Source organism: Campylobacter sp. IFREMER_LSEM_CL1846, from assembly GCF_025772105.1.
In the GTDB taxonomy this organism is placed as follows: domain Bacteria; phylum Campylobacterota; class Campylobacteria; order Campylobacterales; family Campylobacteraceae; genus Campylobacter_D; species Campylobacter_D lari_D.
Genome location: NZ_JAKMRM010000008.1, coordinates 1 through 57,671 on the forward strand (window position 1 = coordinate 1; position 57,671 = coordinate 57,671).

A 57,671-nucleotide genomic window follows, 5' to 3' on the forward strand; every position below is an offset into this window, starting at 1 on the left:
TTTGATGTTTCATATTTTGCTCTTAAAAGTTTCAAATTTTCTTCATTATGTATGATTTTTATCCTATCATCTTTACTAGCATATTCTTTAGCTATATCTATACTTTTATCATTACCACAATCATCTACTACAATGATTTCTATATCTTTAAAAGTTTGGTTTATACAACTTTCTAATGCTCTAGCTATATATTTTTCTACATTATAAGTTGGTAGTATGATGGAAATTTGACTCATGTTCTATCCTGAAAAATTTTTTTAGGATGACGAATAATCATTTTGAATTTCAGGTATTTTTTATAAATTTCAATATTTTTTTTAAAAAAAATAATTTCTTTTTTGATTTTTAGAGGATCTTTAGCTATTTGCATATTAAAATAATACATACAATAATCTTTGATGCCTTTTTTTAAAAAATCATTTTTAATATCAATATTAAAAATATATAATTGTTTCGCTATTTTAACAAGGCAATAAATTCTAAAATATTCTCTAAGCTCTTTATAATCGCTAAAATGCTCTTTTAGCGGCTCTAGATATTTAGGTAATTTTTGCGGTATTAAAGTATTTTGGATATTTGTTATGGAGCCTTTTCTAATTCTATATATCATTAAGGTTGTATTGATATAAAAAACTTTTTTCGCCAAGCAAAACAATATAGTTCCAAAATCATGATCTTCATGATAAATTCCATGTGTGAAACGAAGATTATATTGATTTAAAATTTTAGCTTTAAAAGTTCCTTGCCAAGTAAAATAAAACTGAAAAAAGTTATTTTCTTGCAATAGTTCTATGCCGGTATTAAAAAATATTTTTTTACTTTTTTGCATTAGGTCTGTTGGTGGTTTTTTTAAAAAATAAGAATTTTCTTCATGATATTCTTCAAACCCATGTGTGTAAATATCCAAATTTTTTTCAATCATTTCTTTCACACAAAGTTCTATACAATCGTTTAAAAAATAATCATCAGAATCTAAAAAGTGAATTATAGAATTTGGTAGCTCTTGCACTAATAAATCATTTATATTTTCTATATTTGTTTTTATGTATCTTTTTTGAATTTGCATAAAATTTGATTTTACAGTTTCTTTGTTAATTATTTTTGTATTTTTGTCAAAGGTATGAGTTGAGGTAAAAGAAATTATATCTTGTTCTTTATTATCTTCAAAAAAGCTTCTAAGTTTAGTTCCTTTTATAAATTCTAATCCCATATTTCTTGCCGAACTCAATCCTCCATTTTCCTTAGAGATTAAAAATATTCTTTCATCTTTATTGAGATATTCTAAAGCTATATCTAAGCTTTCATCATCACTTCCATCATCTACTAAAACAATATCTAAATTTTTATAGCTTTGATTGACAACGCTATCTAAACATTCTCTTAAATAAGGTGCTATATTATATATTGGGATGATAATTGTAATTAAGGGATTATTCATATATACTTTCTTTTTATTTTATTATACATAAGGAAACATTAAAAAATATGAAATTTAGAAAAATATTTATAAATTTATTGCTTATATTTATACCAATAAAATCTATAAGAAAAAAGATAAGATATAATTTAAACAATAAAACCATATCTTTACAAAAAACTGATTTTAAGTTGCCCAAAAATATTTTAAACAAAATAAAAACATACAATAATAAGTATTTTTATAAAATTAATAAAACCATTAATGGGGGGGGGGCATAATGGTTGTTTTGACTTTGATCCAAACTCAAAAAGATACAAAATCTTCTTTAAATCCTTGGGCTTTTATAAGAGTCAAAAATGAAGCTATTACTTTAAGAGCTTCATTAGAAAGTATATTGCCTGCAATACAAAGAGGTGTTATAGGATATAATGATTGTACTGATGGAAGTGAAGAAATTATTTTGGAATTTTGTAAACAATACCCTTCTTTTATACCAGTAAAATACCCTTATGAAGTACAAATTGAAAATCCACAATCTGAAAAGAATAAGCTGTATAATTATTATAATTATATTGCTAGCTTTATACCGAAAAATGAATGGCTTATAAAAATAGATGTAGATCATATTTATGATGCTAAAAAATTATATAAAAGTTTTTATATACCACAAAAGGATAACGATATAGTCAGTATAGCTAGATTAAATATTGCTGTCGAAAATAATAAAGTATATATTGTCCCTCATTATTTTGTTGATGTTGCTGATCACTGGCTTATAAAAAATAATCAATTAAAATGGGAAGAAGTTTTGATTGTAGAAGATGGATTTGATTGGATAGAAATTTCTAAAGATAATTTATATCAATATGATAATTTTTCTTCATATGAAATATTATGTTAAAAGGAAGAAATATATATCATACAGAATTAACCAATTGGCATTTTCCATTTGTAAAGCAGCATAGGAAATTAAAAATTCGAAATGATTGGATATTGTTAAGTAATTTTAAAGATCAATTTTCTTACCTTATAAATTCAAGGATTGATGAGAAATTGTTAAATGAAGATAGAATTATAAATACATATAATAATTTTGCTTTAGAATGATTGTTTTTATTATTTGGTAGAAATCTAATAATTATCACTTGCAAGTTGCACATTTAAAAGTAAACAATTTTTTATTTATAAATAATTTTTAAAGTTGAAAAATAAAATCTTATAATTTCTCTTATAATTTTAGATGGTATGCTAAGTTTCTTTTTTCTTTGTGTTATGGTAGTTTCTACATGATTTAAGTTAAGCAAAAATGGTTTATATATAATGTTTTGTATTTTATTATAATAATACATATCCATATAATCATCTACAGGCTTAAACCAATATCTCGCTTTTTCAATAAAATTTTTTGCAGCATTTGGGTGTATAAAATATCCTTGTGTACCACCAGTATTCTCGTAACTTATATAAAAATTATTATTTAAATGGTGTATTTTTTTATCAAAAAGATAATAAAATCTTATGTATTCATAGTTACTATTTAGTAGTTTTTCAATGATGTTTGAGTTGTTTAAAAGCTCATCACTAAAGACAATATCATCTTCTAAAATGATGATAGGGCTATTAAGTTCTTGACATTTTTTCCATAAACTATAATGAGATGCAAAGCATGATTTTTCACTATCACTAAGTTCACGCCCAAGTACAAATTGACACCACCATGGGAAGTGGCTTTTAAACCGCAAATGCTCATTTTTAAAACCATCGATGGCTTTAAAAAATTCAAATTCTAGTTGATTTTTTAAATTTGGATTACACGCGAAGAGTTTTTGAATTTGTTCTTGCATAAAATTTTTTCTATCTTCTGAGCGTTCTAGATTGATGATAAAAACTTTTACTTTTTCCAAACTCTACTCTCTAACCCTAAAATTTCTTTCTCTAAGACTTCTAATATTTTTTCATTAAAATGTTTATGTGGAAAAATATTAGCTAATTTTTTAATGCATTTTAAACTTTGCTTTTTATGTTGGTAATTTTGCCATAAAATTTCTTTATTTTTGTTTTCATATCTACCATTTTCATTAAATTCATAGCGGTATATGCATTCTTGCGATACAAAAAAGCTCTCACTTGGCATAAAATTTATATAGTTAAAAAGCACATCTTCTCCATAACAAAGTTTTTCTTTAAAATCAACATGCTCAAAACTTTTTAAAATCAAATTTTTCTTATATACTTTTGCCCAAACACTCCAACAAAAATGCTTTTGTTTAAGTAAAAATTCCAAAAATTCATCTTTTTTAAAAAGTTCATCTTGTTTAAATCTATAAAATTTCTTAAATTTCACCCTATGTACATATGCATCAAACACTACCATATCTACATTTTTGATTTTTTCAAGTCCAACTTCACAAGCATTAAGCTCTAAATAATCATCAGGATCTAAAAACATTATATAGGGTGAGCTTGAATTTAATACACCTATATTTCTACTAGCAAAAGTTCCTAAATTCTCTTCATTATGTATGATTTTTATCCTATCATCTTTACTAGCATATTCTTTAGCTATATCTATACTTTTATCATTGCCAAGGTCGTTTACCACAATGATTTCTATATCTTTAAAAGTTTGGTTAATACAACTTTCTAATGCTCTAGCTATATATTTTTCTACATTATAAGTTGGTAGTATAATTGAAATTTGACCCATTTTAGCTCTTTAAATAAAGTGATGATATAATTATAGCTTTTATTTTTAAGGAAAATTATGAATATTTTTATCAACCTTCCTACTTGGCTTGGTGATGCGGTGATGGCTAGTGCGGCTATTTATGCTATAAAAGAAAAATACCCTCAAGCTAAATTTACTTTTTATGGTTCTTTTGTGAGCACAGAGCTTTTTAAACGCTTTGAAAATGCTCAAATTTTAGTAGAAAATAAAAAGCAAAGATATAAGCAAATTTTAAAAGCTAGAAAAAATCTTGGTAAATTTGATCTAGCTTTTTCATTTCGCTCGGCATTTTCAAGTAAGATCATTTTAAATCTAATTAAAGCAAAAAAAAGATTTTATTTTGATAAAAATATTCTAAAAGAAGAACACCAAGTCTTAAAATACTTAAATTTCATAGAAAAAGCCTTAAATTTTAAAGCCACTTCAAATGCTTTAAAACTCCCTATAAAAGCAAAATCAACTCAAAAAATCTTAGGTATAAACCCGGGTGCACATTTTGGAAGTGCGAAAAGATGGGAAGCGAGCTATTTTGCAAGGGTAGCAAAAGAATTTAGCTCAACTCATCAAATTTTAATCTTTGGAGTAGAAAGTGAGAGAGAAATTTGTGATGAAATTGAGTATTTTTTTCTAAAAGAAGGTATCAAATCAAAAAATCTTTGTGGCAAAACTAGTATTTATGCTTTATGTAAAAATATTTCTATGCTTGATTTGCTCATCACAAACGATAGTGGTCCTATGCATATAGGTGCAGTTTATGGGGTGAAAACGGTGGCTATTTTTGGCTCGACTAAATTTAGTCAAACCTCGCCTTGGCAAGAAAATGCTAAAATAGCACATTTAAATTTAGCTTGTATGCCTTGTATGCAAAAGATCTGCCCTTTAAAACACCATAAATGTATGAAAGATTTAAAGCCTGAAGTGGTAATAAATTTAGCAAAAACATTTTTTTAGCATATTTTTCTTTGTGATTTGGGTTTAAACCTCTTGCAAAAGCTTGATAAATGTGTTAAACTTAACAATCATTTTTAATCAAGGAGCTTTTTATGACTAAAGCAGATTTTATTTCTCAAGTTGCTCAAACTGCTGGGCTAACTAAAAAAGATGCAACTGCAGCTACTGATGCAGTAATCGCTACTATTACTGATGTATTAGCTAAAGGTGATAGCATTAGCTTTATTGGTTTTGGTACATTTTCTGTAGCTGAAAGAGCTGCTAGAGAAGCTAGAGTACCAAGCACTGGTGCTACTATCAAAGTACCTGCTACTAAAGTTGCTAAATTTAAAGTAGGTAAAAACCTTAAAGACGCAGTTGCTGCTGCTAAAACTGCTAAAAAAGCTAAAAAATAATTCTTTGCGCAAAAGTTTCTAACTTTTGCGTTTTTCTTCATAGTTAAGTATTAATTTTCTTTTGATATTGTTTTTAAAAAATTACAAGGAAAACAATGTCAGTTTATAATAATATCTTAGATTGTATAGGTAATACCCCGATTATTTCTTTAAAAGAATTTGCTCCAAATCTTTATGCTAAATGCGAGTATTTTAATCCAAGTCATTCTATAAAAGATAGAGCGGCTGTGGAGATGATAAAACAAGCTTTAAATGAAGGTAAAATCAATCAAGAAACAACCATTATAGAAGCTACAAGTGGAAATACCGGCATAGCTTTAGCAATGATTTGTGCAAGCTTAAAGCTTAAACTTATCATAGCTATGCCTGAGTCTATGAGTATTGAGCGTAGAAAAATGATGAGTTTTTTTGGTGCAAAGCTAGAGCTTACTCAAGCAAGCAAAGGTATGCAAGGAGCGCTTGATAGAGCTAATGAGCTTTTGAGTGAAATTCCAAATTCGTTTATGGTAAGTCAATTTGAAAATATCAACAATAAGAACGCACATAGAAAAAATACTGCTTTAGAAATTTTAAAAGCTTTGCCTGATCTTGGTATTTTTTTAGCAGGTTTTGGTACAGGCGGGACTATTAGCGGGGTAGGAGAAATTTTAAAAGAACACAATCCTAATGTCAAAATCATAGCCTTAGAACCCGCATCTTCGCCACTTTTGAGTCAAAATACCGCTGCAAGCCATAAAATTCAAGGTATAGGTGCAAATTTTATCCCTAAAATTTTAAATCAAAAAATTATAGATGAGATAGTTTGTGTAAGTAATGAAGATGCTATAAATACAGCCTTAGAACTTGGTAAAAACGGCATAATGGCAGGAATTTCAAGTGGCGCAAATGTATATATGGCTAGAAAAATTGCTTTAGAAAACCCTGATAAAAAAGTCTTGACTATGTTAAATGATACAGCCGAGCGATATTTGTCAACTGATTTATTTGCAAATTTATAATTAGGAGCGTGTATGAGTCAAAATAATGAGCATTTTGATTTAGATCTTGAAAGGGCGATTTTAAGTTCTTGTATATATAGTGAAGATTCTTTTTTTAGTGTTTCTTCGGATATTGAAATTAATGATTTTTCGCTCAAAGCTCATCAAGATATTTATAAAGCTATTTTAGCTTGTGTGAATGCAGGCGAGCCTATAAGTGCAAGTTTTATAAGAAAACATAAAAAAGTAGATGAGCAAATTTTAGCTGAAGTTTTAGCTACTACTTCCATAGCAGATGTGAGTAAATACGCTTATGAATTAAGAGAAAAGTCCATTAGACGCCAACTTTTAAATTTTGCTTATACTATACCTACAAGGGTTAATGAAGATAAAAGCATTTCTCAAATTTCAGATGAAATAGGCAAAGAGATTTTTAATCTCACAAACCGTGTAAATAGTAATAGTATTAAAGATATGACTATGGTTATGTCTGAACTTATGGATGAGTTTAAAAAGCAAAAAGAAGCTGAAAACAAAGATATTTTAGGACTTGATACAGGCTTTAGTGAGCTTAATAAAATGACAAAAGGCTTTAAACCTGGCGATCTTGTAATCATCGCAGCACGCCCTGGCATGGGAAAAACTACAATTTGTTTAAATTTTATAGAAAAAACACTAAGACAAAATAAAGGTGTTGTGATGTTTTCACTAGAAATGCCTGCTACGCAAATCATGCAAAGATTAATCAGTGCAAAAACTTCCATTCCTTTGCAAAAAATTCTAATCGCAGATTTAAACGATGATGAGTGGAGTAGGGTAGGTGATGCTTGTAATGAATATGCGCAAAAAAATCTTTATATTTATGATAGTGGTTATGCTAGCATAGCAGACATTCGTTCAATTTTACGCAAAATCAAGGCTCAAGATGAGAGTATTGAGCTTTGCGTAGTTGATTACATCGGCCTTATGATGAGTAACTCAGCTTTTAATGATAGGCATTTACAAGTGAGTGAAATTTCAAGAGGTTTAAAGCTTTTAGCAAGAGAATTAAATATGCCAGTAGTGGCACTCTCACAGCTTAATCGTTCATTAGAAAGTAGGGCAAATAAGCGTCCTATGCTTAGTGATTTAAGAGAAAGTGGCGCTATAGAACAAGATGCAGATACGATTTTATTTGTATATAGAGATGAGGTTTATAGAGAACAAGAAGAAAAAGAAAGAGAAAATAAAGCCAAAAATGAAGGCAAAACTTATGAGAGAAAATTTATGCCAAATCCTGTGCAAGAAAAAGCTGAGCTTATTATAGGTAAAAATAGAAATGGTCCTGTAGGGCATGTGGATTTGCTTTTCTTAAAAGAAAAATCGTGCTTTATTGAAGCTCCAAAAGAAGATTTTATAGTTACCAATTTTGAAGGTTAATTTAAAGAATAGCGATAATCGTTTTGTATAAAAAGCTCTAAATCTTTAAAATCAATTTTTCCCATCAGCTCTTTTACGAGCTGTTTGTATATTATTTTTTCATCTTTAACTACAAAAGCTGATCTTGCTAATAATCCTGCAAATATACTATCATGTATTAATACTCCATAATTAGTGCCAAAATCTTTAAAGGCAAAATCACTTGCAACTATGATATTATCAATTCCTTCAGTTGCACAAAAACGATCCATAGCAAAAGGTAAGTCCATGCTAATAACAATCACTTCAATGTTTTTTATAGATGCCAATCTTTTGTTAGTTTCTTTAGCTTGTTTGGAACATACTTGAGTGTCTAAGCTAGGAAAAGTTAGTAAAATTTGAGTTTTTCCAGGTGGTGCTATTTCTACCGAGGCAAGATTTTTAGTTTTTAAAGTCACTTTTGGAGCATTATCGCCAATTTGTAGTTGATTTCCTGTGAGTTTTATGTTTTGTTTTTTATATATAATGCTTGACACAATTTTCCTTTTTATAATAAAATCATCTTAGCTAAGAGTAAAAAGCTGAAAAAACCCAAACCATCAGTAATTGCAGTAATTACAACACTTGAACCTACTGCAGGATCAATTTTAAATTTTTTCAAAGTTAATGGCACAAAAGAGCCTACAAAACCGGCTAAGGCTAGATTGATTAGCATTGACAAAGCTATAACAAGTCCTAAAAGGGCTGTTTTAAACCATATAAAAGCTATAATACTCATAACGCTAGCAAATATAAGCCCATTTAATAAAGAAATTCCACTCTCTCTTAATATAACTTTTTTAGCATCTTTAAATTCTACTTCATTGAGTGAGAGTTTTCTAACTGTTACCGCTAAGGCTTGTGAGCCTGTGTTACCTCCCATGGAAGCTACAATAGGCATAAGTACTGCTAGAGCTACAAGTTGTTCTATTTCACCTGAAAAAAGACTGATGATATTAGCTGAAATTAATGAAGTTGTAAGATTAATCATGAGCCAAAAAGCTCTTGCTTTAGCTGCTTTAAAAGCACTTTCTTCTTCAACATCTGCATCAACTCCGGCTAAATTATAAATTTGCTCTGTTGCATTTTCTTGGATTAAATCATGAATATCATCATAAGTAATTCTACCCAAAAGCACTCCATCATCATTTATAACAGCCAAAACACTTAAATCATAATCTTCTACTATATCAATAGCCTTTTGTATATCTTCATGATCTTTAATGCTATAACATTTATATTTTTCATTGTTGTTTTTAATAATATCTGCAAAACTTAGTTTAAAATCCCAAAGCAAGAGATCGCTTAGGTTGATAGCATTGCAAAGTTTTCCTTGTTTATCTATGATATAAACTTGAAAAATTTGATCTACTTGTCCTGAATGCTTTAAAATTCTATATCTTTTAATGGCCTTTTCTATACTTTCATTAATAGAGGCTGTGAAAATTTCTGTTTGCATATAAGCACCAGCAGTATTTTCATCATAATTTTTAAGGCGTAAAATTTCTTCTTTATCTTCTGAACTTAAGCGGTTTAAAATAGCTAAAGTTTTTTGTGGATTTAGCTCTTCAAAACGCTTAATTAAGTCTGTTGCATCATCACTTTCAAGCTCTTCTACTGCTTTTGCAATCTTTATAATGCTTAAGTTTTCTAAAATATCTTCTAAGATATGTTCAGGCATTATAGTAGCTACATTTGCAAGTGTGTAAGTATCAAAAGATTTAAGAGTTTTTAAATAAAGCTCTTCATCATGCCTTTTAATAGTTTTTAAGGCTTCATTGATTTCATAGGTACTTTGATCTTTGAAAGTATTTTTTAAAAGTTCTTGTGCTTCTAAAAAATCATTCATTATCTCAAAGCTCCATAGAATTTTCTATATTTTGTTCTTTTGGTGGATTTTTATAATTTTCATCAATGCTTTGCAAGCGGTTTTCATACTCTTTTGCCATTTTTAAAAATTCTTCTTTGTTTTTTCCACTTAAGCTTGATTTTGGAATTTTAACTATAGTTTCAGGATTAATTGCTTTATTATTTAGATAAAGTCCAAAATGCAAATGTGGCCCAGTACTCATACCAGTAGAGCCTACATAAGCAATCACTTGTCCTTGCTTAACTTTTTGTCCGCGTTTGATTTTTGCAAAGCGACTAAGATGAGCATATAAAGTCATATAGCCTGACATGTGTTTTACTTGTACAACCTTACCATAACCACCTTTTGTCCCAACAAAGCTAATCGTTCCATCTCCTGCACTTTTAACTGGAGTACCCGTTGGAGCTGCATAGTCAATACCTAGGTGTGCTCTATAGCGTTTTAATATAGGATGGTATCTTGCTCTAGTAAAACGATCTGAAATTCTTGTATATTTGACAGGTTTAGTTAAAAAGAAATTTTCAAGCTCTTTTCCTTGAGCATTATAATAAGAATCTTTATATAAAAATACAGAATATTCTTTACCTCTAATATTAGCTAAAGCTGCTTGGATATTAATATCGCCAAAAAGTCTTCCTAGTCTTCTTTTTTGCTCATAAATTAATACTACACTATCGCCTTTTCTAACATTTTTAAAATTAACACTATTTTTAAAAGCTCTTACCATAGCTCTTGCTAAGGTTACGCTACCACTTTCATCATAAACATCTTGATAAGCTGAATTGTTAATAGCTACGCGAATAGTTCTTTTTTCTTTGGTATAAGAAATTGGAGTAAAACTTAATACGAATTTATTTTCAGTATTTTTGTAAATATGAATTTGTAAATCATCACTGATTGGGATTAAAACCTGTTCTAATTCTCCTTGATCATCTTTTAACATTTGGTATTTAATACCACTTGCAATTTCTGCACTTAGTTCTTTATCTTCAGCATCAAGATTATAGTATAAATTTAAAGGTATGGAGTGATCTTGTAAAAAATCAAGTAAAGTTTTGCCATTCTCCCAAGAAAGTTCTTCAACACTTGAAATAGCAAAAAGTTTTATCGATATAAGTAAAGATATGAAAATTTTTTTCATGGTATTTTAAAGCCTTCTAAAATTTAAACATAAATTTGTATTTTACTTAATTTTTCTTACAATTTTGTAAGGAAAATACAATATAATTTAATTTTTACACTTTTTTAAGGAGTATCAGTTGTCAAGAATTATTTTAATGCTTTGTTGTTTTTTAGCATTTTTGCAAGCTAAAAATTTTGATTTAATACAAACAAAACTTGAAAAAGTAGATGATATTTATGGTTATATAAAAGATGATCCTAGAATTTTATTGCACTCAAGTGGTATAGTTGTGCATGAAATTGATACACAAAAATCAATTATTGCAAGAGCTAGTGTGATAGGCCGTGAAAATGGCTTAGTTAAATTACAATTTAAAGTTTTTGATATGCTAGCTCAAGATGCTATGCCTTTACCAAATGTATTGCCACAAGTAGGCGATAAAATAGTTTTAAATTATTTATATGATAGAGCCTTGATTATAGCTCCTGATAAAAATGTGTATGATTTTATAGCTCAAAAATTAAATGGACTTTATTTTTTACACCCTGATTTATTTGGTGCTCATATGATACAAGAATACCGCCAAACTCCAAGAAGATCAGATTTTAGATCTTTTTGTTCAAAAAATGCTGTTGGGCTTTTAGTGGTAGCTTTAGAAAATAAAGCTGAGATAGTTGATTGTCAAGATTTTGGCAAGATAGAAGAATTTAACATACCTCAAGCTCAAAGTTTGCAAATTCCATTTTATTCAAGAATTACAGGTTATAAAAGCGATATTTTTAGCTTAAATGATGAAGCAATTGGAAATTATTATGTATATTATGAAAAATTAATTAGCTTAACTAGAGAAAAATAATGCAAGAAATCCATCAAAAATTTTTTCAAGATCTTTTAGGGGTTGAAAATGCTCATTTTGATCCTATCCACAAAAGAGCGTATAGTTATGATGCTACTAAAAAGCATTATTTACCTGATGGAGTGCTTTTTCCAAGAGATGAAAATGATATTAGTCAAATTTTAAAATATTGTAATGAAAATAAAATCATCGTTATTCCTAGGGGCTCAGGTAGTGGATTTACCGGTGGAAGCTTAGCTATTAATGGTGGAGTAGTGTTAAGCTTTGAAAAACATATGAATAAAATTTTAGAAATTGATCTTGAAAATTTAGTTGCAGTAGTGCAGCCTGGTGTGATAAATATGGCTTTACAAGAAAAAGCAAAAGAATATGGTTTATTTTATCCACCTGATCCTGCTAGTATGGAGTATTCTTCTTTAGGGGGGAATGTAAGCGAAAATGCAGGGGGTATGAGAGCTGCTAAGTATGGTATAACTAAAGATTATGTAATGGCTTTAAGAGCTGTTTTACCTAATGGAGAAATCATTAGAGCAGGTAAAAAAACTATAAAAGATGTAGCGGGTTATAATCTAGCTGGAATTTTAATAGCAAGTGAGGGATCTTTGGCTGTGCTTAGTGAGATTACTTTAAAACTAGTAGCTTTGCCAAAGTTTAAAAAGACAGCTATGGGGATTTTTAACAGCATTGATGAAGCAATGAATGCAGTTTATAAAACTTTAGCTAAAGGTGTGACTCCTGTATCTATGGAATTTTTAGATCAATTAAGCATACAAGCATTAGAACAAAAATTCCAAAAAGGCTTACCTATGGATGCGGGTGCGATTTTAATCGCTGATGTAGATGGCAATGTAGAAGAGGCTATTGAAGCAGATTTAAAAATTTTGCAAGAGAGTTTTTATGAATCTGGCGTAAGAGAGTTTAAAATAGCAAAAGATGAGCAAGAAGCAGTCAATATTTGGTTTGCTAGAAGAAACTGCTCTCAAAGTATAGCAATGTATGGAAATTTAAAGCTTAATGAAGATATTACAGTGCCGCGTTCAAAACTACCTGATCTTTTAAAAGGCATAGCTGAAATTTCTAAAAAATATGGTTTTAAAATCCCTTGTTTTGGTCATACTGGCGATGGTAATGTGCATACTAATGTAATGGTAAGTGATAAAAATAATCCTGAGTTGGTTAAAAAAGGTTACGAAGCTGTAGAAGAGGTGTTTAAGCTTACAGTTTCTTTAGGTGGGACTTTAAGTGGGGAGCATGGTATAGGTATCTCAAAAGCTCCTTTTATGAAGCTTGCTTTTAGCGAAGCTGAAATGGACTTGATGAGAAATATCAAAAAAGCATTTGATCCAAATAATATACTTAATCCTTTTAAAATGGGACTTTGATGAATTTTAAAAACTTCATAAAAATTCTTTTAAGCATAAGAGATAAAGAAATTTTAAATTATGCTGCAGCTTTGAGTTTTTATACTATTTTATCTTTAATACCGCTTTTATTTTTATGTTTTTGGGTTTTTACTCAAATTCCAAGTTTTGAAATGTATCAAGAAAGAATTAAAAATTTAATTTTTACTTTTTTAATCCCAACTCAACAAGAATTAATAACACAATATATTAACACTTTTTTAAAAAATAGTGTCAATCTTGGTTTAATTGGTCTTTTAGCTATGGCTTTGACTTCTTTGGCATTTTTTTCAGGTTATGATTATGTTATTAATAAGCTTTTAGAAGAAGACTCTAAAAGTCTTTGGCATAGTATAAGTTCTTATTGGACTTTGGCAACATTAATTCCACTTGGACTTGGAGTGAGTTTTTACATTTCAGGTTTTATACAAAAAACCTTAGATGATTTTAATATTGCTTTAAATTTTTTTGAGATTTTACCTTATGTGATTATATGGGCTTTGTTTTTTACATCTTATTCAAGTTCAGTGAGTAAAAAAGGTGATTTAAAAACTTTGCTTATTAGTTCTTTTGGTGCTTCTGTGATTTGGTATATTTCTAAGATGATTTTTGTGTATTATGCTGTATATAATAAAACTTATTTAAATGTATATGGTTCTTTTTCTGTGATATTGTTTTTCTTTTTGTGGATTTATATTTCTTGGATTATTTATCTTTTGGGTTTAAGGGTTTATTTGATTTTAAATCAAGAAAATAAAGGGAATAAAACCAAGAGAAATTACAAAAAGAGCTAAATAACGATGAAAAATAGCCATGAAGGATAAAAATATATAAATAAGATAAATTTCTAATGGTATGTGTAACAATATACTATTTAATTTAAAATCAAATAATGCTAATAATATTTCATCTAATACATCTCCATAAGATAATAAATGCAGTAATAAACTTATAGGGTAAAATAAAGCAAATAATATGCTTAGAGGTATACCTAAAAATTGTTGAAAACTAATAAGTGGAAAAAAATATAATACAGGAATCATCATTGCTAAAAAAGTCCAAAAATTTATAAAAACAATATGAATATAATTTTTTGAAAAATTATCTTTAAAATGATGTAAATATAAATAAATATAAAATACTCCTAAACTTGAAAACAAAAAGCCAACGCTAAATAATAAATGTGGAAATAAGCTTATACATAAAATTACACTTAAGAATAAAAATTTAAAACTCAAAATTTTAATATTTTTGCTAAATAGATAAAAAGCAAAAATACTCATACATAAAGCTCTTATATAAGAAGGGCTAAAGTCTATTAAGAATATATACAAAATTAAAAGCAAGAAAGCAAAAATACTAATATCAAGTTTTAAACTTCTATAAGGAAAATATCGTTTGTGAAAAAAGGCATATAAAGGAGCAAAAATCAAAAAGCAAAAGCTAAATAGCAAGCCCAAATGATATCCACTAATAGCAATTAAATGCGCGATATTGTAAAAATTTACATCATTTCTAAGCTCACTTGATACATTTTTTGCAAAAAATAAAGCCCCGTAAAATTCTTTGATTTTTTCATTTTGATGTTGATTTAAAAAATACTCCACTAAGATATTTTCTTTTTGAGTATTAGTTTTATGAAAATCATAACTTGGTACAAAAAAATTTTTACTAAGATAATCTTTAAAGTTAATATTTTTAGTAATAATCCTAAGATTTATAATATCATTTTTACTTAAATTTAGATCTTTAAAACTAGTAGTGTAAAAAACAAAATCAGAATTTTTAATTTTAAAAACTTGGTATTTTTTACCTTTTTTATTAGTTTTTTGATAGCTAGATATAATGATATTATTTTTAAGCAATAAATGTTTTGTGAGTTTAAAATTTTGGTATTTTTTATACTCATAAGTGAGATTTAGGCTAAAAATTGCTAAAAAACATAATAATAAAATTAAAAATTCTCTATAAGGATCTTTTATAGAGAATTTTAAATTCATTTTTTCTTAGAAAAGCGTGATAAGTATAACCATATAATAAAAATTAAAGTGATTATAAAGGCAGGTGCTATATAAGGATGATTTGAAAAAATTTCAAAAGCCTCCTTTAAGGTGTTTCCAAAAATAAATCCAGCATAACCAAGTATTATAGCCCAAATTAAACTAGCTAGGGTATTGATGATAAAAAATCTTACAAAGCTAAATTTGCAAAGGCCTGCTGCTATAGGAATGATAGTTTTTACCCCGTAAATAAATTTTTGCACTACTAAAAGTAAATCTCCATATTTTTTGATTTTTATCATAGCAAGAGCGATTTTTCTTCTATGATTTTTAAAATAAGGCATTATGTCTTTTTTATAATATTTTCCTAGAATAAATAATAGGGTTGAACCTATGGTATTAGCCAAAAAGGCTAAAAATATACATAAATGCAAATCAAGTTTAGTTGAACTTGCACAAAGTACCCCGGCAGCAAGTATGGCCACCATTCCTCCACCAAAAGAATAAAAAAATAAAATCAAATAACCATAAGTGCTAAGATTATCAATCATTTCTTGCATGAAAAACCCTATCTTGCAAAATCAACAGCTCTAAGCTCTCTGATGACATTAACTTTTATTTCACCAGGGTATTGAACTTTTTCTTGAATTTCTTCAGCTATTTCTTTAGCTAAAAGCACAGATTCATCATCATTGACTAATTTTGCATTAACAATAACTCTAATTTCTCTACCAGCATTAATAGCATAAGCTTTTTTAACCCCTTCTTTACTTTTTGCTATATCTTCAAGTTCGCTAACTCGTTTCAAGAAGGCCTCAAGCACCTCACGCCTTGCTCCAGGGCGTGCAGCGCTTAGTGTATCTGCTGTACAAACTGCAGCTGATTCTATACTTGTAGCCTCTTCATGTCCATGGTGAGCATAAATCGCATTAATCACTATAGGATGTTCTTTGTATCTTTTGCAAAGTTCAGCTCCTAAATCTACATGAGAACCTTCAAATTCATGCGTTAAAGCCTTGCCTATATCGTGTAAAATTCCAGCTCTTCTTGCTAGTTTTTCATCGCCACCACACTCAGCTGCTATGATTCCAGCTAAATGCGCTACTTCCAAAGAGTGTGCTAGAGCATTTTGTCCATAACTTGCTCTATATCTTAATTTTCCTATTAATTTAACAATTTCAGGATGGATATTATTAAGTCCTAAATCCATTACTATAGTTTGACCTTCTTCTAAGATATTATCTTCAAATTCTTTGCAAACTTTTTCATGGATTTCTTCTATTTTTGCAGGTTGTATTCTACCGTCTTCAACTAAAAGTTCAATCACCTTTGTAGCAATGGCGCGTCTATAAAGATTAAAACAACTTACTATAATTGCTCCAGGCGTATCATCTATGATAATATCAACACCCAAAACCATTTCTAAGGTTTTAACATTTCTCCCTTCTTTACCTATAATGCGTCCTTTTAACTCATCATTTTTGATATTTACTACATTGATCAACCTTTCAGCAGCGAATTCTCCTGCAAATCTTGAAGTAGCTTGTGCTAAGATAAAATTAGCCTTTCTTTTGGCTTCATTTCTAGCCTCTTCTTCGTATTTTCTAACAATATGAGCAATTTCAGCTCTTGAGGTTTCTTCTACTTTTTGTAAGACTATGCTTTTTGCCTCTTCTTGTGTGAGACCAGCTGAATGTTCAAGAATTTTTAAAACATCATTTAACTTTATTTCGTAGCTTTGTTTTAAATTTTCATTTTCTTCATGTAAAGCTTTTATAGTTTGCTGCTCTTTTGCTAATTTGTTTTTGTTTTCTTCATGAAGTTTTTCTTGATAATGAAGATTTTGTTCTTTTTTGTTGAGTTCTTCTAGCTTAATAGAATGCTCTTTTTGTAGTTTTTGAATTTTTTCATCAAATTTTTTCTTTGCTGCAAATTCAGCCTCAGCAACTGAATTTTTAGCATCTTTAAGTGTTAGCTCAGCTTCATATTCAATGGCTTTTGCTTTTGCTTTTGCTTGCTCTAAAAAGATATTGAAATTTGCATCATTAATCTTTTTGGCGACTATATATCCAATCCCTCCGCCTATGAAAACGGCTATTAATGCAACTAATATTTCTATCATTGTTTTTAACTTTCCTAAAATATTTTTTATATGGGTTTATATAAAAATTTCCTTTTATATCATGGTCTTGACTAAAAATTTGATGAGATTTTGCATCCATCATTTGTGTGAAAATAACTAAAGGTTTTTTATAAGAAATATTTTCAAAAAACCTATCGTAAAATCCTTGGCCATGACCAACTCTTCCTAATTTTGCATCTACTCCTATAACAGGGATGATTGCAACATCTATACGAGTTTGCAAAAAAGAATCTTTTGGTTCATATACCCCAAAACTCTTTTTATCAAGAGTTAACCTTAATTTTACTACCTTTAAACTTTTATCTTGCATAAATGGAACAAAAATTCGGTATTTTTTTGTTAAAAAATGTCTGAATTTATAAAGATTAATTTCATATTTTAAAGGAATATATATAAGGATATTTTTATAATTTTTACAAGATTTTAAAATTTTATTTACTTCTTGAAAAACTAAAAAATCTCTTTTGTATTGAAATTTTAGTTTTAATTTCATTTTAAATTTCTGTTTTATTCTAAAGTCATTTTTTATCAAAGCTTTCCTTGGTTTTTTAACTTTTTATGTTATACTTTTAAGCTTAAAAAATCATAAGGATATGACTTGAAATTTAAAATTTTTTTAGCAATTTTTGCTATGATTTTTTTTACTTCATGCTCAAGTGATAAAGAAAATTCTAGTAATGAAAATACTGATAATGCAAGTTTAAGTCAAAGTGAAAATACTGATTTTACTTTGAAATTTTTAGATGGTAGAAAAATGTATGTGAAATACCATGAACAAGAATTTAATTTTGATGATACAGCAAAAGCTAAGTTGTTTGTATTTTTTACAAGTTGGTGTGAGCCATGCAAAGCTGAAATTCCACATTTAAATAATTTAAATAAAAAATATCAAGATAGATTTGAAGTCATAGCGCTTTTTTTAGAAGAAGATAAAAAACAAGAATTATTGGAGTTTATACAAAAAGAAAAGATGAATTTTTCTTCGGTTTTAGGAGAGAATAGTTTTATTTTTTCTAAAGTTTTAAATATCAGCTCTATTCCAACAATGGTTTTATTTAATGCAAAGGGCGAAAAAGTTAAAGAGTATTTAGGTTTAATTCCTGAAGAAATGTTAGATATAGATATACAAAAAGCGATAATGTAATGTTTGGATTTTTAAAAAATGGTTTGAAAAAAACCTTAGAAAGTATTCATTTAGTTAAGGCTTCAAATAAAATTATTACTAAAGATTTGCTTGAAGAAATGCTTTTAGAAGCTGATGTGGCGTATGAGATAGTTGAAGAGATTATTTATTATCTTCCTCCAAGTGATGAGGTTAAAAAGGCTGATTTAGAGCGTGTTATGGGGACTTATTTTATTTATGATAAGCCTGAACTTGCTAATGCTAAGCCTTTTGTGGATTTGATTTTAGGTGTAAATGGGGTAGGTAAGACTACAAGCATTGCTAAAATGGCACATTTGCATAAAGAAAATGGTGAAAAAGTTATACTTGGAGCTTGTGATACTTTTAGAGCAGGAGCTATAGAGCAGTTAAAATTATGGGCACAAAAATTAAATATAGATATCATAGCTACTTCACAAGGACATGATCCTTCGGCAGTTGCTTATGATGCTATTTCTAAAGCTTTGGCAAAAAACTATGATAGGGTTATTTTAGATACAGCAGGACGCTTGCAAAATCAAAAAAATCTTGCAAATGAGCTTGAAAAAATTGTCCGCATAAGTGATAAAGCTATGCAAGGAGCTCCTCATAGAAAAATCCTTGTGCTTGATGGCACTCAAGGTGTAGCAGGAATTTTGCAAGCAAAAGCTTTTAATGATTTAGTAAAACTTGATGGAGTGATTATTACAAAACTTGATGGAACTGCCAAAGGTGGAGCTTTATTTAGCATAGCAAGAGAGCTTGAACTTCCTATTTTATATGTAGGAGTAGGGGAACAATTAGGACAAATTCATGAGTTTAACCCTAGTGAATATGTTAAAACTTTAGTTGAAGAGATTTTTGCTTAATTTATGGCTAAAAAACACATTTTATTTGAATGTCAAGCTTGTGGAAATCAACAAAGTAAATGGCTAGGCAAATGTCCTGAATGTGGTTCTTGGGATAGTTTTGTTGAGCTAAAGCAAGAACAAATTAAGGTTTTAAAAGAGTTAAATTCACTCTCAAATACTCCAAGTTCTGCAGTATGTATAAATGATGTTATAGCAGAAAATTTCACACGCATTAGCACTGATGATAATGAGCTTGATTTAGTTTTAGGTGGCGGGCTTGTTGTGGGTTCTTTGGTGTTAATTGGGGGTTCACCTGGGGTTGGAAAATCCACACTTTTATTAAAAATTGCTTCGAATTTGGCTAAAAGTGGTAAAAAAGTGCTTTATGTAAGTGGCGAGGAGAGTAAATCTCAAATCAAACTGCGTGCGGATCGTTTAAATGCAAATTGTGAGAATTTATTTTTACTTACTGAGCTTTGCTTAGAAGATATTTTAAGCGAGCTTTCTAAAAAAGATTATGAAATTTTAATTATTGATTCTATTCAAACTTTATATTCCAATAAAATTACTTCAGCAGCAGGTAGTATCACTCAAGTTAGAGAAATTACTTTTGAATTGATGCGCTATTCTAAAGCCAATAATATTAGCACTTTTATCATAGGACATATCACTAAAGATGGGGCTATAGCTGGACCTAGAATTTTAGAGCATATGGTAGATGTAGTGCTTTATTTTGAAGGCGATGCCAATAAAGAAATAAGAATTTTAAGAGGCTTTAAAAATCGTTTTGGAAATATTTCCGAAGTTGGTATTTTTGAAATGACTTCCAAAGGCTTGATTAGTGCTAAAGATATAGCTAATAGATTTTTTACGCGTGGTAAAGCAGTAAGTGGTAGCGCTTTGAGTGTAGTGATGGAAGGAAGCAGAGCTTTAGTGCTAGAAATTCAAGCCTTAGTTTGTGAGAGTGCTTATCCAAAGCGTAGTGCAACAGGCTATGAAAAAAATCGTTTAGATATGCTCATAGCTTTACTAGAGAGAAAGCTTGAAATTCCCTTGGGACATTATGATGTTTTTATTAATGTAAGTGGTGGGGTAAAAATTAGTGAAACTGCAGCAGATTTAGCGGTGGTTGCAGCAATTATTTCAAGTTTTAAAAACCGCCCTTTGAGTAAAGATAGTGTTTTTGTGGGTGAGCTTAGTTTAAATGGTGAAATCAAAGAAGTATTTTCACTTGATGTGCGTTTAAAAGAAGCTAAAATGCAAAAATTTAAAAATGCCATAGTACCTGTAAAACCTATGGAGGAACTTGGCTTAAAATGTTTTGTAGCTAAAGAATTGCGTGAGGTTTTAGAATGGATGTAAAATTTGATGTAATCATTATAGGTTCAGGTCTTGGAGGCTTAAGTGCAGGCGCTTTTTTAGCTAAAAATGGAAAAAGGGTTTTAGTTTTAGAACAGCATTCTTTAATTGGTGGTTGTGCTACTTGTTTTAAAAGAAAAGGCGCTTTGATTGATGCGGGACTTCATGAGATGGACCTAGGTGAAGCAAAAACTGATATGAAGCATTTGGTTTTTGAAAAACTTGGTATAAAGGATAAAATTGAAATTTTACCTTTACCAAGTGCATGGAGTATTAAAAGTAAAAATTATAATCTAACTTTACCTCATGGTATAGAAAAAGTAAAAGAAGTTTTGAAAAAAGAATTTCCGCAAGAGTGTAAAGGTATAGATAAATATTTTAAAGCTATAAAAACGCAAGCTTATGCTATTCGAAGATTTCCTTGGGATTTAAAATTAAGTGAGTTGTTGTTGTTTCCTTTTGACACTGCTTGGATATTTATTAAAAATAGATTGTTTAATAAAAAAGTTTATGATGTTTTAAATGCTTATATTAAAAATGATAAGCTAAAAAAGATTTTAAATGCAAATATGAGTTATTATCATCATGATAGTAAAGAATTTATTTTCAGTTTTCATGGCATTGCTCAAAAGCATTATTATGATGGTGGGGTGTATATTAAAGGTGGCTCGCAAGCTTTAAGTGATGCTTTGGCTGAGGTTATCAAAGAAAATCAAGGGCAGGTTTTAGCTAAGGCTGAAGTTGTTAAAATACTCACAAAAGAACAAAAAGCTTATGGAATAGAATACATTCAAAATAATCAAAAACATACCATCCGTGCGCAAAATATCATCGCAAATTGCGATCCTTTAATCGTATATAAAGACTTGCTTAAAGATTTAAAATTAACCCAAGAAATCAAAGCAATAGAATCTAAAAAGCGTGCTTGTTCTTTAGTGAGTGCTTATTTTATTTATGATAAAGATATTTCTAAAATTTATGAAAATATGGATTATTGTAATTTTATATTCGAAGATGATTTTTTAAATAGCTCATATGAAAACACTAATATTTTAAAACTAGATATTAAACAAAGGCCTATGGCTTTTGTGAATTATTCTAAGGTTGATAGTGGCTTAGCTAGCGATAAATATATAGGTGTTGTAGCTTTTAGTTCAAATTATAGCGAATGGGATTTAAATAAGCAAGATTATAAAACTAAAAAAGAAGAAGTATTAAAAGCCATAGTGCAAAGACTAGATGAGATTTTTCCAAATTTAAGTTCACACTTAATCCATCAAGAATTAGCCACGCCAAAAACTATACAAAGATATACTAAAGCTTATGAGGGTACAATTTATGGATTTTCTCAAGATCAAGAAGGGGTTAAATATAGATTGCATTATAAAAGTAAAAGTATAGAAAATTTATATTTTGCTAATGCTTTTATATTTCCTGGAGGTGGTTTTACAGGTGTAATTTTGGGTGGATATTTTTGTGCTAATAAAATGAATTTTCATTAAAATATAAGCAATTTTTTTTTATAATATTAGCTTTGAAATATTTATTCTGCTAAGGATTTTTAATGAAAGATTTATTTTTATTTAGTTCTTTTATAGAGTCTAGCCACACTTTTGCATACTTTTTTCATTTGGGTATAGTGGTTGTGATTTCTTTGATTTTAGCAAAACTTGCTACAAGATCTATGCAAATTGTCCCAAGAGGTAGTCAGAATTTGGCTGAAGCTTATATGGAAGGCATTTTAAGCATGGGTAGGGATACTATGGGTAGTGATGAAGCTGCTAGAAAATATTTACCTTTAGTTGCAACTATAGGTTTTATGGTATTTTTTAGTAATATTATAGGAATCATCCCTGGTTTTGAAGCTCCAACAGCAAGTTTAAATTTTAGTGCTTCTTTGGCTATTATAGTATTTGTGTATTATCATTTTGAAGGTATTAGAACTCAAGGATTTTTTAAGTATTTTGCACATTTCATGGGACCTGTGAAAATTCTAGCACCTTTGATGTTTCCTATAGAAGTGGTTTCTCATTTTTCAAGAGTTATTTCTTTATCTTTCCGTTTATTTGGTAATATCAAGGGAGATGATTTATTCTTAGCAGTTATTTTAGCTCTTGTGCCTTGGGTTGCGCCATTACCTGCTTATATGCTTTTAACTTTTATGGCATTTTTACAATCTTTTATTTTTATGATTTTAACTTATGTTTATTTAGCAGGTGCAACTGTAGTTGATGAGCATCATTAATTTTTAAAAAGCAAAAAATATTTTTTGCTTTTTTCTTTTTTAATCTTCTTCTTTTATTCTTTTTTAAACTCTTTTTGAAATAAAAAACGCTAGAATAAACAAAAAATTCTAAGGAAAATTTTAATGTTTGAAGTTGTTATAGGACTTGAAGTTCATGCACAATTAAATACAAAAACAAAAATCTTTTGCTCATGTGCGACTTCTTTTGGAGAAAAATCAAATACTAATGTATGCCCAACATGTTTAGCTTTACCAGGTGCTTTACCTGTATTAAATCAAGAAGCGGTAAAAAAAGCTATAGCATTTGGAAAAGCAGTTAATGCAACTATAAATAAAAAAAGTATTTTTAATAGAAAAAATTATTTTTATCCTGATTTACCAAAAGCTTATCAAATTTCGCAATTTGATATTCCTATAGTGGAAAATGGTGAGTTATTTATCAATGTAAATGGAGAAAATAAACGCATAGGTATCACTAGGGCTCATTTAGAAGAAGATGCAGGAAAAAATATACATGAGAGTAATTTTTCAAAAGTAGATTTAAATAGAGCAGGCACGCCTTTGCTTGAAATTGTCAGTGAACCTGAACTTAGAAGTTCCGATGAAGCAGTGGCTTATTTGAAAAAATTACATTCTATTATAAGATTTTTAGATATTTCAGATGCAAATATGCAAGAAGGTAGTTTTAGATGTGATGCTAATGTTAGTATTCGTCCAAAGGGTGATGATAAGCTTTATACTAGAGTGGAGATTAAAAATTTAAATTCATTCCGTTTTATTCAAAAGGCGATTGAGTATGAAGTAAAACGCCAAAGTGAAGCTTGGGAAGATGGAAAATACGATCAAGAAGTTGTGCAAGAAACAAGATTATTTGATACGGTTAATTTAGTTACTAGAAGTATGAGAGGTAAGGAAGATTCTGCTGAATATAGATATTTCCCTGATCCTGATCTTTTACCTGTAATTTTAGATGATGAAATGCTAAATCAAGATATACCTGAACTTCCTGATGAGAAAAAAGCTAGATTTGTGAGTGAATTGGGTATTAAAGAAAGTGATAGTGAAGTGATTGTTTCTTCATTAGAGCTTTGTAGATATTTTGAGTATCTAATTAATCAAAAATTAAATCCAAAACTTTGTGTTACTTGGCTTACGACAGAGTTAATGGGGCTTTTAAAAGGCGAATTGACTATAGAAAACTCACCTATAAAACAAGAAAAATTAGCTGTTTTGATCAAACGTATAGAAGAAGGTGTTATTAGTGCTAAAGCAGGTAAGGATATTTTAGCTTATGTATTTGAAAATACAGAAGTTGAAATTGATGATGCTATTGAAAAACTTGGTTTAAAACAAGTAAGTGATGATGGTGCTATTGAAAAGATTATTGATGAAATTTTAGCAAACAATGAAGATAAAGTAGCTGAATATAAAAGTGGTAAAGATAAACTTTTTGGTTTCTTTGTCGGTCAGGCAATGAAAGCAGGTAAGGGTGCATTTAATCCTGCTAAGGTAAATGAAATTTTAAAAGCAAAACTTGGTTAAATATGAAAATAGCAGTTGTTGGTGCAGGAAAATGGGGAAGTGCTTTATATGATGCATTGAGCGTTAAAAATGAATGCGTAATAACTTCTTTTCATGAAAAAGATCTTTCTTATTTTGTTAGTACCAAAGAAGCTTTAGAATATGAATATTTAGTTTTTGCTTTATATGCTCAAGGAATGCATGAATGGCTTGCAAATAATTTTAAAGATTTAAATCAAAAAATTCTTGTAGCTTCTAAGGGTATTGATTGTAAAAGTTTAAAATTTATGGATGAGGTTTTTAGCGAGTTTATAAGTAGTGATAGACTTTGTTTTTTAAGTGGTCCTTCTTTTGCAAGTGAAGTTTTAGAAAAAAAACCTTGTGCTTTGGTTGTTAGTGGTAAAAATCAAGAGCTTTGTAATCAATTTGCAAGTTTTTTTCCAAATTATATTAAAACCTATACAAGTTCTGATGTTAAAGGTGCTGAAATTTGTGGTGCATACAAGAATGTTTTAGCAATTGCAAGTGGAGTTTGCGATGGTTTAAATTTAGGCAATAATGCAAGAGCTTCTTTAGTTTCAAGAGGTTTAGTGGAAATGCACCGCTTTGGACAATTTTTTAATGCTAAAGAAGAAACATTTTTAGGGCTTAGTGGAGCTGGAGATTTATTTTTAACAGCTTCAAGTAACTTATCAAGAAATTATAGAGTAGGTTTGAATTTGGCTAGTGACAAAAATATAAAAGATATTTTAATGGAACTTGGAGAGGTAGCTGAAGGAGTGCAAACTGCTTATGCTATACATTCTTTATCGAAACAATTTCAAATTTATACCCCGATTGTTAACGAAGTAGTCTTAATGCTAGAGGGTAAGAATGCTTGGGAATCTTTGAAAGATTTGATGTCATCAAAGGAGGAAATATCATGATCATCAAAAATGCAAAAATTTATGGCGAGCAAAAGCTTGATCTTAAAATAGAAGATGGGAAAATTACTCAAATTGCTAATGATTTAATTGATGATGAGTATATTGTTGATATAGAAGGCAAAACTTTACTTCCTTCGTTTATTGATTTAAATGTTAGTTTGCTTGATAATGAATTTAGTATAGATAAATTATATGATCTTGAAAAAGCATGCTTAAAAGGTGGGGTAGGGACTATTGTTTTAAAAGATAGTTTAGAAGCTAATACTCAAGGCTATGCGCTTTATTTTGATAAATTAAAATCTTTAGATATTAATGTTTTACCTACTATTAATGTATTAGATAAAACAGAAAAATTAAAAAATATTGCTACCTTAATTGATATGGGTGCAAAAGGCTTAGAGCTTTCAAGTACTTTGGGTGCAAATTATTTAAGGCAATGTATGCAATATGCTAATATGAAATCAACTCCGGTGTTTTTAAAGTGTTTTGATGAGAGTTTTGATGATCATGGAGTGATGAACGATGGACAAATAAGCTTTGAATTAGGACTTATAGGAATTAGTGATATAGCTGAAACTAGTGAAGTGGCAAAAATGAAAGAACTAGTGAAATTTTATAAAAACAAAGCTTGTTTTAGCTCTTTAGCAATTGCAAGATCGTTTGAATTATTGCATGATCAATATAGTGAAATTTCAATCCATCATTTAATCAAAGATGAAAGTACTTGTGAAAATTTTAACACTCAAGCAAAAATTTTACCTCCATTAAGAACAAAAGATGAAGTAGCAAATCTTAAAAAGTTGCTTCAAGATAAGAAAATTACTTTCTTAAGTTCTTTGCATACTCCTAACACTAAAAAAGATTTGGCTTTTGATGAAGCAGATTTTGGAGTTAATGCCATAGCTATATATATGAGTTTATGTTTTACATATTTAGTAAAAGAAGGTATCTTAACTTGGAAAGAATTATGTGATTTTACAAGCTATAATCAAGCGCAATTTTTGGGATTAAATAAAGGTAAAATAGAACTTGGTTTTGATGCTGATTTAGTTGTATTTGATGAAAAACTTTCTTTTAATGGAGAAGGTTTATATGCAAATGATATCTTGCAAGGTAAGGTAGAAAAAAGTTTTATAGCAGGAAAAGTTTTTAGCCTTTAAGCTAAAAACTTTTATTTATCTTGCATAGCTTGAGCTACTTGAGCTGAACTATTTCTAATTTTTTCCATACATTCTCTAGCTTCTTTGGCTAAATCCACGCTTTGATTTACGCCACTTAAGCCATCTTTAATGCTTTGTACAACTTCAGCTGTTACATTTCTGATAGAATTAATGGTAGTAGTGATTTCATTTACTGAATGTCCAGTTCTTTCAGCTAGATTTCTAACTTCATCAGCAACAACAGCAAAACCTCTACCATGCTCACCTGCACGCGCTGCCTCAATAGCCGCATTTAGAGCTAAAAGATTGGTTTGATCGGCTATATCGCTAATGGTTTGAATAATATTTTTAATTTCTTCTGATTGCTCATTTAATGATGATACGAGATTGCTACTATTGTTCATCATATCAGCAATGCCTTGAATATTTTGAACCGTATTTTCTATAACACTATCGCCCTCTTGAGTGAGATTGTCATTTTGTTCAGCTAATTCACTAATGAGCTTTAATTTTTCCTCATCTCTTACAACTTGTTCGGTAATATCTGTTGCAAATTTAATAACTTTGTAAATTTCTCCATCATCATTTTTGATAGGATTATAACTTGCTTCTAAATAGATTAGTTTGTTGTTTTTACCAAAGCGTATGAATTTTCCTGATTGAAATTTACCACTTCTTAGCTCTTCCCAAAAAATTGTATATTCTTTGGAATTCCTAAATTTTTCCTCGCAGAACATACTATGGTGTTTTCCTTTGATTTCACTTAGTGAATAACCCATGGTTTGAGTGAAGTTTTCATTAGCATTTAAAATCTCTCCATAAGGATTAAATTCAATAATAGCCATAGAACGATTAGCGGCATCTATGGTGTTTTTTAGATCAAGCATTTCATAGTTTCTTTGAGTAATGTCATTTGCAAATTTAATAACCTTATACACTTCATTGTTTTGGTTTAAAATAGGAAGATAATTGGCTTCAAGATAAATATCTTTCCCGCCTTTTGCAATGCGTCTAAAAAGTCCATTTCTTGATATACCACTTTTTAAATCTCTCCAAAAATCAACATAGCGTTGCGACTTTACAACCTCTGGTAAACAAAACATACTATGGTGTTTACCTTTGATTTCATTTAAAGAGTAATTCATAGTTTTTAGAAAATTTTCATTAGCATTAATAATAGTTCCATCTGTTTGAAATTCTATCATGGCCATAGTTTTGCTAATAGCATTAAGTATATCTTGAAAAGCTTGATTAGATTGCTCTAATTGAGTAATTTGTTCATTAATTTTTTTCTTGTTGATAAACATAAAACCCCTTTATAAAATAATTCGGAATTATATAGTGCTTTTTAAAATAAATAATTTGTTTATATTAGCTTTTTGTTAAATTATAAAATTTTTCTTGGAGAGAATTTCTTATTTCATCGTTAATTTTCTCATTGTCATTTAGATATTGTTTGTTAAGTTCTTCAAGCTCTTTTAAAAATCCAAAAAGTGTTTCTTCCCATAAAGCATTATTTCTTTTACTTAAATTCATTGTTTGGATATGATTAAGTTTTCTACTCATATTGCTTAAATTCTCTAAAAATTCATCTTTATAATTTTCATCTTGGAGTGTAAAGGTATTTTGTAAAAGATTATTTTTTATATTTCTTATCTCTTCGTTAATTAGATCACAAAATTCAGGATAAATATCATTTTTAATAGGTTCAAGTAAGGCTTGTTCATCTAGTTTTAGAGTATATTTTTTTACGGCAAAAAAAAGAATTAAAAAAGCTATTGCACTGACTAAAATATAGAAAGTCATTTTGTTTTGATAATCCTTAAAAAATAAAAATGGTGCGGTTAGCGAGATTTGAACTCGCACACGCTGAGCGCACCACCCCCTCAAGATGGCGTGTCTACCAATTCCACCATAACCGCATAAGCCCCATAAGAGGGCTTTGAAAATTTTAAGCTGCTACTAATGCTTGGAATGGATTAGCATAAAGAGCGATAAGAGCAATAACAAGCGCATAAATAACTTGAGCTTCAATCATCGCTAAAGCAATAAACATAGTAGTCATTAATTTACCACCAAGACCAGGGTTTCTAGCAGTACCTGCTATAGTTGCTGCTGCAGTATTACCCATACCGATAGCTCCACCTAAAGCTGCAACACCAAGTCCTAAACCTGCTGCTAAGATAGAAAAAGAAGCTAACCATTGATTCATAGAACCTTCAGCCGCAAATGCAAAACCGCTTAAAGCTAGCATTAAAAATACGATTTTTTTCATAGTTTTTCCTTGTAAAAATTTAAATCCTTTCGGCTTGCGTATCCCTACTCGTGATTTATAAAAGCAAAATTATATACAAATATAACTTTAAAATTATTGAAATTTAAATTAATATTATATATTTTAAAATAAATTAAAGTTTTTTTTAGCTACATTAAAAATTTTTATAGTTTTATAAAATTAAGGTTATCTTTATGAATGAAAAATTTTCTAAAATAGGCTTTGTATTAGCGGTAGCAGGTTCAGCTGTTGGACTTGGAAATGCTTGGAAATTTCCAACTTTGGTAGGACAAAATGGAGGTTCAGCTTTTGTACTTTTATATTTGCTTTTGACTTTGGGGGTAGGGTTTGTAATATTTTTGGCTGAACTTAGCATAGGAAAACTTAGTGAAAAAGATCCTGTAAATGCCTATTATACTTTAGCTCCAAAACATAAAAGAGCTTGGTCTATAGTTGGTTTTTCTTTAATAGGTGCTATTTTGATTGTTTCTTTTTATAGCGTGATAATAGGATGGATTGTTAAGTATGCTTATTTTGGGTTTTTTCCTTTACCAAAAAGTATAGAAGAAAGTGGCGCTATTTTTGGAAATTTACTTTCTAATGATGTTTTATCTCAATTTATATGTTTTACTTTTGTGTTTATAGTAATTTTTTATGTAGTATCAAAAGGTGTTAAAAGTGGTATAGAAAAACTCAATGTTTGGATGATGCCAAGCTTATTTATACTACTTATTTTAATGCTTGGATATTCTTTTAGTATGGATGGTTTTTCTAAAGCAAGTGAGTTTTTATTTTCTCCGGACTTTTCTAAGCTTAGTGTAGGAGCATTTTTAAGTGCATTGGGACTTGCTTGTTTTTCTTTATCTATTGGAGTAGGTTCAATTATAACTTATTCTGCAAGTTTATCTGATAAAACAAATTTTATTACAAGCACTATTAACATTATCATTATTAATATTATTATTGGTATTATGATGGGACTTATTGTATTTACTTTCATATTTGAATTTAATGGAGATCCAGCTCAACAAGGTCCAGGTTTGATTTTTGTGTCTTTGATGAGTTTGTTTTCAAATATTGACCCAATTGGCTTTTTACCTTTGGGAAATATTTTAGCTGTGGCTTTTTTTATAGCTTTGTTTTTTGCAGGGATTACTTCAGCAGTTTCCATGATAGAACCTTTAACCTTTTATTTAATCAATTCTTATAATTTTACAAGAAAAAAAGCTCTGATTTTTATAGCTTTCATTGTGTATTTTTTGGGAAGTTTGTGTATTTTATCAGGAATTGAGTGGAGTAAAGATTCTTTAGAATTTTTTGGAAAAAGTTTTTTTGATATATTAGATTTTATTGCTTCAAATTTAATGATGCCTTTAGGTGGATTATTTGGTGCAATCTTTGTAGGTTTTGTGCTTAAAAAAGAAGCTTTACAAACTTTATTTTATCCTTATATGAGGGGTAAATACTTTGAGTGTTGGTATTTTTTTGTAAGATATATCTCGCCTTTAGCTGTGATTTTAATCATGGCAAAACAATTATTTTTTTAAGGTTAAAAGATGAATGAAAAATTTTCTAAAATAGGCTTTGTATTAGCGGTAGCAGGTTCAGCTGTTGGACTTGGAAATGCTTGGAAATTTCCAACTTTAGTGGGTAACAATGGCGGTTCAGCTTTTGTGGTGGTATATTTACTTTTAACCTTGGGTGTGGCTTTTGTGATATTTTTAGCTGAACTTAGTATAGGAAAACTTAGTGAAAAAGATCCTGTAAATGCTTATCATACTTTAGCGCCAAAAAATAAAAGAGCATGGTCGCTCGCAGGATTTTTTATGCTTGGTGCTATTATTCTAGTGTCTTTTTATAGTGTTGTTATAGGTTGGATAGCAAAATATGCTTATTTTGGGTTTTTTGAATTACCTAAAGATACAAATGAAGCAGGCGCTATTTTTGGAAATTTACTTTCTAATGATGTTTTATCTCAATTTATATGTTTTACTTTTGTGTTTATAGTAATTTTTTATGTAGTATCAAAAGGTGTTAAAAGTGGTATAGAAAAACTCAATGTTTGGATGATGCCAAGCTTATTTATACTGCTTATTTTAATGCTTGGATATTCTTTTAGTATGGATGGTTTTTCTAAAGCAAGTGAGTTTTTATTTGTACCTGATTTTTCAAAATTAAGTGTTAATTCTATATTAGATGCACTAGGGCTTGCATTTTTTAGTATGTCTTTGGGTGTATGTGTGATTTTAACTTATGCAGCAAGTTTGCCCGATAAAACAAATTTTATAAGCAGTGCTTTAAATATTATCATTATTAATACTATCATTGGTTTGATGATGGGACTTATTGTATTTACTTTTATATTTGAATTCGGAGCCGATCCTACTCAACAAGGTCCAGGACTTATATTTATATCATTAACAACGCTTTTTGCAAAGTTAGGGTTTTTGGGAAATGTTTTAGCCATAGCCTTTTTTATAGCTTTATTTTTTGCAGGGATTACTTCGGCTATTTCTATGATAGAACCTTTTACTTTTTATCTTATAAATCGTTATCAAATTTCAAGAAAAAAAGCTTTGGTTTTTGTGGGTATGATTGTTTATTTTCTTGGAAGTTTATCTATACTTTCTTTTTATCATGTAAGTGCATCAAGTTTAAATTTCTTTGGGAAAAGTTTTTTTGATATTTTAGACTTTTTCATACAAAATTTATTAATGCCAATTTCTGCTTTAATTACAGCATTTTTTGTGGGTTTTGTGCTTAAAAAAGAAGCTTTACAAACTTTATTTTACCCATTTATGCGTGGGATATATTTTGAAATTTGGTATATCTTTTTAAGATACATTTCTCCATTAGCGGTTATTTTAATTATGGCTAGACAGCTTTTTTTCTAAGGTATTAAAATGAATGATAAATTTTCTAAAATAGGTTTTGTATTAGCAGTAGCAGGTGGAGCTATAGGGCTTGGAAATGCTTGGAAATTTCCAACCTTAGTAGGCCAAAATGGTGGTTTTGCTTTTGTACTTTTGTATTTACTTTTGACTATTAGTATAGGATTTTGTGTATTTTTGGCTGAAATTGCTATGGGAAGATTAAGTCAGAGTGATCCTGTAAATGCTTATAAAAGCTTAGCAACTAAATATGCTCAAAAATGGAAATTTGCTGGATTTTTTATGCTCGGTGGAATTTTTGTATTATCTTTTTATCTTGTTATTATGGGTTGGGTTTTAAAATATATGATAACTTCGATTTATTATCTACCTAGTAATACTCAAGAAGCAGGAGCTTTATTTGGAAATTTAATACAAAATAGTATTTTAGAAAGTAGTTTGTATTTTTTAATTGCTTTTTTTCTTACCTTGTTTGTTGTTTCAAGAGGGGTTAAAAGCGGTATAGAAAAACTTAATGTTTGGATTATGCCAAGTTTGTTTATTATGCTTGTTTTAATGCTAGTATATTGTTTTTTTCAAGATGGTTTTAAGGAAGCTTTTGTTTATTTGTTTTATCCTGATTTTACCAAGCTTAGTTTAAACTCTGTTTTAACAGCTTTAGGTCTTGCTTTTTTTACTTTATGTTTAGGTATAGGTTGTATTACCACTTATGCAGCCTCTTTAAAAGACGATACAAATTTAATTACAAGTTCGGCCATAATTGTGCTTTTAAATATCAGTATAGGTTTGATGATGGGACTTATTGTATTTACTTTTATATTTAAATTTAATGCTAATCCTGCAGAAGGAGCTGGGCTTGTATTTATATCTTTAACGACTTTATTTTCCAACTTAGGTGCTATCTTTGGACATTTTTTAGCTTTTTATTTTTTCTTAGCTTTATTTTTTGCAGGGATTACTTCAGCAGTTTCTATGATAGAACCTTTTACTTTTTATCTTGTAAATGAATATAAAATTTCAAGAAAGAAAGCTTTGGTTTTTATAGGCTTTGTGGTCTTTCTTTTGGGAATGAGTTGTATTTTATCTTTTAGTGCTAATTATGGGGCTAGCTTTAGTTTTTTTGGTTTAAGTTTTTTTGATATTTTAGATAAATTAACTTCTAATTTTATGCTCCCACTTGGAGCTATTGCAAGTGCTATTTTCGTAGGATTTTTTGTGGAAAAAATAAAAATTTACAATTTATTTTCTAAGTTTATGAGTAGAAGTATTTTTGAAGTATGGTATTTTTTACTTAGATTTGTTGCACCTATTGCGATTATTATCATTATGTTAAATCAAATTTTATAAATTTATTTTTTAAGAAAGTAGAGTTATAATTGCAAAGATGTAAAAATAAGGAAAAATTATGGCTAAAAAGTTAATTGATGTGATGGATACCACATTTAGGGATGGTTTTCAATCTGTTTATGGTGCTAGAGTTTTAATGAATGATTTTTTTCCTGCCCTAGAAGCAGCTAAAGAAGCAGATATTAAGCATTTTGAATTTGGTGGTGGAGCTAGATTCCAAAGTTTATTTTTTTATTTGAACGAAAATGCTTTTGAAATGATGGACAAATTTAGAGCCATCGTTGGAAAAGATGCAAATTTACAAACTCTTGCAAGAGGGGTTAATACCGTAGCACTTGATACAGGTAGTAAAGAAATTATCAATTTGCATGCAAAAATGTTTGCAAAACACGGCACAACTACAATAAGAAATTTTGATGCATTAAATGATGTAAATAATTTAAAATTTAGTGGAGAATGTATAGTTAAACATGGTTTAAAACATGAAATTACCATTACTTTAATGGATTTACCTCCAAAATGTAAAGGTGCGCATGATGTGCCATTTTATGAAAGAATTTTAAAAGAAATTCTACAAGCTCAAATTCCTTTTGATAGTATTTGTTTTAAAGATGCAAGCGGAACTTCAAATCCAAATAAAATTTATGAAGTTATTAAAATGGCTAGAAAAAACCTGCCTGAAAATATGCATATAAGATTACATACGCATGAAACCGCAGGGGTAAGCATAGCATGCTATTTAGCGGCTTTAGAAGCAGGTGTTGATGGTATAGATTTAGCTGCAGCTCCTGTTAGTGGTGGTACTTCTCAACCTGATATTTTAACAATGCTTCATGCTCTAAAAGGAAGCAATTTTGATCTTGGTTTAGATGAAGAAAAAATTTTAAAATACGAAGAAGTATTAAAAGATTGTTTAAAAGATTATTTTCTACCACCTGAAGCAACGGCGGTAAATCCTTTAATACCTTTTTCACCTATGCCAGGTGGAGCATTAACTGCTAATACGCAAATGATGAGAGATAATAATATTTTAGATAAATTTCCTCAAGTTATAAAAGCTATGCAAGAAGTAGTAGAAAAAGGTGGTTATGGTACTTCTGTTACTCCTGTATCGCAGTTTTATTTCCAGCAAGCTTTTAATAATGTAATGTTTGGTCCTTGGAAAAAAATTGCAGATGGATATGGAAAAATGGTTTTAGGATATTTTGGAAAAACTCCCGTTGCTCCAGATCCTGAAGTAATTAAGCTTGCAAGTGAGCAATTAAAACTAGAACCAACTACAAAATTAGCCACAGATATTGCTGATGTTGATGAGAGCAAAAGTATAGCTTATATTAAAAACTTATTAGAAAAAGAAAATTTAGAAACAAGTGAAGAAAATATTTTTATCGTTGCAGCTTGTAAAGAAAAAGGCATAGCTTTCTTAAAAGGCGAAGCTAAGGTTAATGTTAGAAAAAATAGCAAATTAAAATCAAGTCTTATCGATGAAAATCAATTTACCGTTTCAGTTAATGGTAACAAATACCATGTAGAAGTAAGTGCAGGTTTTGATAGAGATGTTAATGTTAAAAGTGCTGTAAAAGTAAGTGCAGATAATGCAAAAGTTGCAAAAACTCAAGTAAATGATAATGCTATTGTTGCAAGTATGAATGCAAATGTATTTAAAATTTTAGTTAAAGAAAATGATAGTGTAAAGGCAGGTCAAGTTGTAGCTGTACTTGAAGCTATGAAAATGGAAATCGAGGTTAATGCAAGTAAAGATGGAGAAATTGCAGAGCTTTTAGTAAATGCTGGTGAGAGCGTAAGTGAAGGTCAAGCTTTAATGACTTATAAATAAGGAGGTAAAGATGAAAGGTTTAGAAAATTTAGGCTTAGAAAATATCGGACAAGTTTTTCACAATCTTAGCTATGATGAGCTTTTAAAGCACGAAAAAAACAACAATGAAGGTGTATGTACTAAAAACGGTACCTTTAGTGTAGATACAGGAATTTTTACTGGAAGAAGTCCTAAAGATAAATATTTTGTAAAACAAGATCCTTCGCAAAAATACATTGCTTGGGGTAAGATTAATCAGCCTATTAGTGAGGAATTATTTGAAAAGCTTTTAGCAAAAGCTAAAAAACAACTTAGTAATAGTGATATTTATATCCAAGATGCATATTGTGGAGCTTCGTTAAAAAGTCGTAAAGCTGTGCGTTTTGTAACTCAAATTGCATGGCAAGCACATTTTGTAAAAAATATGTTTATTCGTCCAAAAGAAGAAGAACTTAGTGAGTTTAAACCTGATTTTGTGGTGTATAATGCTTGCAAATGTATTAATGAAGATTATAAAAAAGATGGTTTAAATTCAGAGGTTTTTGTCATTTTTAACATAGAAAAAAATATAGCAGTAATTGGTGGAACTTGGTATGGTGGAGAGATGAAAAAAGGAATTTTTTCTATGATGAATTATTGGCTTCCACTAGAAAATAAACTTTCTATGCATTGTAGTGCTAATGTTGGAGAAAAAGGTGATGTAGCGCTTTTCTTTGGGCTTAGTGGTACAGGTAAAACTACTCTTTCAACTGATCCAAAAAGAAAATTAATAGGCGATGATGAGCATGGTTGGGATGATGAGGGTGTGTTTAATTTTGAAGGAGGTTGTTATGCAAAATGTATCAATCTTGATCCTCAAAGTGAGCCAGAAATTTATGGAGCTATAAAGCAAAATGCACTTTTAGAAAATGTAGTTTTAAAAGATGATTTAAGTGTTGATTTTAATGATGGTTCTAAAACTGAAAATACTAGAGTTTCTTATCCGATAGAGCATATTTTAAATCACGAGCCAAGCCTTAGTGCAGGTCATCCTAGTAATATCATTTTCCTTTCAGCGGATGCTTTTGGTGTTTTACCTCCGGTTAGTAAACTTAGTAAAGAACAAGCAATGTATTATTTTCTAAGTGGTTATACTGCTAAAGTAGCAGGAACTGAAAGAGGTATTACTGAGCCTGTTGCGACTTTTTCGGCTTGTTTTGGAGAAGTGTTTTTGCCATTACACCCAACTGTTTATGCAAAACTTTTGGGCGAAAAAATCAGCAAGCATAATGTGAATGTTTATTTGGTAAATACCGGTTGGAGCGGTGGAGCTTATGGTGTAGGCAAAAGAATGAGTATAAAAGCTACTAGAGCTTGCATTAATGCGATTTTAGATGGTAGCATACAAAATTGTGAGTTTGAAAACTATGATTTATTTAATCTTGCAGTTCCAAAAGAATTAGCGGGTGTAGAAAGTAAGTTGTTAAACCCTGTTAATACTTGGGAGGATAAAAAAGCTTATGAAGAAACTAAATTAAAGCTTGCAAAAATGTTTATAGAAAATTTCAAACGCTATGAAGATGTAAAAGAAGGAGCAGAATTTAAACTAGCTGGTCCTGCTATCTAAAAAGAGTTAGCTCTTTTTAGAATAAAGATTGAGGATTGATTTGGGTTTCTTTATTTTTTGGAAGCTCAAATCCACCTAACATATGAAAATGTAAATGAAAAACTTCTTGTCCGCTATTTTTTCCACAATTTGTGATTAATCTATACCCACTTTTATCAAGTCCTAAAAGAGTAGCTAGTTCTTGGATAAATTGTGTCATTTCGCTCATTAATTCAGGTCTTAATTCTTGAAAGTTTTCAAAATGTTCTTTTGGAATGATTAAAATATGAATAGGTGCTTTAGGATTGATATCATGAAAAGCTAAAAATTTTTCACTTTCTAAAACTTTATTAGCAGGGATTTTTCCTTCTACGATTAGTTCAAATACGGTTTTTTCTCTCATTTAGTAATCCTTTTTTTTGTTATTTTTTGCTAATTTTAAATAATTTTACATTAGAATGTTTAAAAAAAATTTAGTTGGAGCTAAAATTGCAAGATATGATAGAAAAAATTGCTTCTGTAAATACTTTAGCAGAGCTTGAAAATATAAAAGTAAGTGTTTTAGGAAAAAAGGGTATTTTGACTTTAGAATTTGCAAAGTTAAAAGATTTGCAAGGTGAAGAAAAAAAAGAATTTGCCAATGGTTTAAATAAAACAAGAGATGAATTTAATGAGGCTTATCAAATAAAATTAAAAGAATTAGAAGAAAAAGCTTTAAATGAAAAAATGAAACAAGATGTGCAAGATTTTAGCTTTTTTGATGAAACTTCAAATGCAGGTGCTTTGCACCCAATCATGCAAACTATGGATAAAATCATAGAATATTTTACAGCTTTAAATTTCAGTATAGAAAAAGGGCCTTTGATCGAGGATGATTTTCATAATTTTGAAGCATTGAATTTACCACAAAATCATCCTGCAAGAGATATGCAAGATACTTTTTATTTTGAAGATAAAACCTTGCTTAGATCTCAAACTTCTCCAGTTCAAATTAGAACTATGCTATCTCAAAAACCACCTATTAGAATGATAGCACCAGGTGCAGTTTTTAGAAGAGATTTTGATATTACTCATACCCCTATGTTTCATCAAGTAGAAGGACTTGTGGTAGAAGAAGGCGATAAGGTAAATTTTGCAAATTTAAAAGATATGCTAGAGCATTTTTTAAAACATATGTTTGGCGATGTAAAAGTGCGTTTTAGACCAAGCTTTTTTCCTTTTACAGAGCCATCTGCTGAAGTAGATATTTCTTGTGTGTTTTGTAAAGGTTGTGGATGTAGGGTTTGTAAGCAAACAGGATGGCTTGAAGTTTTAGGATGTGGCGTTGTTGACCCTAATGTTTATAAATTTGTTGGTTATAAAAATGTAAGTGGTTATGCTTTTGGTTTGGGTGTGGAGCGTTTTGCTATGCTTTTACATAAAATTCCTGATTTGCGTTCTATGTTTGAAGGTGATTTAAGATTATTGGAGCAATTTAGATGATTATTAGTAGAAATTGGTTAAATGAATGGATTGATTTAAGTGAAATATCAACACAAACTATAGTAAATACTTTAAATTCCATAGGATTAGAGGTTGATAGTTTCAAAAGTGTTAAAGCTCCCCAAAAAGTTGTAATAGGTAAGGTTTTAGAAAAAGTTAAACATGAAAATTCAGATAAATTGAATATTTGTAAAGTAGATGTTGGGAATGAAATCTTACAAATTGTTTGTGGTGCAAAAAATGTTGATAAAGATCAATTTGTAGCCGTATCTTTAGTAGGTGCAGTGCTTCCTAGCGGACTTGAGATAAAACCTGCCAAACTTAGAGGGGTTGAATCTATGGGTATGATTTGCTCTTCTAGTGAGCTTGGTTTTGGAAAAAGTAATGAAGGCATTATGGTTTTAGATGAAAGTATGGGAGAGTTAGTTTTAGGAAAAGCTCTTAATGAATATGATTTGTTTAATGATGAATTAATTGAAATAGAACTTACTCCAAATCGCGGGGATTGCTTGAGTTTATATGGTGTTGCTAGAGATTTAAGTGCAGCACTTGATTTAAATTTAAAAGAATTAAACCCTTTAAAAGAAAGTGAAAATAGCGTAGGTATAGGAAGAATACTAAGTGTTAAAAATCAAAGTGATGTTGAAGGATTTTTTGCTTATAAGGCACTAGAGATTAAAGAAGAATTTAAGTTAAATATCACGATACAAATTCGTCTTGCTTTGATTGAAGCATATAAAAATAACAACATAGAAAATCTTTTAACTTATGCAACTCATGCAAGTGGAGTGATTTTTTGTGCTTATGATTTTCATAAGCTTTGTCAAGATTGTCAAATTGATGAAAAGATTGTTTTAGAGATTAAAACTCAAGAGCATGGAGAGTATGGGGTTTATTATAAAGATGAGTTGATTGCTTTAGCAGGTATAGAGCAAGAAGATAAATTTAAAATTAATGATGAGAGTAAAATCATCATTATAGAAGCAAACTATACTCATCCTCAAACTATAGCAAATGCAATAGCCTTTTATAAAAAGAAAAATGATACTATATATCGTTCTTTAAGAGGCAGTGAGCCTAAGCTTTCTTTGGGAATGGAGTATTTATTTAATGAGTGCTTAAAAATTAGTGCAATGGGTGTTTTTTCAGGAAGCCAACAAGTTTTTAAAGAAAATGAAGCAAATATTATTGGGATTTTTGGTACAGAGATTGATAAAATCATTGGTATGCCTATAGATAAAAATAATTTAGTCAAAATTCTTAGAAAACTAGGCTTTGAAATAAGTGTGGTAAATGATGAACAATTTAATATTAAAATTCCACTTCACCGTAGTGATATAGTAAATATAGCTGATATTAGTGAAGAAATAGTAAGAATTATCGGTATTGATAATATCCCATCAAAAGCTTTAGAATTTAGAGAAAAAAATCGCTTAAATCAAGTATATTTTGATTATCAAGAGCTTAAAAATTTAAGATTAAAAGCAAGTAATAATGGATATTTTGAAAGTGTGCATTATGTTTTGGATAATGAAGAAGAATTAAGTCAGCTAGGATTTAAATGTATTAAAAACAAACTCATTAATCCTATTACTAACGAACTTAATACTTTAAGAAGTACTTTAATAAATCATCTTTTAAATGCAGTAAGCTTTAATCTAAGAAATTCAAAAAAGAAAATCAAGCTTTTTGAGTGTGGTAGTGTTTTTGATGAGTTTTCAAACGAGCATGCTAAATTTGCGATGATCTTTAGTGGTTACAAAGAAGAAGCTAAAATCACAAATAAGGCCAAACCTGTTTTGGTAGATTTTTATACCTTTTTAGCAGAATTAAAAAGCATTATAGGTGAGTTTAGTTTACAAAAATCAGAATATGCATTTTTAAGCCCATATGAACAAGCAAATGTATATAAAAATGGCAAGCGTATAGGTTTTGTAGGTAGAGTACATTTAAGTATAGAAAATGAAAGGGATTTGGTTAAAACTTATATTTGTGAGCTTGATTTGGAAGGCTTAAAACAAGACTTTAAAACCGCTAAAGCATATTCTAAATTTCCATCTATGAGCAGGGATTTAAGTATAGTAATACCTAAGGGTTTTGAATATGAAAAAATCAAACACACTATTGCTAAATTAAATATCGAAAGATTAGAAAGCTTTAGAGTGGTAGATTTATATACAGATGAAAATTTAGGCGATTTTTATAGCTTGACTATTAATTTGGTATTTAGAGATTTTGAAAAAACTTTAGAAGATAATATTATCCTTGAATATATTGATAAAATCATCAAAGCTTTAGATGATGAGCATGGTTTAAAACTTCGATGAAGATAAGTCCTATTGATTCTTTTAAAGTAGAGCTTGAAGATATAGCTTCTGATAAGTCTATATCTCATCGCTTTGCTATTTTTTCTTTGCTTACTCAAGGAACTTGTAAGATTAAAAATTATCTAAAAGCACAAGACACTTTACATACTTTAGCAATCATTCAAGCTTTAGGAGCTGAAGTTGAAGAAATTGATGGATTAATTTATATTAAAGCTCCAAAATATATAAAATCTCCAAATTGCGTTTTAGATTGTGGAAATTCAGGTACAGCTATGAGACTTTTAATAGGTTTTTTAAGTGCTATTGAAGATGAATTTTTTGTTCTTAGTGGAGATTGTTATTTAAATGCTAGGCCAATGAAGCGAGTGAGTGGGCCTTTGATGAGTTTAGGAGCTAAGATTTTTGGAAGAGCTAATGCAAATTTAGCGCCTATTTGCATACAAGGGGCTAAGTTAGATGGTTTTGACTTTAGTAGTAATATTGCTTCAGCTCAAGTAAAATCAGCTTTAATTTTAGCAGCTTTATTTGCCAAAAAAGAAAGTTATTTTAAAGAAGTTGAGCTTTCAAGAGATCATAGTGAGATTATGCTTAATAAAATGGGAGCTTGCATTGAGTATTTAAATGAGAATAAAACTTTTATCAAAATCAATCCTTTAAAAGAAAAATTAAAAGCATTTGAAGTATGTGTACCAAATGATCCATCATCAGCCTTTTACTTTGCCTTAGCTGCTTGTATTTTACCTCATTCAAAAGTAGTCTTAAAAAATGTTTTGTTAAATAAAACACGCATTGAAGCCTTTAAAATTTTAGAAAAAATGGGTGCAAAGATCACTTATAATATTACTAATGAAGATTTTGAAAGTATTGGAGAAATTTGTGTTGAAAGTACGCCTTTAAAGGCGGTAAATGTGAGTGAAAATATCGCATGGTTGATTGATGAAATTCCAGCTTTGGCTATAGCTTTTGCTTGTGCAAAAGGAAAAAGCATTATAAAAAATGCTAAAGAATTGCGCGTAAAAGAAAGTGATAGAATCAAATCAATTGTATTAAATTTGCAAAAATGTGGCATAAAAGTAAAAGAATTTGAAGATGGCTTTGAAGTAGAAGGCGGCGAAGTTAAAAATGCTAAAATAGAAAGCTTTGGAGATCATAGAATTGCGATGAGTTTTTTAATTTTAGGTTTAAGATGTGGAATGGAAGTAGATGATAGTGAATGCATCAAAACTTCTTTTCCAAATTTTATTGAGATTTTAAAGCAAATAGGAGCTAAGATTGGAGATTGAATTAGCAAAAAGTTATGGATTTTGTTTTGGAGTAAAAAGAGCTATTAAAAAAGCCGAGCAGATTAAAGATGCAGCTACTATAGGACCTTTAATTCATAATAATGAAGAAATCACAAGACTTTGGAAAAATTATAATGTTAAAACATTAAATGATATTAATGAATTAAACGCAGAAAAAAAAGCCATTATTAGAACCCATGGTATTACAAAGCAAGATTTAGAAAAATTAAAGCAAAAGGATATAGAAATTTTTGATGCTACATGTCCTTTTGTGACTAAACCTCAAAAAATTTGTGAACAAATGAGCAATGAAGGTTATGAAGTTGTTATTTTTGGGGATGAAAATCATCCTGAAGTAAAAGGGGTTAGAAGTTATGTAAGTACTAAAGCTTATGTAGTGCTTGATGAAAAAGAATTGCTTGATATTAAATTGCCTTCTAAAATTGCAGTAGTATCACAAACTACAAAAAAGATAGAAAAATTTATGGAAATTGTAAATTTTTTAATGCTTAGGGTTAAGGAAGTGCGTGTTTTTAATACAATATGTGATGCGACTTTTAAAAATCAAGAAGCAATCAATGAACTTGCTAAAAAAAGTGATGTAATGATAATAGTTGGAGGGAAGAACTCAGCCAATACTAAACAGCTTTTTTTGATAGCAAAAAACTATTGTGAAGATAGTTATTTAATCGAAAATGAAAAAGAAATTCAGAAAGAATGGTTTAGCGGTAAAGAAAAATGTGGCATTAGTGCGGGTGCTTCTACACCTGATTGGGTGATTGATTTGGTTTTGGAAAAAATCAAAGAATACGCCAAAATTAACTAAGTTTAAAGAAAACAATACTATAATCAACAATTAAAATTTAAAACAAAGGACCACAATGAGCGAGGTGAACAAAAAAGTTCAAAACAGACTAGAGGATATTATCATAGAAGAAGATTTTGAGCAAATGCTTGAAGAATCTTTTAAGTCTGATGAGGAGGCAACTACACAAGGTATAATTGTCGCGATTAAATGCGATGAGGTATTTGTAAATGTAGGACAAAAATCAGAAGGTATTTTAGTAGCAGAAGAAATTCAAAACGAAAAAGGCGAATTTATCTTCAAGGAAGGTGATACATTAGAAGTTGCTATAGTAGGTTCTCGCGGTGGCAGATCTTTACTTTCTCATAAAAAAGCTTTAAGAAAACAAAAAGTTAAAGAATTTATTAACAATTATAAAGATGATGAAAGTATATTTGATGTAAAAATCATTGGTAAAAATAGAGGTGGCTTTGTAGCTGTGGATGAAAATGGAGTGGAGTTTTTCCTACCAAAATCACAAAGCAGTTTTAAAGATTCAAATAATATTATCAATAAAACTTTTAAAGTTAAAATTATAAAAATAGATAAAGAAGCTCAGAGTATAGTAGTTTCTAGAAAAAAAATAGTAGATGAGGAAAGAAAAAAACGCAAAGAAATTATTTCAAATGTATTAAATCAAGAAGAAATTATAGAAGGTGTTGTTAAAAAAATCACTACTTACGGTATGTTTGTTGATGTAGGTGGTGTTGATGGTTTAGTTCATTATAGCGAAATTTCTTATAAAGGACCAGTAAATCCTAGTTCGTTGTATAATGAAGGTGATAAAGTTCCTGTAAAAGTGATTAAATATGATAAAGATAAAAAACATCTTTCTTTATCTATAAAACTTGCCATGCCTGATCCTTGGGATGAAATTAAAGATGGTTTAGAAGTTGGTGATACTATTAAAGTTACGGTTTCAAATATAGAACCATATGGTGCTTTTGTAGATTTAGGAAATGATATAGAAGGATTTTTACATATAAGTGAAATTTCTTGGGATAAAAATGCTAAAAATCCAAAAGATTATATTAACGAAGGTCAAGAGCTTGATGTGGAAGTGATTGAAATTAATGCTAAAGAAAGAAGACTTAGAGTTTCTTTAAAAAATTTATTAGCAAAACCTTTTGATGAGTTTTTAAAATCATATAAAGTAGGTGATGTGCTAAAAGGCAGTGTTACTTCCGTGACTAATTTTGGTGCCTTTATAAAAATTGCTAATTTAGAAGGTTTGTTGCATAATGAAGATGCTTCTTGGAATAGAAGTGATAAATGTAAAGATATGTATAAAGTTGGTGATGTTGTAGAAGTTAAAATCATTAAACTAGATAAAGAAAATCAAAAAATTTCTTTAAGTACTAAAGAATTACAAAAAAGTCCTGTTCAAGTTTATGCTCAAAAACACCAAGTAAATGATGTTATTTCTGGTAAAATTAGAGATATTAAAGATTTTGGAGTTTTTGTAGAGCTTGAAGAAGGCGTTGATGCGCTTATTCATAAAGAGGATTTAGGTAATATTGATTTTTCAAGTTTAAAAGTAGGTGATACAATAGAAGCTTTGATTGTTTTCATTGATGAAAAGAAAAATAGAATTCGTTTAAGCGTAAAAAGCCTTGCAAGAATGAAAGAAAGAGAAGCGTTAAATGAAATCAATGATAATGACAAAGTAACTTTAGGTGATATTATCAAAGATCAACTTTTATAATAAAAAATGAAAAAATATACCCTTTATGGTATTTTAGGTTTTTTAAGCCTAATTTTATTTATTGCTTTTATTTTTATGGTGAGATATGTAGATATTGGGAATTTACCTATCTCACAAAATGTTAAATATTCTTTTGATGAAATAAAAAAAGAGTTACCACAAACTTGGCAAGATAAACTTTCAAATATTAAAATCAATGATTTTTCTCCAGCAGCAAATGAATTTTATATGAGTTTTAATATGGATGATTCTGTAGTAAAGCCAAAACAAAAATTTTATATGCTCGATGTAAATAAAAATGATGTTTATTCTATGTTTTGTTTAAAGCAAACTCTGCATTCTTTTTTTATCAAATACACTTTAACACAGAGTAAAGATGAAGTGGCAATTTATTTAGATACAAATAATGAAAAAGTATTAAATACACTGATCGACAAATTAAAAATTTACAACATAAATGCAAAATTAAAGGAGGTTTGGTTATGAAAAAAATTATTGTATGTGATGCGATATTAGACAAAGGCGTAGAACTTTTAAGAAAAGCTGATGATGTTGAGCTTATCGAAGCAGCACATTTACCTAAAGATGAACTTTTAACAAAATTAAATGATGTAGATGTTGCTATTACTAGAAGTTCAACGGATGTGGATTTGAAATTTATTAATGCATGTTCTAATTTAAAAGCTTTAGTTAGAGCAGGCGTTGGGGTTGATAATGTTGATATAGATGAATGCTCTAAAAAAGGCATTATAGTAATGAATGTACCAACGGCTAATACCATAGCAGCAGTTGAGCTTACTATGAATCATTTATTATGCTCTGCAAGATCTTTTGTAAATGCTCATAATTTTTTAAAAATACAAAGAAAATGGGAAAGAGAAAAGTGGTATGGTGTTGAACTTATGAATAAAACTTTAGGAGTTATAGGTTTTGGTAATATAGGTTCAAGAGTGGCTGTACGTGCAAAAGCTTTTGGTATGAAAGTTATAGCTTATGATCCTTATGTGGTAGCTTCTAAAATGGCTGATTTGGGTATAGAGTGTGTGAATTCTTTAGATACAATTTTAACTCAAAGTGATTTTATTACTATACATACGCCAAAAACAAAAGAAACAACAGATATGATTTCTTTTGAAGAAATTTCTAAAATGAAAGATGGGGTAAGATTGATAAATTGTGCCAGAGGTGGTCTTTATAATGAAGATGCATTGTGTGAAGGTTTAAAAAGTGGTAAAATAGCTTGGCTTGGTATCGATGTGTTTAATAAAGAACCAGCAACTAATCATCCATTTTTAGACTTTGAAAATGTTTCTGTTACTTCTCATCTTGGTGCAAACACTTTAGAAAGTCAAGAAAATATCGCTATCCAAGCATGCGAGCAAGCTTTAAATGCTGCAAGAGGAATTTCTTATCCTAATGCTTTAAATTTACCGATTAAAACTGAAGATTTACCAAGTTTTGTAGCACCTTATATTGAGCTTATTTCCAAAATGGGCTTTTTGGCTGCTCAGCTTGATAAAACTCCTATTAAGGCTATTAAACTTGAGAGTGAAGGACAAATTAGCGAGTATAATGAGTCTTTATTAACTTTTGCAACAGTGAGTGTTTTAAGAGGTATTTTAGGTGAGAATATTAATTATATTAACGCACATTTTGTAGCTAAAGATAAGGGCGTAGAACTTTCTTCTTGTATTCTACCAAGTAGTGGTTATAGTAATAAAATCACTATAAAAGTAATTACAGATAATTCTAACCTTTCTATTTCAGGAACTATTTTTGGTGAAAATGAACAAAGAATAGTAGAATTAAATGGTTTTGATGTAGATTTTAAACCAAAAGGGAAAATGATAATTTTAAATAACAATGACATACCAGGAGTTATTGCTAATGTTAGCGGAATTTTAGCCAAAAATAATGTCAATATAGCTGATTTTAGACTTGGTAGAAATGGCTTTGGAAAAGCTTTGGCTGTAATTTTGCTTGATACAAAAATTTCAAAAGCTTTGCTTGAGGAATTAAGAGCTATTGATGCTTGTATTTTTGCAGAATATGCAGAAATTTAAGGCTTTTTATAAGCCTTAATTGTTACAATTATTTTTTAATTTTAAAATTAAGGAAAATATATGGCTTCTTATGGAATGGGAGATTTAAAAAAAGGTTTAAAAATAGAAATTGATGGTATTCCTTTTAAAATCGTAGAATATCAACATGTAAAACCAGGAAAAGGTCCTGCTTTTGTTCGTATTAAAATTAAATCTTTTATCGATGGTAAGGTTTTGGAAAAAACTTTCCATGCAGGGGATAAATGTGAATCTCCAAATTTAGAAGAAAAACAAATGCAATATCTATACGATGATGGTGAAAATTGTCAATTTATGGATACCCAAACTTATGAGCAAGTTGCAATTAGCGATGAAGATGTGGGTGAAGCTAAAAAATGGATGCTTGATGGAACCATGGTAGATGTTTTATTTCACAATGGAAAAGCAATTGGTGTGGAAGTACCTCAAGTAATGGAACTTAAAATTATTGAAACGGCACCAAATTTTAAAGGCGATACTCAAGGCTCAAACAAAAAACCAGCTACTTTAGAAACAGGTGCAGTAGTGCAAATTCCTTTCCATGTATTAGAAGGGGAAGTAATCCGCGTTGATACTGTGCGTGGAGAGTATATAGAAAGAGCAAATAAATAATCCCTTATTTAAGGGATTATAAAGTTCTTAATTTATTAATTTCATCTCTAAGCATTGCCGCTTTCTCAAACTCAAGATTTTTAGCTGCTTCTAGCATTTGTTTTCTTAATTCTTTTACTATTTTAGCGCGTTCTTTCGCAGGCATTTTTTCAAGTTCTTTGCCTTTACGATAAATTTCTCCTTGTTCAAGCTCATGTTTTAAACTTTCTTCTATGTTTCTTTTTACTGAGGTTGGTGTGATGTTGTGCTTTTTATTATAAGCTTCTTGTAGGGTTCTTCTTTCATTGGTAGTATCGATAGCTTCTTGCATAGATTTTGTGATTTTTTTAGCAAAAAGCAATACTTTTCCATTGACATTTCTAGCCGCGCGTCCCATCGTTTGAATGAGTGCAGTGGTGCTTCTTAAAAAGCCTTCCTTGTCTGCATCCATAATCGCTATAAGGGAAACTTCAGGTAAATCAAGTCCTTCTCTTAAAAGATTAATCCCGATTAAAATATCAAAAGCACCACTTCTTAAGCCACGGATGATTTCATTGCGCTCAATTGCATCAATTTCTGAGTGCATGTATTTTACTTTTAAGCCAAGTTCCAAGTAGTATTTACTAAGCTCTTCAGCCATTTTTTTAGTTAAAACGGTTATTAAAACTCTTTCATTACGCTCTATAACTTTTTTAGCTTCATCGTATAAAATTTCTACTTGATTTTCACTATCTTTGATTTCTATTTTAGGATCTAAAAGCCCTGTTGGACGCATGATTTGATAAAAAATATTTTCTTTGCTTAATTCTAGTTCTAAAGGTGCAGGTGTGGCTGAAACAAATAAAAATTTACAATTTTTATTAATAAATTCATCAAACATCAAAGGTCTATTATCTAAGGCACTTGGCAAGCGAAAACCATAATCAACCAAAGTTTGCTTTCTGCTTCTATCCCCTGCAAACATTCCGCGAAATTGTGGTAAAGATACATGAGATTCATCTACAATGACTAAAAAATCTTGATTTTTAATAGCAAAATAATCAAAAAGCGTATAAGGTGTATCGCCACTCTTAAGCCCTGTTAAATGCAAGGCATAATTTTCAACTCCTTTGCACATGCCAGTACTTTGAAGCATTTCAAGGTCAAATTCTACCCTTTGTTTTAGTCTTTGTGCTTCTACGAGTTTATTTTCATTTTCAAAATAAGCAAGGCGTTTATTTAATTCAGCTTTTATACCTTTTATAGCCTCTTTAAGTCTAGCTTCACCTACGCTAAATTGACTAGTTGGATAAAGTATAAATTTTTTTAAGTCTTTACCTTTTTTATTTTCTAAGATATTATAATGATACATCGCCTCAAGTTCATCGCCAAAAAATTCAAGTCTAATAGCTTCATCCTCATAATAAGCCGGATATATATCTACTATATCTCCATTGACTCTAAAATCAGCTCTGTCAAAGAAATTATCATTGCGTTTATAACCCATATCTACAAGTTTTTTTAAAAGTTCTTTTTGATTTATTTGCATATTAAGCTCTAAAATCAAAACCATACCCACATACTCACTTGGATTTCCCAAACCATAATTTGCTGAAACACTAGCTATGCAAATAACATCATCATAACTTAAAAGCGAAGCACTTGCGCTTAGTCTTAATCTTTCTAAGTCTTCATTAGTAGAGCTGTCTTTTTCTATAAAAACATCGGTTCTTGGTATATAAGCCTCGGGTTGATAATAATCATAATAGCTTATAAAATACTCCACATGATTATTTGCAAAAAAGCCTTTAAATTCACTATAAAGTTGCGCGCATAAGCTTTTATTGTGGCTCATGATAAGAGTAGGCATATTTAAGTTTTTAATGATATTTGCCATAGTGAAAGTTTTTCCACTACCTGTAACACCTAGCAAGGTTTGGTATTTATTGCCTGCTTTAATGCTTTTTACTATACCATCAATAGCTTGCTTTTGATCAGGGCTTGGCTTAAATTCGCTAGTAAGTTCAAACATAATTTTTCCTAACTTGTATTTTTACTAATTTTACACAAAATTTTTTCTAAAAATTTAAATTTTAAAACAAAAAGCTATGCAAAATTAAATTTTTTTTTGTTACAATATGTGTTTAAAATACTCTAAAATATAAAATCAATAAAGGCAAAAAATTATGTATGATGAAAGAATAATCAACACAATGACAGATAAAGTAAATGAGCTTTTGGCTAAATATAATGAAGTATGTGAAATAAATGAAAATTTAAGAAATGAATTAGTGAGCGTAAAAGCACAAAATGAAGCTAAAAACAATCAAATTGCGCGTTTGGAAGAAGAGCTTAAAAATAAAAATATTGAAAGTGAAGATGTGATCAAAAAAATAGAGGCAGTTCTTGGCAAACAATAATCAAAGAAAAGTTACAATCAATGTCTATGCGAAAGACTTTGTTGTAACATGCAGTAATGAATTTGCAAATCATCTTGAAGATGAAATTGCTTTAATTTCTGGAGGCACAGGTAAGATAGAACTTGCAAATTTCATTAATGCTTTTGTAAAACTTAGCTATGAAAATTATATCTTAAAAAAAGAACTCAACAAACTTATAAACACTATCGATGAAGAAATACAATAAATGCAAGTAAAAAAAGCTTTTACTTTAGTAGAGCTTATTTTTTGTATGATGATTATTGCTATTCTTAGCACAATTGCTTATCCGTATTTTTCTTTTGGAAAAAATGATGCTAAACTTATCCAAGTAAAAAGTGAGGTAGAGCTCATCAATGCTTCTTTGGCTTTACTCAAAAATCAGTTTTTATTTAAAAAAAGTAAGGATTTTCCAGCCATTTTAGATGAAGCTTTGATAAATAGTGAAAATCAAAAATTATTTTTTTGTGATAGTTTGCAAAATTACAAAAAAACAAATCATTGTACATATAGTGTATTGGATAAGCCAATTGTTTCAAGTAAAAAATCATGGATGAAAATAGCAAGTACTCAATATAGATTTTTTATAAATGCTAAAAATTACATAGATTTTTCTTATAATAGTGAAAAAGTTTTTTTAGAATGTGTGAGTTTAAATTGTAAGGATTATGGGTTTTGAATTTTTATCAACTTGCTATAAAAGGATATTATTTAGATACCTTAATTTATGAAAGTGAAGAAGAAATTGAAATTTTAGATGAAGTGATAGTTGATCTTGCAAGGAAAAAAAATCTCAAAGCTATAATTTTACAAAAATGTTCAAAGCCTGATTTTAAAACCCAAGCTATAAAAGAAAAAACAGATTTTAAACTAACGCAATACCAATACGAACTTGCTCAATTTATTGCTTATTATTATGCTAGTAAAATAGCTTTTGTTTTGGGTATGTTTGAAAGCATTAAAGAGTATAAAAATCAAAAAATTCATATAGAAAAAGCACCTAGTTTAAGTAAAAACCAGCAAGAGGCTTTGGAATTTATAAAAACTAAACAAACTAGTTTATTATTTGGCGATACAGGAAGTGGTAAAACTGAAATTTATATTAGCTTGATAAAAGAATATCTAGAGCAAGGAAAGCAAGTTTTGCTTTTAATGCCAGAAATCGCTCTAACTCCGCAAATGCAAAAAAGATTAAGAGTGTATTTTGGCGAGTATTTTTTCTTGTGGCATTCTAAAATTACTAAGAAAAAAAAGCAAGAATATTTGCAAGATTTAACAAATTCAAAAGCTCTTTTGGTGGTGGGAGCTAGATCGGCTTTGTTTTTACCTTTTAAGAATTTGGGTTTGATTATTATTGATGAAGAGCATGATAATTCTTATAAAGCTTCTAATAATCCAAAAATCAATGCAAGAGATTTGGCTTTATTTGTAGCAAAAAAAATGCATATAAAAGTTCTTTTAGGTTCGGCTACTCCAAGTGTTGTAAGTTACTATAAACATCCTTGTTTTAGACTTAAAGGAACCTTTTTTGAAAGCAAAAAGCAGTTTTTATATGATGAGAGCGAGCTTAGTGTTTCATCAAAATTACTTTTAGAATTAAAAATTAGCTTAAGAAATAAAAAGCAAGCTGTGATATTTTTACCTACAAGGGCAAATTTTAGACAAATTTTATGTAAAGAATGTGCTAATACCATTAAATGCCCTTTTTGTTCTATTGCTTTGAGTTTGCACAAAAATAAAAATGCATTAAAATGCCATTATTGCAATTTTACTAAAGAAATTGATCAAACTTGTCCAACCTGCAATGGAGTTATGCTTGAAGCTAAAAAAATGGGCACAGCAGAGCTTTGTGAGCTTTTAGAAAGAGAATTAGCTGAGTTTAATCCTATCATAAAAAGATTTGATAGTGATGAGATTAGCAGTGTAAAAAAGCTTGATATGGTTTTAAAAGATTTTAATCAAGAAAAAATTGATATTTTAGTAGGCACTTCTATGCTTGCTAAAGGACATGATTATCACAATGTGGATTTGAGTGTGATTTTAGGTCTTGATGAGTATTTATTCAGACCTAATTTTAAAGCTTTGGAAGAGACTTTGGCTCTTGCTATGCAAGTAGCAGGTCGTGCAGGTCGAAAGGGTGAGGGTAGGGTACTTTTACAAACTAAAAATAGATCTTTTTTTGAAAAATATATACAAGATTATGATAGTTTTTTAAAAGATGAATTAAATGCCAGAAATGAGCTTTATCCCCCATTTAAAAGACTTTTAAGGCTAATTATTGAAGATGAGGATAAAAACAAAGCTTTAAATTTATGTGAATTTATAGCTAATAAAGTTCAAGAATTAAAACAAGTGCAATTAGTAGGCCATGGTGCTTGTGGCATTGAAATGCTAAATAAAAAATGGCGTTTTTATGTATTATTGCGCGCTAATACTCATCAAGAACTTGTAAAATTTGAGCATTTTGCTTTAAATTTTAAAAATATTACTTGCGATATAGATCCGGTTGATTTTAGTTAAAGAATTTTTCAAATTCTTGGTAATATTTCCATGATTTCACAATATCAGGGCGGAAATTTTTAATATGTATCAGTTCTTTATCTAATATATCTTTGAGTTTTAGCCTTGCTGTTTTGTTTTTCTTGAGATAGTCTAATACTTCATCTTCTTTCATAAGATTTGTTTCTGTGTAGTCAACAATTTCTTTGATTGCATCTAAAAAATTGGATAAATATTGTTTGATTCTTGCATAATTTTTATGATTTAAAAATTTAGATATTTTATTTTTATCGATATAAATGCCAATGTTATTTTTAAGATCATTATTGCTAATGTAGGAAAAAATATTTATTTGCTCGTTGCTTATATGATATCTATTAATAATTAATTTTATTTCATAATCTACTTGAAAAATTAAAGGAAGCAAATATCTTATATAACCTCTAAATTCTTTTCTTTTAAAAAGATTTTCATCATTATGGGGGGGGGTAAAATCAAATTTATCTGCCAAGTTAATAAAAGTATTATAAGCTTTCTTTTCGTTTAAATCGCACATATCTATATAAGTAATATTGTTTGTGTTAATTTTATTAAGTAGAGTATGTATTATAAAAGTATTTTCTAGTAAATTTTCAAAATCATCTTTCATGTAAGTTTTGTTTGGTTTTAAAAAATTAATATATTCTTGGTAGTTAAAATTTAAGTTAAAATTCTGATTATAGTTTCTTTGAACTTTACTCCAATCTCTTCCATATGAATGTTTTAATAAGGATATGGGATCTCGTGTTTGAATTAGTATAGGTATATCACAACTAATTAAATTTAAATATTTATCCAAATCTAAAATATTTGTCTCGGATATATTAATAGCTGTTTGAGAGTATTGAAGAAGTGATTTAAAATTTAAATTATATCTGTAATATCCGTTGTTTGGAGATACCCAAGAAGCAGAGCAATAAACATTGCATGCTTCATTGAGTAGTGTTAAAAAAGCAGCAGCACCAACACCATGAGGGGAAATATAGATAAATTTAGCATTTTCTAGAGGTATGTTTAGTTTCCAAGCAAGTTCTGCACAATAATCACTAGGTTCTATATCGATATTTTTTGGATTTACTAATGGTGGATAAGTCTTATTTTCATATTGTTTAAAATCGTCACTATTAAGCCAAGCTGTAATATGATTTATATTATCTAGTATAAATTTTTGAAAAAAATAATCTTGATTGGTTTTGAGTGAATTTAATAAAAATTTGCTTTTTTTGCTATCTAAATGAGCTGATAAAAAATTAAGTAAATTTTCCATATTAAATCCTTGATATTTTTAGATTAAATTATTAAAATTATATAAAAATATTTTTAGAGTGATTTTAATGACAAGATATAAAACAAGACAAATAAAAGTAGGCGATGTTTTAATAGGTGGTGATGCACCTATTTCTGTGCAATCCATGCTTTTTACTAAAACAAGAGATATTGAAGGTTGTTTAGAGCAACTTAATAGGCTTTATTTTGCCGGTGCAAATATAGTGCGTTTAGCTTGTTTGGACATGGCAGATGCAAGAGCTTTAAAAGAAATCAAAGCAAAAAGTCCCTTGCCTTTAATAGTGGATATACATTTTAATCATAAGCTAGCAGTTTTTTGTGCTGAATTTATCGATGGGGTGAGAATTAATCCGGGAAATATAGGCTCAAAAGAAAATATAAAAGAAGTGGTGCAAGCTTGTAAACAAAGAAAAATTCCTATTAGAATAGGGGTAAATCATGGCTCTATAGAAAAGCAATTTAGCGATAAATATGGTTATAATATAGAGGCTATGCTTGAGAGCGCTTTATATAATATAAAATTACTAGAAGATTTAGACTTTTTTGACATTAAAATTTCTATGAAAACTTCAGATGTGCAAAATACCATAAAAGCTTATGAAGCTCTAAGACCACTTTGTGATTATCCGTTTCATTTAGGGGTTACTGAAGCAGGAACTAAATTTCATAGTACTGTTAAAAGTTCGATTGCCTTAGGAAATTTGCTTTTAAAAGGTATAGGCGATACAATGAGAGTTTCTATGACAGGGGAACTTGAAGAAGAGATTAAAGTAGCAAGAGCGATTTTGCAAGATAGTGGAGTGCAAAAGAGTGGAGTAAATATCATCTCATGCCCAACTTGTGGAAGAATTCAAAGCGATTTGATTAAAGCGATTAAGATAGTAGAAGAAAAAACTAAACATATAAAAGAACCATTAAATATAAGTGTTATGGGTTGTGTTGTAAATGCCTTGGGTGAGGCTAAGGGCGCTGATGTGGCTATTGCTTTTGGAAAAAATCAAGGTTTAGTTATAAGACATGGTGAAGTGGTAGCAAAATTAAAAGAAGATGAGCTTGTTGATAGATTTTTACTTGAAGTAGAAGATGAAGTAAAACTTAGAGAAAAAGATTAATTTTTTTCTAAGTAAGTTTTTTGCATATTTTGTAATTTTTTAGAAATTTTTACTTTATAAATACTTGGATTTTGAAGTTTTTTTAGTTTAAAATCCAAACTATCAACACTTTTTTTATGATACTCTTGAATATTTTTCAAGTTAGGAAGCCCATAGATTAATTTTCCATCTTTAAAAATAAGCTTATGTAAATTTTTATATGTATGACCTTGATAATTTTTGATACTCTCATCATGTGTATATAAAATATCAAAACTTGCTTTATTGTTTTTATAATACCTTATGAGTTTTTTAAAATGTGGCAAGGTTGTTTTGCTTGAGCTTGCGCTGATTTTTATTTTAGGGATGATTTGATTGTTTTTTTCTAATGCAACAAGCTTATAAACAGCTCCAAAAATAGGCGAGCTTGCTGAAGTAATAAGCTTTTCTCCAATACCAAAAGCATCGATCGGAGCTTTGTTTTTTAGTAATTTTTCTATGATGAACTCATCTAAGGCATTACTAGCTATGATTTTGCATTTTGTTAAGTTAGCAAGATCTAGTTTTTTTCTAATATATTTAGAGATTTTCAGCAAATCTCCTGAGTCAATACGGATGGAATAATTTTGCATAGAATCTTGCGCATTTAACTCATTAAAAACTAAAATAGCATTTTCAATACCTTTTTTATAATCATATGTATCAATCAAAAGACTTATATTATCTTTATAAATTTGACAATATGCTCTAAAAGCACTTAGCTCATCATCAAACATTTGTACCCAAGCATGAGACATAGTTCCGCTAATAGGAATATTAAATTTTTTCCCAGCTAAAGTACAAGCACTTGCATGAAAACCACCTATAAAAGCAGCTCTAGCACCATTTAAAGCTGCGCTTTCTCCATGGGCTCTGCGAGAGCCAAATTCTAAGAGTAATTTTTCTTTTGTAATTTGAGTAATTCTGTTAGCTTTAGTGGCAATTAGACATTGATGATTTAGAGTTAAAAGTATGAAAGTTTCTAATAATAAAGCTTCTATTATAGGTGCTTTGATGATCATTAAAGGTGTATTAGCAAAAATACATTCACCTTCTTTAACACTTAGTATATCTCCACTAAATTTTAAGGTTAAAAGGTAGTTTAAAAAATCATCATCAAATTTTTTAGTATTTTTTAAAAAATCTATGTCATCTTTAGAGAAAGAAAAATGATTAATATGATTTATGATTTGCTCTAATCCACAAAAAATAGCATAAGAAGCACTATCAGGAACTTTTCTAAAAAAAACTTCAAAATAAACAATCTGCTTATGCATATTTTGTTTAAAATAAGCATAAGCCATATTTAGTTCGTAAAAATCACATAATAATGAAGAATTCATATAAGGATTTTTACTTACAAATTAATCCATTTGACGACGCAAGAAAGCAGGAACATCAAGTTGAGAAATCACTTCCTCATCAAACCCACCGCTAGCTTTACGCAAATTCATATAGCTATTTTTTTTACTTTCTTCTTGTTCTTTAGCACTTTCTATTTCAGCTTTATCTTCAAAACCTGTAGCAATAATAGTTACTTCAACACGATCGCCCATGCTTTCATCAGTAGTTGCACCAAAGATTACTTTTGCATTTTCATCTGCTATATCACTAATGCTTTGAGTAGCTTGTGAAATTTCTATCAATGAGCATTCAGGTCCAATTTTATAATGGATAATCACGCCCTTAACGCCTTTCATAGTCATACCATCTAATAATGGAGATTCTATAGCGCTTGATAATGCGTCCATGATAGCATTTTCACCTTCTCCATGACCCACACCCATTAAAGCTAAACCTCTATGGCTCATAACAGTTCTAACATCTGCAAAGTCAACATTGATATCGCCATCTTCTAAAAGAATAGACACCATACCTCTAACAGCTCTAGCTAAGATATCATCAACTAGTTTGAATGCTTCTTTTATACCTGCTTTTTTTGGAAGTATACTAAGAAGTTTTTCATTTTGGATTACAATGATAGAATCACTTTCTTTTTTTAATTCAGCCAAGCCAGCTTCAGCTAATTTTTTTCTTTGTTTTCCTTCAAAAGCAAAAGGCATAGTTACAACCGAAACAGTTAATGCGCCTACTTCTTTAGCAGCTTGTGCTACAACAGGAGCTGCACCTGTACCAGTTCCACCACCAAGTCCTGCTGAAATGAATACTATATCACTTTGACTTAAAGCTGCTTTTACTTCTTCAAAGCTTTCTCTTGCACTTTCTGCTCCAATTTCTGGTTGCATACCAGCACCTAAACCTTTAGTTTTTTTCTCACCTAGTTGAATTCTAGTTTTTGCTAAAGATTTTGCTATAGCTTGTGCATCAGTATTTGCTGAGATAAGATCAAGATCATGTAAGCCCATATTTACCATATGATCTATCATATTACCGCCACCGCCACCGCAGCCTATGACTTTTATTTTTGCACCTTTTGCGTGTTGCATTTCTTCTACTAGATATTCGCTCATTGTATCTCCTATTAGAACTGGTTTATTAATTTATTCCAAAAATTATGCATAAAACTTGATTTTTTATCTTTTTTGGTTTCAACTTTTGTTAATTCTGTTTTTTCATCTTCAAAATCTCTCTGTTCTTGAAAAATTTCTTCAAAATTTTTATTTTCTTCTTCATGTTCTTCTATGGTGAGATTTTGTTTTATCTGTTTGTTGATAAATTCAGGCTCTCCTTTGTATCTTAGTTTTTCATTAGAATCTAATTCATAAGGAGTAAAATGTCCACCACCATATAAACAAAGACCTATAGCGCAGCTATTTTCTGCATCTTCAAAAATTTCTTTAAAGCCATCCATAGTATCTTTTTTTGCGGTCGCTATTCTAACAGCTTTATTATCAAAATAAGCTGAAGCAAGTTTGTCAAGTCCTGCAAATTTTGTCATTCCACCTGTTAATACTATACCTGCTCCTGCTTGATTTGCACAAGCATTATCACTTAGCATTTTAGCTAAAATAATAATAGTTTCTTCAATTCTTGCATAAATAACATTAGATATAACTTCTACTGAAACTTCATTTTTTCTTTTTTCATCACCCATATATGGAATTTGTATAATTGAGTTTTCATTTTGTGCTAAAGATGCATAATTTAATTTTAGTTTTTCTGCTTCTTTTGGTGGGGTATGCAAAGCTATGGATAAATCATTAGTGATATTTACTGAACCAATTTGTAAGCATTCATTATATCGTATAGAATTACCCGCATGAATGACCATATCGCAAACCGCTCCACCCATATCGATTAAAATAGCACCTAATTCTTTTTCACTATCATCAAAGCATGCGATAGAAGAAGCATATCCTGAAAGAACGATATTATCTACTCTAAGATCAGCAAGCTCAACTGCTTTTTTTAGATTTTTAATATGCACTTCTTGCGAGATTACAATATGCGTAGAAACTTCAAGGCGATTTCCGCTCATTCCCAAAGGATCTTCTACATGCTCAAGATCATTTACTTTAAAATTATAAGGCAATACATGAATGATTTCATATCCACTAGGTATATTTGCGGTATGTTTTGCTGTGCTTACTGCTCTGTGAATTTCTTTA

General features: G+C 29.4%; 52 protein-coding genes, 1 tRNA gene and 2 pseudogenes (1 of these 55 running past the window's edge). 34 read left to right on the forward strand and 21 right to left on the reverse strand.

What is annotated here, in order from left to right; genetic code table 11:
- Positions 1 to 236, reverse strand: a pseudogene (wlaN, locus tag L8W40_RS04865) (beta-1,3 galactosyltransferase); the annotation flags it as partial.
- Positions 233 to 1,438, reverse strand: a complete 1,206-nt coding sequence (locus tag L8W40_RS04870; RefSeq protein WP_263664826.1) for a glycosyltransferase family 2 protein — start codon at positions 1,436 to 1,438, stop codon at positions 233 to 235. The gene L8W40_RS04870 and the pseudogene wlaN, both read right to left, overlap by 4 nt.
- 47 nt (positions 1,439 to 1,485) lie before the next feature.
- On the opposite strand from L8W40_RS04870, the pseudogene L8W40_RS08125 reads away from it, so the two are divergent.
- Positions 1,486 to 2,527, forward strand: a pseudogene (locus L8W40_RS08125) (beta-1,4-N-acetylgalactosaminyltransferase).
- A gap of 71 nt (positions 2,528 to 2,598) precedes the next feature.
- Here L8W40_RS08125 and L8W40_RS04880 read toward each other — a convergent pair.
- Both L8W40_RS04880 and L8W40_RS04885 read right to left on the reverse strand, forming a co-directional pair.
- Entirely contained in the window at positions 2,599 to 3,324 is a 726-nt protein-coding gene (locus L8W40_RS04880) for a glycosyltransferase family 25 protein (protein ID WP_263664827.1), read from the reverse strand.
- Positions 3,312 to 4,127 (reverse strand): glycosyltransferase family 2 protein, encoded by an 816-nt coding sequence (locus tag L8W40_RS04885; RefSeq protein ID WP_263664828.1) that lies wholly within the window; start codon positions 4,125 to 4,127, stop codon positions 3,312 to 3,314. The genes L8W40_RS04880 and L8W40_RS04885 overlap by 13 nt, the downstream gene beginning before the upstream one ends.
- 57 nt (positions 4,128 to 4,184) lie before the next feature.
- Between L8W40_RS04885 and waaF the strand changes: the two genes are divergently transcribed.
- The 4 genes from waaF to L8W40_RS04905 all read left to right on the forward strand — a co-directional run bounded on the left by waaF (position 4,185) and on the right by L8W40_RS04905 (position 7,890).
- Positions 4,185 to 5,099 (forward strand): lipopolysaccharide heptosyltransferase II, encoded by a 915-nt coding sequence (waaF, locus tag L8W40_RS04890; RefSeq protein ID WP_263664829.1) that lies wholly within the window; start codon positions 4,185 to 4,187, stop codon positions 5,097 to 5,099.
- Positions 5,100 to 5,191: 92 nt separating this feature from the next.
- Entirely contained in the window at positions 5,192 to 5,494 is a 303-nt protein-coding gene (locus tag L8W40_RS04895; RefSeq protein ID WP_039619003.1) for an HU family DNA-binding protein, read from the forward strand.
- Positions 5,495 to 5,589: 95 nt separating this feature from the next.
- Positions 5,590 to 6,492: a cysteine synthase A gene (gene cysK, locus L8W40_RS04900; protein WP_263664830.1), complete on the forward strand. Its 903-nt coding sequence runs from the start codon at positions 5,590 to 5,592 to the stop codon at positions 6,490 to 6,492.
- Between the two features lie 12 nt (positions 6,493 to 6,504).
- The gene (locus tag L8W40_RS04905; protein ID WP_257938844.1) at positions 6,505 to 7,890 is read left to right on the forward strand and encodes a replicative DNA helicase; all 1,386 of its coding nucleotides are present in this window, start codon (positions 6,505 to 6,507) and stop codon (positions 7,888 to 7,890) included.
- Here L8W40_RS04905 and tpx read toward each other — a convergent pair.
- Genes tpx through L8W40_RS04920 form a run of 3 tightly spaced genes read right to left on the reverse strand, consistent with a single transcriptional unit; the run spans position 7,887 to position 10,919 of the window.
- Positions 7,887 to 8,405: a thiol peroxidase gene (tpx, locus tag L8W40_RS04910; RefSeq protein WP_133319710.1), complete on the reverse strand. Its 519-nt coding sequence runs from the start codon at positions 8,403 to 8,405 to the stop codon at positions 7,887 to 7,889. The genes L8W40_RS04905 and tpx overlap by 4 nt on opposite strands.
- Positions 8,406 to 8,416: 11 nt before the next feature.
- Positions 8,417 to 9,757, reverse strand: a complete 1,341-nt coding sequence (mgtE, locus tag L8W40_RS04915; protein WP_263664831.1) for a magnesium transporter — start codon at positions 9,755 to 9,757, stop codon at positions 8,417 to 8,419.
- A gap of 4 nt (positions 9,758 to 9,761) precedes the next feature.
- The gene (locus L8W40_RS04920; RefSeq protein ID WP_133319708.1) at positions 9,762 to 10,919 is read right to left on the reverse strand and encodes a M23 family metallopeptidase; all 1,158 of its coding nucleotides are present in this window, start codon (positions 10,917 to 10,919) and stop codon (positions 9,762 to 9,764) included.
- A gap of 127 nt (positions 10,920 to 11,046) precedes the next feature.
- Between L8W40_RS04920 and L8W40_RS04925 the strand changes: the two genes are divergently transcribed.
- Genes L8W40_RS04925 through L8W40_RS04935 form a run of 3 tightly spaced genes read left to right on the forward strand, consistent with a single transcriptional unit; the run spans position 11,047 to position 13,951 of the window.
- Positions 11,047 to 11,757, forward strand: a complete 711-nt coding sequence (locus L8W40_RS04925; RefSeq protein WP_412175223.1) for a plasminogen-binding N-terminal domain-containing protein — start codon at positions 11,047 to 11,049, stop codon at positions 11,755 to 11,757.
- Entirely contained in the window at positions 11,757 to 13,139 is a 1,383-nt protein-coding gene (locus tag L8W40_RS04930) for an FAD-linked oxidase C-terminal domain-containing protein (RefSeq protein ID WP_263664832.1), read from the forward strand. The genes L8W40_RS04925 and L8W40_RS04930 overlap by 1 nt, the downstream gene beginning before the upstream one ends.
- Complete coding sequence (locus L8W40_RS04935; protein WP_263664833.1) at positions 13,139 to 13,951, forward strand: YihY/virulence factor BrkB family protein; 813 nt, start codon at positions 13,139 to 13,141, stop codon at positions 13,949 to 13,951. Before L8W40_RS04930 ends, L8W40_RS04935 begins: the two co-directional genes overlap by 1 nt.
- Here the strand turns inward: L8W40_RS04935 and L8W40_RS04940 are convergent.
- Genes L8W40_RS04940 through L8W40_RS04955 form a run of 4 tightly spaced genes read right to left on the reverse strand, consistent with a single transcriptional unit; the run spans position 13,898 to position 17,832 of the window.
- Complete coding sequence (locus L8W40_RS04940; protein ID WP_263664834.1) at positions 13,898 to 15,157, reverse strand: ComEC/Rec2 family competence protein; 1,260 nt, start codon at positions 15,155 to 15,157, stop codon at positions 13,898 to 13,900. The genes L8W40_RS04935 and L8W40_RS04940 overlap by 54 nt on opposite strands.
- Positions 15,154 to 15,717, reverse strand: coding sequence for a DedA family protein (locus L8W40_RS04945; RefSeq protein ID WP_133319703.1), 564 nt, complete (start codon positions 15,715 to 15,717; stop codon positions 15,154 to 15,156). Before L8W40_RS04945 ends, L8W40_RS04940 begins: the two co-directional genes overlap by 4 nt.
- Positions 15,718 to 15,725: 8 nt before the next feature.
- The gene (rny, locus tag L8W40_RS04950) at positions 15,726 to 17,279 is read right to left on the reverse strand and encodes a ribonuclease Y (protein WP_263659764.1); all 1,554 of its coding nucleotides are present in this window, start codon (positions 17,277 to 17,279) and stop codon (positions 15,726 to 15,728) included.
- Positions 17,203 to 17,832: a 5-formyltetrahydrofolate cyclo-ligase gene (locus tag L8W40_RS04955; RefSeq protein WP_263659763.1), complete on the reverse strand. Its 630-nt coding sequence runs from the start codon at positions 17,830 to 17,832 to the stop codon at positions 17,203 to 17,205. The genes rny and L8W40_RS04955 overlap by 77 nt, the downstream gene beginning before the upstream one ends.
- Before the next feature lie 66 nt (positions 17,833 to 17,898).
- Here L8W40_RS04955 and L8W40_RS04960 point away from each other — a divergent pair, with 66 nt between their 5' ends.
- From L8W40_RS04960 to L8W40_RS04995, 8 genes are all read left to right on the forward strand, one after another.
- Positions 17,899 to 18,444 carry a TlpA family protein disulfide reductase gene (locus tag L8W40_RS04960; RefSeq protein WP_133319700.1) on the forward strand — a complete coding sequence of 182 codons (546 nt, stop codon included), beginning with the start codon at positions 17,899 to 17,901 and terminating at the stop codon, positions 18,442 to 18,444.
- Entirely contained in the window at positions 18,444 to 19,310 is an 867-nt protein-coding gene (ftsY, locus tag L8W40_RS04965) for a signal recognition particle-docking protein FtsY (RefSeq protein WP_133319699.1), read from the forward strand. The genes L8W40_RS04960 and ftsY overlap by 1 nt, the downstream gene beginning before the upstream one ends.
- 3 nt (positions 19,311 to 19,313) lie before the next feature.
- The gene (gene radA / locus L8W40_RS04970) at positions 19,314 to 20,654 is read left to right on the forward strand and encodes a DNA repair protein RadA (protein ID WP_258108000.1); all 1,341 of its coding nucleotides are present in this window, start codon (positions 19,314 to 19,316) and stop codon (positions 20,652 to 20,654) included.
- On the forward strand, positions 20,645 to 22,153 hold the full coding sequence (locus L8W40_RS04975) for a phytoene desaturase family protein (RefSeq protein WP_263664835.1): 1,509 nt from the start codon (positions 20,645 to 20,647) through the stop codon (positions 22,151 to 22,153). Before radA ends, L8W40_RS04975 begins: the two co-directional genes overlap by 10 nt.
- Positions 22,154 to 22,215: 62 nt before the next feature.
- On the forward strand, positions 22,216 to 22,896 hold the full coding sequence (locus tag L8W40_RS04980) for a F0F1 ATP synthase subunit A (RefSeq protein WP_263664836.1): 681 nt from the start codon (positions 22,216 to 22,218) through the stop codon (positions 22,894 to 22,896).
- Between the two features lie 123 nt (positions 22,897 to 23,019).
- Complete coding sequence (gene gatB, locus L8W40_RS04985) at positions 23,020 to 24,438, forward strand: Asp-tRNA(Asn)/Glu-tRNA(Gln) amidotransferase subunit GatB (protein ID WP_133319695.1); 1,419 nt, start codon at positions 23,020 to 23,022, stop codon at positions 24,436 to 24,438.
- Positions 24,439 to 24,440: 2 nt separating this feature from the next.
- On the forward strand, positions 24,441 to 25,343 hold the full coding sequence (locus tag L8W40_RS04990) for an NAD(P)H-dependent glycerol-3-phosphate dehydrogenase (RefSeq protein ID WP_257928994.1): 903 nt from the start codon (positions 24,441 to 24,443) through the stop codon (positions 25,341 to 25,343).
- A complete protein-coding gene (locus L8W40_RS04995; RefSeq protein ID WP_263664837.1) occupies positions 25,340 to 26,503 on the forward strand; it encodes a metal-dependent hydrolase in 1,164 nt (387 codons plus the stop codon). The genes L8W40_RS04990 and L8W40_RS04995 overlap by 4 nt, the downstream gene beginning before the upstream one ends.
- Positions 26,504 to 26,514: 11 nt before the next feature.
- On the opposite strand, the gene L8W40_RS05000 is transcribed toward L8W40_RS04995, so the two are convergent.
- From L8W40_RS05000 to L8W40_RS05015, 4 genes are all read right to left on the reverse strand, one after another.
- Positions 26,515 to 27,810, reverse strand: a complete 1,296-nt coding sequence (locus L8W40_RS05000; protein WP_263664838.1) for a methyl-accepting chemotaxis protein — start codon at positions 27,808 to 27,810, stop codon at positions 26,515 to 26,517.
- A 64-nt stretch (positions 27,811 to 27,874) separates the two neighbouring features.
- The gene (locus tag L8W40_RS05005; RefSeq protein ID WP_133319691.1) at positions 27,875 to 28,309 is read right to left on the reverse strand and encodes a hypothetical protein; all 435 of its coding nucleotides are present in this window, start codon (positions 28,307 to 28,309) and stop codon (positions 27,875 to 27,877) included.
- Positions 28,310 to 28,339: 30 nt separating this feature from the next.
- Positions 28,340 to 28,425 (reverse strand) — tRNA-Leu (locus tag L8W40_RS05010).
- A gap of 29 nt (positions 28,426 to 28,454) precedes the next feature.
- Entirely contained in the window at positions 28,455 to 28,778 is a 324-nt protein-coding gene (locus tag L8W40_RS05015) for a F0F1 ATP synthase subunit C (RefSeq protein WP_012661906.1), read from the reverse strand.
- A gap of 194 nt (positions 28,779 to 28,972) precedes the next feature.
- Here L8W40_RS05015 and L8W40_RS05020 point away from each other — a divergent pair, with 194 nt between their 5' ends.
- From L8W40_RS05020 to pckA, 5 genes are read left to right on the forward strand one after another with little or no spacing between them, the layout of a single operon-like run.
- Positions 28,973 to 30,325 carry a sodium-dependent transporter gene (locus L8W40_RS05020; protein ID WP_258108779.1) on the forward strand — a complete coding sequence of 451 codons (1,353 nt, stop codon included), beginning with the start codon at positions 28,973 to 28,975 and terminating at the stop codon, positions 30,323 to 30,325.
- Between the two features lie 9 nt (positions 30,326 to 30,334).
- The gene (locus tag L8W40_RS05025; RefSeq protein WP_263664839.1) at positions 30,335 to 31,672 is read left to right on the forward strand and encodes a sodium-dependent transporter; all 1,338 of its coding nucleotides are present in this window, start codon (positions 30,335 to 30,337) and stop codon (positions 31,670 to 31,672) included.
- A gap of 9 nt (positions 31,673 to 31,681) precedes the next feature.
- Positions 31,682 to 33,016 (forward strand): sodium-dependent transporter, encoded by a 1,335-nt coding sequence (locus tag L8W40_RS05030; protein WP_133319885.1) that lies wholly within the window; start codon positions 31,682 to 31,684, stop codon positions 33,014 to 33,016.
- 58 nt (positions 33,017 to 33,074) lie between these two features.
- Positions 33,075 to 34,853 (forward strand): biotin/lipoyl-containing protein, encoded by a 1,779-nt coding sequence (locus L8W40_RS05035; protein ID WP_263664840.1) that lies wholly within the window; start codon positions 33,075 to 33,077, stop codon positions 34,851 to 34,853.
- A gap of 10 nt (positions 34,854 to 34,863) precedes the next feature.
- Positions 34,864 to 36,438 (forward strand): phosphoenolpyruvate carboxykinase (ATP), encoded by a 1,575-nt coding sequence (gene pckA / locus L8W40_RS05040; protein WP_263659753.1) that lies wholly within the window; start codon positions 34,864 to 34,866, stop codon positions 36,436 to 36,438.
- A 16-nt stretch (positions 36,439 to 36,454) separates the two neighbouring features.
- Here the strand turns inward: pckA and L8W40_RS05045 are convergent, their stop codons facing one another.
- The gene (locus L8W40_RS05045) at positions 36,455 to 36,820 is read right to left on the reverse strand and encodes a histidine triad nucleotide-binding protein (protein ID WP_220566684.1); all 366 of its coding nucleotides are present in this window, start codon (positions 36,818 to 36,820) and stop codon (positions 36,455 to 36,457) included.
- A gap of 86 nt (positions 36,821 to 36,906) precedes the next feature.
- Between L8W40_RS05045 and pheS the strand changes: the two genes are divergently transcribed.
- Genes pheS through efp form a run of 8 tightly spaced genes read left to right on the forward strand, consistent with a single transcriptional unit; the run spans position 36,907 to position 46,751 of the window.
- Positions 36,907 to 37,899 (forward strand): phenylalanine--tRNA ligase subunit alpha, encoded by a 993-nt coding sequence (gene pheS / locus L8W40_RS05050; protein WP_087699975.1) that lies wholly within the window; start codon positions 36,907 to 36,909, stop codon positions 37,897 to 37,899.
- Entirely contained in the window at positions 37,896 to 40,226 is a 2,331-nt protein-coding gene (pheT, locus tag L8W40_RS05055; RefSeq protein WP_263664841.1) for a phenylalanine--tRNA ligase subunit beta, read from the forward strand. The genes pheS and pheT overlap by 4 nt, the downstream gene beginning before the upstream one ends.
- Positions 40,223 to 41,509: a 3-phosphoshikimate 1-carboxyvinyltransferase gene (aroA, locus tag L8W40_RS05060; protein ID WP_263664842.1), complete on the forward strand. Its 1,287-nt coding sequence runs from the start codon at positions 40,223 to 40,225 to the stop codon at positions 41,507 to 41,509. The genes pheT and aroA overlap by 4 nt, the downstream gene beginning before the upstream one ends.
- Positions 41,499 to 42,335 (forward strand): 4-hydroxy-3-methylbut-2-enyl diphosphate reductase, encoded by an 837-nt coding sequence (locus L8W40_RS05065; RefSeq protein WP_133319891.1) that lies wholly within the window; start codon positions 41,499 to 41,501, stop codon positions 42,333 to 42,335. The genes aroA and L8W40_RS05065 overlap by 11 nt, the downstream gene beginning before the upstream one ends.
- A gap of 55 nt (positions 42,336 to 42,390) precedes the next feature.
- On the forward strand, positions 42,391 to 44,058 hold the full coding sequence (locus L8W40_RS05070) for a 30S ribosomal protein S1 (protein ID WP_263664843.1): 1,668 nt from the start codon (positions 42,391 to 42,393) through the stop codon (positions 44,056 to 44,058).
- 6 nt (positions 44,059 to 44,064) lie between these two features.
- Positions 44,065 to 44,544 (forward strand): hypothetical protein, encoded by a 480-nt coding sequence (locus L8W40_RS05075; RefSeq protein ID WP_133319893.1) that lies wholly within the window; start codon positions 44,065 to 44,067, stop codon positions 44,542 to 44,544.
- Positions 44,541 to 46,121, forward strand: coding sequence for a phosphoglycerate dehydrogenase (serA, locus tag L8W40_RS05080; RefSeq protein WP_263664844.1), 1,581 nt, complete (start codon positions 44,541 to 44,543; stop codon positions 46,119 to 46,121). The genes L8W40_RS05075 and serA overlap by 4 nt, the downstream gene beginning before the upstream one ends.
- 60 nt (positions 46,122 to 46,181) lie before the next feature.
- Positions 46,182 to 46,751: an elongation factor P gene (efp, locus tag L8W40_RS05085; RefSeq protein ID WP_039618934.1), complete on the forward strand. Its 570-nt coding sequence runs from the start codon at positions 46,182 to 46,184 to the stop codon at positions 46,749 to 46,751.
- Between the two features lie 16 nt (positions 46,752 to 46,767).
- Here the strand turns inward: efp and uvrB are convergent, their stop codons facing one another.
- A complete protein-coding gene (gene uvrB, locus L8W40_RS05090; protein WP_133319895.1) occupies positions 46,768 to 48,741 on the reverse strand; it encodes an excinuclease ABC subunit UvrB in 1,974 nt (657 codons plus the stop codon).
- 154 nt (positions 48,742 to 48,895) lie between these two features.
- Here uvrB and L8W40_RS05095 point away from each other — a divergent pair, with 154 nt between their 5' ends.
- The 4 genes from L8W40_RS05095 to L8W40_RS05110 are packed head-to-tail and all read left to right on the forward strand — an operon-like array spanning position 48,896 to position 51,667.
- Positions 48,896 to 49,129, forward strand: a complete 234-nt coding sequence (locus L8W40_RS05095; RefSeq protein WP_012661890.1) for a hypothetical protein — start codon at positions 48,896 to 48,898, stop codon at positions 49,127 to 49,129.
- Positions 49,116 to 49,355 carry a hypothetical protein gene (locus L8W40_RS05100; protein WP_133319896.1) on the forward strand — a complete coding sequence of 80 codons (240 nt, stop codon included), beginning with the start codon at positions 49,116 to 49,118 and terminating at the stop codon, positions 49,353 to 49,355. Before L8W40_RS05095 ends, L8W40_RS05100 begins: the two co-directional genes overlap by 14 nt.
- On the forward strand, positions 49,356 to 49,826 hold the full coding sequence (locus tag L8W40_RS05105) for a type II secretion system protein (protein ID WP_263664845.1): 471 nt from the start codon (positions 49,356 to 49,358) through the stop codon (positions 49,824 to 49,826). It abuts the gene before it with no gap.
- On the forward strand, positions 49,823 to 51,667 hold the full coding sequence (locus L8W40_RS05110; RefSeq protein ID WP_263664846.1) for a primosomal protein N': 1,845 nt from the start codon (positions 49,823 to 49,825) through the stop codon (positions 51,665 to 51,667). Before L8W40_RS05105 ends, L8W40_RS05110 begins: the two co-directional genes overlap by 4 nt.
- Here the strand turns inward: L8W40_RS05110 and L8W40_RS05115 are convergent.
- Positions 51,660 to 52,952 carry a DUF2972 domain-containing protein gene (locus L8W40_RS05115; RefSeq protein WP_263664847.1) on the reverse strand — a complete coding sequence of 431 codons (1,293 nt, stop codon included), beginning with the start codon at positions 52,950 to 52,952 and terminating at the stop codon, positions 51,660 to 51,662. The two genes, L8W40_RS05110 and L8W40_RS05115, sit on opposite strands and share 8 nt — an antisense overlap.
- Positions 52,953 to 53,019: 67 nt before the next feature.
- Here L8W40_RS05115 and ispG point away from each other — a divergent pair, with 67 nt between their 5' ends.
- Positions 53,020 to 54,084 carry a flavodoxin-dependent (E)-4-hydroxy-3-methylbut-2-enyl-diphosphate synthase gene (gene ispG / locus L8W40_RS05120; protein WP_250322407.1) on the forward strand — a complete coding sequence of 355 codons (1,065 nt, stop codon included), beginning with the start codon at positions 53,020 to 53,022 and terminating at the stop codon, positions 54,082 to 54,084.
- Here the strand turns inward: ispG and L8W40_RS05125 are convergent.
- The 3 genes in view from L8W40_RS05125 to ftsA are tightly spaced (at most 21 nt apart) and all read right to left on the reverse strand, a layout consistent with a single transcriptional unit that may run on beyond the window.
- Positions 54,081 to 55,445 carry a nicotinate phosphoribosyltransferase gene (locus L8W40_RS05125; protein WP_263664848.1) on the reverse strand — a complete coding sequence of 455 codons (1,365 nt, stop codon included), beginning with the start codon at positions 55,443 to 55,445 and terminating at the stop codon, positions 54,081 to 54,083. The genes ispG and L8W40_RS05125 overlap by 4 nt on opposite strands.
- Before the next feature lie 21 nt (positions 55,446 to 55,466).
- Positions 55,467 to 56,573 (reverse strand): cell division protein FtsZ, encoded by a 1,107-nt coding sequence (ftsZ, locus tag L8W40_RS05130; RefSeq protein WP_039626779.1) that lies wholly within the window; start codon positions 56,571 to 56,573, stop codon positions 55,467 to 55,469.
- 11 nt (positions 56,574 to 56,584) lie between these two features.
- Positions 56,585 to 57,671, reverse strand: partial view of a cell division protein FtsA gene (gene ftsA, locus L8W40_RS05135; protein WP_220566695.1) — the 3' portion only. Its footprint extends 293 nt past the window's final position; 1,087 of the gene's 1,380 nt are visible here — the last part of the coding sequence; its start codon lies off the right edge, out of view; it ends in the stop codon at positions 56,585 to 56,587.

Excerpts from the sequence above, each read along its gene's own strand:
- L8W40_RS04870 (WP_263664826.1), bottom strand. The coding sequence starts at position 1,438 with ATGAATAATCCCTTAATTACAATTATCATCCCAATATATAATATAGCA.
- L8W40_RS04885 (WP_263664828.1), bottom strand. The coding sequence starts at position 4,127 with ATGGGTCAAATTTCAATTATACTACCAACTTATAATGTAGAAAAATAT.
- waaF (WP_263664829.1), top strand. The coding sequence starts at position 4,185 with ATGAATATTTTTATCAACCTTCCTACTTGGCTTGGTGATGCGGTGATG.
- L8W40_RS04895 (WP_039619003.1), top strand. The coding sequence starts at position 5,192 with ATGACTAAAGCAGATTTTATTTCTCAAGTTGCTCAAACTGCTGGGCTA.
- cysK (WP_263664830.1), top strand. The coding sequence starts at position 5,590 with ATGTCAGTTTATAATAATATCTTAGATTGTATAGGTAATACCCCGATT.
- L8W40_RS04905 (WP_257938844.1), top strand. The coding sequence starts at position 6,505 with ATGAGTCAAAATAATGAGCATTTTGATTTAGATCTTGAAAGGGCGATT.
- mgtE (WP_263664831.1), bottom strand. The coding sequence starts at position 9,757 with ATGAATGATTTTTTAGAAGCACAAGAACTTTTAAAAAATACTTTCAAA.
- L8W40_RS04920 (WP_133319708.1), bottom strand. The coding sequence starts at position 10,919 with ATGAAAAAAATTTTCATATCTTTACTTATATCGATAAAACTTTTTGCT.
- L8W40_RS04930 (WP_263664832.1), top strand. The coding sequence starts at position 11,757 with ATGCAAGAAATCCATCAAAAATTTTTTCAAGATCTTTTAGGGGTTGAA.
- L8W40_RS04935 (WP_263664833.1), top strand. The coding sequence starts at position 13,139 with ATGAATTTTAAAAACTTCATAAAAATTCTTTTAAGCATAAGAGATAAA.
- L8W40_RS04940 (WP_263664834.1), bottom strand. The coding sequence starts at position 15,157 with ATGAATTTAAAATTCTCTATAAAAGATCCTTATAGAGAATTTTTAATT.
- L8W40_RS04945 (WP_133319703.1), bottom strand. The coding sequence starts at position 15,717 with ATGCAAGAAATGATTGATAATCTTAGCACTTATGGTTATTTGATTTTA.
- rny (WP_263659764.1), bottom strand. The coding sequence starts at position 17,279 with ATGATAGAAATATTAGTTGCATTAATAGCCGTTTTCATAGGCGGAGGG.
- ftsY (WP_133319699.1), top strand. The coding sequence starts at position 18,444 with ATGTTTGGATTTTTAAAAAATGGTTTGAAAAAAACCTTAGAAAGTATT.
- radA (WP_258108000.1), top strand. The coding sequence starts at position 19,314 with ATGGCTAAAAAACACATTTTATTTGAATGTCAAGCTTGTGGAAATCAA.
- L8W40_RS04975 (WP_263664835.1), top strand. The coding sequence starts at position 20,645 with ATGGATGTAAAATTTGATGTAATCATTATAGGTTCAGGTCTTGGAGGC.
- L8W40_RS04980 (WP_263664836.1), top strand. The coding sequence starts at position 22,216 with ATGAAAGATTTATTTTTATTTAGTTCTTTTATAGAGTCTAGCCACACT.
- gatB (WP_133319695.1), top strand. The coding sequence starts at position 23,020 with ATGTTTGAAGTTGTTATAGGACTTGAAGTTCATGCACAATTAAATACA.
- L8W40_RS04990 (WP_257928994.1), top strand. The coding sequence starts at position 24,441 with ATGAAAATAGCAGTTGTTGGTGCAGGAAAATGGGGAAGTGCTTTATAT.
- L8W40_RS04995 (WP_263664837.1), top strand. The coding sequence starts at position 25,340 with ATGATCATCAAAAATGCAAAAATTTATGGCGAGCAAAAGCTTGATCTT.
- L8W40_RS05000 (WP_263664838.1), bottom strand. The coding sequence starts at position 27,810 with ATGTTTATCAACAAGAAAAAAATTAATGAACAAATTACTCAATTAGAG.
- L8W40_RS05005 (WP_133319691.1), bottom strand. The coding sequence starts at position 28,309 with ATGACTTTCTATATTTTAGTCAGTGCAATAGCTTTTTTAATTCTTTTT.
- L8W40_RS05015 (WP_012661906.1), bottom strand. The coding sequence starts at position 28,778 with ATGAAAAAAATCGTATTTTTAATGCTAGCTTTAAGCGGTTTTGCATTT.
- L8W40_RS05020 (WP_258108779.1), top strand. The coding sequence starts at position 28,973 with ATGAATGAAAAATTTTCTAAAATAGGCTTTGTATTAGCGGTAGCAGGT.
- L8W40_RS05025 (WP_263664839.1), top strand. The coding sequence starts at position 30,335 with ATGAATGAAAAATTTTCTAAAATAGGCTTTGTATTAGCGGTAGCAGGT.
- L8W40_RS05030 (WP_133319885.1), top strand. The coding sequence starts at position 31,682 with ATGAATGATAAATTTTCTAAAATAGGTTTTGTATTAGCAGTAGCAGGT.
- L8W40_RS05035 (WP_263664840.1), top strand. The coding sequence starts at position 33,075 with ATGGCTAAAAAGTTAATTGATGTGATGGATACCACATTTAGGGATGGT.
- pckA (WP_263659753.1), top strand. The coding sequence starts at position 34,864 with ATGAAAGGTTTAGAAAATTTAGGCTTAGAAAATATCGGACAAGTTTTT.
- L8W40_RS05045 (WP_220566684.1), bottom strand. The coding sequence starts at position 36,820 with ATGAGAGAAAAAACCGTATTTGAACTAATCGTAGAAGGAAAAATCCCT.
- pheT (WP_263664841.1), top strand. The coding sequence starts at position 37,896 with ATGATTATTAGTAGAAATTGGTTAAATGAATGGATTGATTTAAGTGAA.
- aroA (WP_263664842.1), top strand. The coding sequence starts at position 40,223 with ATGAAGATAAGTCCTATTGATTCTTTTAAAGTAGAGCTTGAAGATATA.
- L8W40_RS05070 (WP_263664843.1), top strand. The coding sequence starts at position 42,391 with ATGAGCGAGGTGAACAAAAAAGTTCAAAACAGACTAGAGGATATTATC.
- L8W40_RS05075 (WP_133319893.1), top strand. The coding sequence starts at position 44,065 with ATGAAAAAATATACCCTTTATGGTATTTTAGGTTTTTTAAGCCTAATT.
- serA (WP_263664844.1), top strand. The coding sequence starts at position 44,541 with ATGAAAAAAATTATTGTATGTGATGCGATATTAGACAAAGGCGTAGAA.
- efp (WP_039618934.1), top strand. The coding sequence starts at position 46,182 with ATGGCTTCTTATGGAATGGGAGATTTAAAAAAAGGTTTAAAAATAGAA.
- uvrB (WP_133319895.1), bottom strand. The coding sequence starts at position 48,741 with ATGTTTGAACTTACTAGCGAATTTAAGCCAAGCCCTGATCAAAAGCAA.
- L8W40_RS05095 (WP_012661890.1), top strand. The coding sequence starts at position 48,896 with ATGTATGATGAAAGAATAATCAACACAATGACAGATAAAGTAAATGAG.
- L8W40_RS05105 (WP_263664845.1), top strand. The coding sequence starts at position 49,356 with ATGCAAGTAAAAAAAGCTTTTACTTTAGTAGAGCTTATTTTTTGTATG.
- L8W40_RS05115 (WP_263664847.1), bottom strand. The coding sequence starts at position 52,952 with ATGGAAAATTTACTTAATTTTTTATCAGCTCATTTAGATAGCAAAAAA.
- ispG (WP_250322407.1), top strand. The coding sequence starts at position 53,020 with ATGACAAGATATAAAACAAGACAAATAAAAGTAGGCGATGTTTTAATA.
- L8W40_RS05125 (WP_263664848.1), bottom strand. The coding sequence starts at position 55,445 with ATGAATTCTTCATTATTATGTGATTTTTACGAACTAAATATGGCTTAT.
- ftsZ (WP_039626779.1), bottom strand. The coding sequence starts at position 56,573 with ATGAGCGAATATCTAGTAGAAGAAATGCAACACGCAAAAGGTGCAAAA.